The 57,671-nt window shown below is 38.0% G+C and carries 54 protein-coding genes and 1 tRNA gene (2 of these 55 cut by a window edge); 54 read left to right on the top strand and 1 reads right to left on the bottom strand.

The genetic code is table 11. The features are described 5' to 3' along the window. The 13 genes from BLR54_RS02620 to BLR54_RS02560 all read left to right on the top strand — a co-directional run. Nucleotides 1-385, top strand: the end of a protein-coding gene (locus tag BLR54_RS02620) for a M50 family metallopeptidase (RefSeq protein WP_242871186.1). 662 nt of this gene lie to the left of the window's left edge; 385 of the gene's 1,047 nt are visible here — the last part of the coding sequence; its start codon lies beyond the left edge, outside the window; the stop codon is at nucleotides 383-385. Nucleotides 386-442: 57 nt separating this feature from the next. After that, nucleotides 443-1,492 (top strand): flavodoxin-dependent (E)-4-hydroxy-3-methylbut-2-enyl-diphosphate synthase, encoded by a 1,050-nt coding sequence (ispG, locus tag BLR54_RS02615; protein ID WP_090416651.1) that lies wholly within the window; start codon nucleotides 443-445, stop codon nucleotides 1,490-1,492. A 169-nt stretch (nucleotides 1,493-1,661) separates the two neighbouring features. After that, a complete protein-coding gene (locus tag BLR54_RS02610) occupies nucleotides 1,662-6,104 on the top strand; it encodes a PolC-type DNA polymerase III (protein WP_090416650.1) in 4,443 nt (1,480 codons plus the stop codon). Nucleotides 6,105-6,126: 22 nt separating this feature from the next. Next, the gene (locus BLR54_RS02605; RefSeq protein ID WP_090416649.1) at nucleotides 6,127-7,146 is read left to right on the top strand and encodes a DUF5050 domain-containing protein; all 1,020 of its coding nucleotides are present in this window, start codon (nucleotides 6,127-6,129) and stop codon (nucleotides 7,144-7,146) included. Nucleotides 7,147-7,164: 18 nt separating this feature from the next. After that, the gene (gene pheA / locus BLR54_RS02600) at nucleotides 7,165-8,301 is read left to right on the top strand and encodes a prephenate dehydratase (protein WP_090416648.1); all 1,137 of its coding nucleotides are present in this window, start codon (nucleotides 7,165-7,167) and stop codon (nucleotides 8,299-8,301) included. 16 nt (nucleotides 8,302-8,317) lie between these two features. Continuing rightward, nucleotides 8,318-9,838: a Ppx/GppA phosphatase family protein gene (locus tag BLR54_RS02595; RefSeq protein ID WP_090416647.1), complete on the top strand. Its 1,521-nt coding sequence runs from the start codon at nucleotides 8,318-8,320 to the stop codon at nucleotides 9,836-9,838. A gap of 8 nt (nucleotides 9,839-9,846) precedes the next feature. Further along, nucleotides 9,847-12,018, top strand: a complete 2,172-nt coding sequence (locus BLR54_RS02590; protein ID WP_090416646.1) for an RNA degradosome polyphosphate kinase — start codon at nucleotides 9,847-9,849, stop codon at nucleotides 12,016-12,018. Next, nucleotides 12,008-12,823: a Cof-type HAD-IIB family hydrolase gene (locus BLR54_RS02585; RefSeq protein ID WP_090416645.1), complete on the top strand. Its 816-nt coding sequence runs from the start codon at nucleotides 12,008-12,010 to the stop codon at nucleotides 12,821-12,823. Before BLR54_RS02590 ends, BLR54_RS02585 begins: the two co-directional genes overlap by 11 nt. Nucleotides 12,824-13,032: 209 nt before the next feature. Further along, nucleotides 13,033-13,530 carry a translation initiation factor IF-3 gene (gene infC, locus BLR54_RS02580; protein WP_090416644.1) on the top strand — a complete coding sequence of 166 codons (498 nt, stop codon included), beginning with the start codon at nucleotides 13,033-13,035 and terminating at the stop codon, nucleotides 13,528-13,530. An 18-nt stretch (nucleotides 13,531-13,548) separates the two neighbouring features. Next, nucleotides 13,549-13,746 carry a 50S ribosomal protein L35 gene (gene rpmI / locus BLR54_RS02575; protein WP_090416643.1) on the top strand — a complete coding sequence of 66 codons (198 nt, stop codon included), beginning with the start codon at nucleotides 13,549-13,551 and terminating at the stop codon, nucleotides 13,744-13,746. A gap of 45 nt (nucleotides 13,747-13,791) precedes the next feature. Further along, a complete protein-coding gene (gene rplT / locus BLR54_RS02570; RefSeq protein WP_090416642.1) occupies nucleotides 13,792-14,151 on the top strand; it encodes a 50S ribosomal protein L20 in 360 nt (119 codons plus the stop codon). 185 nt (nucleotides 14,152-14,336) lie between these two features. Beyond that, complete coding sequence (gene galE, locus BLR54_RS02565; protein WP_090416641.1) at nucleotides 14,337-15,353, top strand: UDP-glucose 4-epimerase GalE; 1,017 nt, start codon at nucleotides 14,337-14,339, stop codon at nucleotides 15,351-15,353. Nucleotides 15,354-15,553: 200 nt separating this feature from the next. Continuing rightward, nucleotides 15,554-15,625, top strand: a tRNA-Glu gene (locus BLR54_RS02560). 39 nt (nucleotides 15,626-15,664) lie between these two features. Here the strand turns inward: BLR54_RS02560 and BLR54_RS02555 are convergent. Further along, complete coding sequence (locus BLR54_RS02555) at nucleotides 15,665-16,834, bottom strand: tRNA(Met) cytidine acetate ligase (RefSeq protein ID WP_090416640.1); 1,170 nt, start codon at nucleotides 16,832-16,834, stop codon at nucleotides 15,665-15,667. A 146-nt stretch (nucleotides 16,835-16,980) separates the two neighbouring features. On the opposite strand from BLR54_RS02555, the gene BLR54_RS02550 reads away from it, so the two are divergent. From BLR54_RS02550 to BLR54_RS02350, 41 genes are all read left to right on the top strand, one after another. After that, on the top strand, nucleotides 16,981-18,177 hold the full coding sequence (locus BLR54_RS02550) for an acetate/propionate family kinase (protein WP_090417289.1): 1,197 nt from the start codon (nucleotides 16,981-16,983) through the stop codon (nucleotides 18,175-18,177). A 79-nt stretch (nucleotides 18,178-18,256) separates the two neighbouring features. Further along, nucleotides 18,257-18,787, top strand: a complete 531-nt coding sequence (locus tag BLR54_RS02545; RefSeq protein ID WP_090416639.1) for a YceD family protein — start codon at nucleotides 18,257-18,259, stop codon at nucleotides 18,785-18,787. A gap of 1 nt (nucleotide 18,788) precedes the next feature. Next, nucleotides 18,789-18,968 (top strand): 50S ribosomal protein L32, encoded by a 180-nt coding sequence (gene rpmF / locus BLR54_RS02540; RefSeq protein ID WP_028246978.1) that lies wholly within the window; start codon nucleotides 18,789-18,791, stop codon nucleotides 18,966-18,968. A gap of 181 nt (nucleotides 18,969-19,149) precedes the next feature. Continuing rightward, nucleotides 19,150-20,172 carry a phosphate acyltransferase PlsX gene (plsX, locus tag BLR54_RS02535; protein WP_090416638.1) on the top strand — a complete coding sequence of 341 codons (1,023 nt, stop codon included), beginning with the start codon at nucleotides 19,150-19,152 and terminating at the stop codon, nucleotides 20,170-20,172. Between the two features lie 3 nt (nucleotides 20,173-20,175). Beyond that, complete coding sequence (gene acpP / locus BLR54_RS02530) at nucleotides 20,176-20,412, top strand: acyl carrier protein (protein WP_090416637.1); 237 nt, start codon at nucleotides 20,176-20,178, stop codon at nucleotides 20,410-20,412. A gap of 94 nt (nucleotides 20,413-20,506) precedes the next feature. Further along, entirely contained in the window at nucleotides 20,507-21,211 is a 705-nt protein-coding gene (gene rnc / locus BLR54_RS02525; protein ID WP_442960226.1) for a ribonuclease III, read from the top strand. A gap of 154 nt (nucleotides 21,212-21,365) precedes the next feature. Next, the gene (gene smc / locus BLR54_RS02520; protein WP_090416635.1) at nucleotides 21,366-24,926 is read left to right on the top strand and encodes a chromosome segregation protein SMC; all 3,561 of its coding nucleotides are present in this window, start codon (nucleotides 21,366-21,368) and stop codon (nucleotides 24,924-24,926) included. Between the two features lie 2 nt (nucleotides 24,927-24,928). Next, nucleotides 24,929-25,858, top strand: coding sequence for a signal recognition particle-docking protein FtsY (ftsY, locus tag BLR54_RS02515; protein WP_090416634.1), 930 nt, complete (start codon nucleotides 24,929-24,931; stop codon nucleotides 25,856-25,858). Nucleotides 25,859-25,880: 22 nt separating this feature from the next. Beyond that, nucleotides 25,881-27,092 (top strand): threonine ammonia-lyase, encoded by a 1,212-nt coding sequence (gene ilvA / locus BLR54_RS02510; RefSeq protein WP_090416633.1) that lies wholly within the window; start codon nucleotides 25,881-25,883, stop codon nucleotides 27,090-27,092. Between the two features lie 125 nt (nucleotides 27,093-27,217). After that, on the top strand, nucleotides 27,218-27,553 hold the full coding sequence (gene ylxM, locus BLR54_RS02505; RefSeq protein WP_090416632.1) for a YlxM family DNA-binding protein: 336 nt from the start codon (nucleotides 27,218-27,220) through the stop codon (nucleotides 27,551-27,553). A 3-nt stretch (nucleotides 27,554-27,556) separates the two neighbouring features. Then, nucleotides 27,557-28,897, top strand: coding sequence for a signal recognition particle protein (gene ffh, locus BLR54_RS02500; protein ID WP_090416631.1), 1,341 nt, complete (start codon nucleotides 27,557-27,559; stop codon nucleotides 28,895-28,897). A 57-nt stretch (nucleotides 28,898-28,954) separates the two neighbouring features. Continuing rightward, nucleotides 28,955-29,197, top strand: a complete 243-nt coding sequence (gene rpsP, locus BLR54_RS02495) for a 30S ribosomal protein S16 (RefSeq protein ID WP_015549838.1) — start codon at nucleotides 28,955-28,957, stop codon at nucleotides 29,195-29,197. Between the two features lie 31 nt (nucleotides 29,198-29,228). Next, complete coding sequence (locus BLR54_RS02490; protein WP_028246987.1) at nucleotides 29,229-29,465, top strand: KH domain-containing protein; 237 nt, start codon at nucleotides 29,229-29,231, stop codon at nucleotides 29,463-29,465. A 109-nt stretch (nucleotides 29,466-29,574) separates the two neighbouring features. Further along, nucleotides 29,575-30,093 carry a ribosome maturation factor RimM gene (gene rimM, locus BLR54_RS02485; RefSeq protein ID WP_090416630.1) on the top strand — a complete coding sequence of 173 codons (519 nt, stop codon included), beginning with the start codon at nucleotides 29,575-29,577 and terminating at the stop codon, nucleotides 30,091-30,093. A gap of 1 nt (nucleotide 30,094) precedes the next feature. Further along, nucleotides 30,095-30,793 (top strand): tRNA (guanosine(37)-N1)-methyltransferase TrmD, encoded by a 699-nt coding sequence (gene trmD, locus BLR54_RS02480; protein ID WP_090416629.1) that lies wholly within the window; start codon nucleotides 30,095-30,097, stop codon nucleotides 30,791-30,793. 141 nt (nucleotides 30,794-30,934) lie between these two features. Further along, complete coding sequence (gene rplS / locus BLR54_RS02475; RefSeq protein ID WP_072914156.1) at nucleotides 30,935-31,285, top strand: 50S ribosomal protein L19; 351 nt, start codon at nucleotides 30,935-30,937, stop codon at nucleotides 31,283-31,285. Nucleotides 31,286-31,421: 136 nt separating this feature from the next. Then, nucleotides 31,422-32,018: a signal peptidase I gene (lepB, locus tag BLR54_RS02470; RefSeq protein ID WP_090416628.1), complete on the top strand. Its 597-nt coding sequence runs from the start codon at nucleotides 31,422-31,424 to the stop codon at nucleotides 32,016-32,018. Between the two features lie 9 nt (nucleotides 32,019-32,027). Next, nucleotides 32,028-32,867 (top strand): ribosome biogenesis GTPase YlqF, encoded by an 840-nt coding sequence (gene ylqF / locus BLR54_RS02465; protein ID WP_090416627.1) that lies wholly within the window; start codon nucleotides 32,028-32,030, stop codon nucleotides 32,865-32,867. A 167-nt stretch (nucleotides 32,868-33,034) separates the two neighbouring features. Continuing rightward, complete coding sequence (gene lepB, locus BLR54_RS02460) at nucleotides 33,035-33,568, top strand: signal peptidase I (protein WP_242871196.1); 534 nt, start codon at nucleotides 33,035-33,037, stop codon at nucleotides 33,566-33,568. 4 nt (nucleotides 33,569-33,572) lie between these two features. After that, nucleotides 33,573-34,337 carry a ribonuclease HII gene (locus tag BLR54_RS02455; protein ID WP_090417285.1) on the top strand — a complete coding sequence of 255 codons (765 nt, stop codon included), beginning with the start codon at nucleotides 33,573-33,575 and terminating at the stop codon, nucleotides 34,335-34,337. Between the two features lie 59 nt (nucleotides 34,338-34,396). Continuing rightward, entirely contained in the window at nucleotides 34,397-36,268 is a 1,872-nt protein-coding gene (gene fliK / locus BLR54_RS02450; RefSeq protein WP_090416626.1) for a flagellar hook-length control protein FliK, read from the top strand. Nucleotides 36,269-36,281: 13 nt separating this feature from the next. After that, entirely contained in the window at nucleotides 36,282-36,572 is a 291-nt protein-coding gene (locus tag BLR54_RS02445) for an EscU/YscU/HrcU family type III secretion system export apparatus switch protein (RefSeq protein WP_090416625.1), read from the top strand. Nucleotides 36,573-36,584: 12 nt separating this feature from the next. Next, on the top strand, nucleotides 36,585-36,944 hold the full coding sequence (locus tag BLR54_RS02440) for a YraN family protein (protein ID WP_090416624.1): 360 nt from the start codon (nucleotides 36,585-36,587) through the stop codon (nucleotides 36,942-36,944). Continuing rightward, nucleotides 36,938-38,263, top strand: a complete 1,326-nt coding sequence (locus tag BLR54_RS02435) for a DUF512 domain-containing protein (RefSeq protein ID WP_090416623.1) — start codon at nucleotides 36,938-36,940, stop codon at nucleotides 38,261-38,263. Before BLR54_RS02440 ends, BLR54_RS02435 begins: the two co-directional genes overlap by 7 nt. 3 nt (nucleotides 38,264-38,266) lie before the next feature. Further along, nucleotides 38,267-39,592 carry a ribosome biogenesis GTPase Der gene (der, locus tag BLR54_RS02430; protein WP_090416622.1) on the top strand — a complete coding sequence of 442 codons (1,326 nt, stop codon included), beginning with the start codon at nucleotides 38,267-38,269 and terminating at the stop codon, nucleotides 39,590-39,592. Next, nucleotides 39,592-40,254, top strand: a complete 663-nt coding sequence (locus BLR54_RS02425; protein WP_090416621.1) for a glycerol-3-phosphate acyltransferase — start codon at nucleotides 39,592-39,594, stop codon at nucleotides 40,252-40,254. Before der ends, BLR54_RS02425 begins: the two co-directional genes overlap by 1 nt. Before the next feature lie 261 nt (nucleotides 40,255-40,515). Further along, on the top strand, nucleotides 40,516-41,523 hold the full coding sequence (locus tag BLR54_RS02420) for an NAD(P)H-dependent glycerol-3-phosphate dehydrogenase (RefSeq protein ID WP_090416620.1): 1,008 nt from the start codon (nucleotides 40,516-40,518) through the stop codon (nucleotides 41,521-41,523). 304 nt (nucleotides 41,524-41,827) lie between these two features. After that, complete coding sequence (locus tag BLR54_RS02415; protein WP_090416619.1) at nucleotides 41,828-42,613, top strand: hypothetical protein; 786 nt, start codon at nucleotides 41,828-41,830, stop codon at nucleotides 42,611-42,613. Between the two features lie 18 nt (nucleotides 42,614-42,631). Further along, complete coding sequence (locus BLR54_RS02410) at nucleotides 42,632-43,981, top strand: zinc ribbon domain-containing protein (RefSeq protein ID WP_090416618.1); 1,350 nt, start codon at nucleotides 42,632-42,634, stop codon at nucleotides 43,979-43,981. A 211-nt stretch (nucleotides 43,982-44,192) separates the two neighbouring features. Next, nucleotides 44,193-46,316, top strand: coding sequence for an anaerobic ribonucleoside-triphosphate reductase (nrdD, locus tag BLR54_RS02405; protein WP_090416617.1), 2,124 nt, complete (start codon nucleotides 44,193-44,195; stop codon nucleotides 46,314-46,316). Nucleotides 46,317-46,451: 135 nt separating this feature from the next. After that, nucleotides 46,452-46,943, top strand: a complete 492-nt coding sequence (nrdG, locus tag BLR54_RS02400) for an anaerobic ribonucleoside-triphosphate reductase activating protein (RefSeq protein ID WP_090416616.1) — start codon at nucleotides 46,452-46,454, stop codon at nucleotides 46,941-46,943. 17 nt (nucleotides 46,944-46,960) lie between these two features. Then, entirely contained in the window at nucleotides 46,961-47,398 is a 438-nt protein-coding gene (gene dut, locus BLR54_RS02395; protein ID WP_090416615.1) for a dUTP diphosphatase, read from the top strand. 80 nt (nucleotides 47,399-47,478) lie between these two features. Continuing rightward, entirely contained in the window at nucleotides 47,479-49,404 is a 1,926-nt protein-coding gene (locus BLR54_RS02390) for a DNA gyrase/topoisomerase IV subunit B (RefSeq protein WP_090416614.1), read from the top strand. Further along, nucleotides 49,397-51,637, top strand: a complete 2,241-nt coding sequence (locus tag BLR54_RS02385) for a DNA gyrase/topoisomerase IV subunit A (RefSeq protein ID WP_090416613.1) — start codon at nucleotides 49,397-49,399, stop codon at nucleotides 51,635-51,637. Before BLR54_RS02390 ends, BLR54_RS02385 begins: the two co-directional genes overlap by 8 nt. After that, the gene (locus BLR54_RS02380) at nucleotides 51,638-52,291 is read left to right on the top strand and encodes an HAD hydrolase-like protein (RefSeq protein WP_090416612.1); all 654 of its coding nucleotides are present in this window, start codon (nucleotides 51,638-51,640) and stop codon (nucleotides 52,289-52,291) included. Beyond that, nucleotides 52,278-52,922 carry a CPBP family intramembrane glutamic endopeptidase gene (locus BLR54_RS02375; RefSeq protein ID WP_090416611.1) on the top strand — a complete coding sequence of 215 codons (645 nt, stop codon included), beginning with the start codon at nucleotides 52,278-52,280 and terminating at the stop codon, nucleotides 52,920-52,922. Before BLR54_RS02380 ends, BLR54_RS02375 begins: the two co-directional genes overlap by 14 nt. Before the next feature lie 16 nt (nucleotides 52,923-52,938). Then, nucleotides 52,939-53,667 (top strand): DUF308 domain-containing protein, encoded by a 729-nt coding sequence (locus tag BLR54_RS02370; RefSeq protein WP_090416610.1) that lies wholly within the window; start codon nucleotides 52,939-52,941, stop codon nucleotides 53,665-53,667. Nucleotides 53,668-53,675: 8 nt separating this feature from the next. After that, nucleotides 53,676-54,812 (top strand): Mbeg1-like protein, encoded by a 1,137-nt coding sequence (locus BLR54_RS02365; RefSeq protein ID WP_090416609.1) that lies wholly within the window; start codon nucleotides 53,676-53,678, stop codon nucleotides 54,810-54,812. 157 nt (nucleotides 54,813-54,969) lie between these two features. Beyond that, on the top strand, nucleotides 54,970-55,254 hold the full coding sequence (gene groES / locus BLR54_RS02360) for a co-chaperone GroES (RefSeq protein WP_028243785.1): 285 nt from the start codon (nucleotides 54,970-54,972) through the stop codon (nucleotides 55,252-55,254). Between the two features lie 26 nt (nucleotides 55,255-55,280). After that, nucleotides 55,281-56,915, top strand: a complete 1,635-nt coding sequence (groL, locus tag BLR54_RS02355; protein WP_090416608.1) for a chaperonin GroEL — start codon at nucleotides 55,281-55,283, stop codon at nucleotides 56,913-56,915. A 431-nt stretch (nucleotides 56,916-57,346) separates the two neighbouring features. Then, a protein-coding gene (locus tag BLR54_RS02350; RefSeq protein ID WP_090416607.1) for a DegV family protein crosses the window boundary here: on the top strand, nucleotides 57,347-57,671 show its start. It continues 548 nt past the right edge of the window; 325 of the gene's 873 nt are visible here — the first part of the coding sequence; it begins with the start codon at nucleotides 57,347-57,349; its stop codon lies off the right edge, out of view.

Genomic DNA, 57,671 nt, shown 5'->3' with positions numbered 1-57,671 from the left:
CGAGATTAAATCCCAGATTTATATGACTATATCAAGTATCAAATTACTTTTTGTAGGTCAGATTTCTGTTAATGATGTTTCAGGACCAGTTGGAGTGGTATCAGCTATATCCACAGTGTATGACGAATCCGTTACCAGTGGCATTTTCTACGTATTTATTAATCTTACTTCAATTGCTATTTTGCTTTCAGCAAACCTTGGAGTTATGAATTTGATTCCATTCCCAGCTTTGGATGGAGGCCGTATTTTCCTTATCATCATTGAGGCAATTCGAGGTAAGAAGATGAAGCCTGAGATTGAAAATGGAATTAATCTTGTTGGCTTTGCATTACTTATGCTTTTAATGATTGTAGTAATGTACAACGATATTTTGAAATTAATATAAAGTATTGGCTTCTCCTTGAGGAGAAGCTGTCAGCTTTAGCTGACTGATGAGGTGTGTATGAATACAAAAGAAGTTAAAATTGGAAATAAAGTAATAGGTGGAGGTAATCCAATTCTTATCCAGTCAATGTGTAATACAAAGACACAGGATGTTGCAGCAACAGTAGCTCAGATTAAAGAACTCGAAAAGGCTGGCTGTGATATTATCCGTGTTGCATGCCCTGACATGGAAGCTGCAAAAGCTATTGCAGAGATTAAGAAGCAGATTAATATTCCTCTTGTTGCAGATATTCATTTTGATTATAGACTAGCAATTGCTGCAATCGAAAATGGAGCAGACAAGATTCGTATCAATCCTGGTAACATCGGAAGCACCGATAGAATCAAGGCTGTTGTTGATGCAGCAAAGGCTAAAAATATTCCTATTCGTGTAGGCGTTAACTCTGGTTCTCTTGAAAAGGAATTGGTGGAGAAATATGGTGGAGTTACAGCAGAAGGCTTGGTTGAGTCTGCTCTTGATAAGGTGAAAATAATCGAAGATTTAGGCTATGATAACCTTGTTATCAGTATAAAGTCTTCTAATGTTATGATGTGTGTTAAGGCACATGAGCTTATTGCTGATAAGACTAATCATCCTCTTCATGTGGGTATTACAGAGGCTGGTACTCTCAGAGCAGGAAATATTAAAAGCGCATGTGGTCTTGCTATGATTCTTTCTCAGGGAATAGGTGATACAATTCGCGTATCACTTACAGGAGCACCTGTCGAAGAGATTAAGACTGCAAAGCTTATTCTTAAGACCTTAGGCCTTAGAACAGGCGGTATCGAGGTAGTATCTTGTCCTACCTGTGGACGTACTCAGATTGATTTGATTGGTCTTGCTAACAAGGTAGAGACTATGGTAGAAGAGTTCTCTGACCTTAATATAAAGGTTGCTGTTATGGGTTGTGTTGTTAACGGTCCTGGGGAAGCAAAAGAAGCTGACCTTGGTGTAGCTGGCGGAATTGGTGAAGGTCTTCTTATCAAGCATGGCGAAATCGTACGCAAAATGCCAGAGACAGAACTTCTCGATGCACTTCGCGAGGAACTCATTAACTGGCCTCGATAACATGGTACCAATCTGAGTAATAATATAATTATTCATATTTTTAGATATTAGATGAGCTAGTAGTAAACAATCTCTTAGATTTCTTTAGCGAAGCTTTCTTCAGCTGAGCGTAGAAATATTAAGGATTGTTTATGTAACTAGCGGATTTTTTGTTCGGAGAATTATAGTTATGGATCAAATGGGATTTTTTGAAGTTTTTCCCAATATGAATGCAGAAAATGACTTGGAAACTGCCCTTAGTGATGCTACAGTCACTAAGGTCAGCACAGGTCGTTCAAAAGATGATATTCGTATATACGTTACTTTCAATACATTGATTCCAAAACGTCGCATCTGGCATTTGGAAAAGTCTATTAAAAAACAATTCTTTCCAGGTAATGGAGTTTCTATTCGCATTTTGGAGGACTTTGATTTATCAAGTCAGTACACTCCTGAAAATTTAATTAATTCTTACAACGACAGTATTTTAGAAGAGCTTGAAGATAGAAGTGCTCTTCTTTTTAACATATATAAAAAAGCTGATGTAGAGATTACAGATGATGGTAAGCTAAAGGTTACTATTGAAGACACTGTAATTGGAAGAGAGAAGGAAAATGAGCTTTATGATCTTTTGCACAGTATCATTTGCAGAAGATGTCATTTAAATGTTTCTATTGTTTTTGATTATAAAGAACCAGTAAAGAGTAAATATTTAGAGAATGCTAAGCTTGAGATTGAAAACAGAATAAAGGCTATTAATTCAAGAAATGTTTCTTCTGAGGAAGCTACAACAGATAATTCAGATGCTACAAGCGAAAAGAAGTCTGACAAGACTACAGCTAAGGAAGAGGAGCCTGAAAAGAAGTTTATCAAACCTCTTACCAAATCTGACGACCCGGATATTATCATGGGTAACGAGATACTTGAAAATGCTACACCTATGGAGGATATAAACGGCGAGTTACTTGGGCCAATTGTTATTAGAGGTCAGCTTTCAGCTCTTGAGTTTAGAGAGACAAAGAAGGGCGGCTATTTTGGTACAGGTTCAATGACAGATTTTACAGATTCTATTTCTGTTAAATTCTTCTTCTCTGATGCAGATCAGGGGCGTGAATTTGAAAGTGCTCTTAAGAATGGCGGCTTTTACAAGATATCAGGTAAGTTGGATGAAGATATTTACTCTAAAGAACTAACCGTTGGAAGAATAAATAGTGTTCAGAAGATTAAGGACTTCAGAGTTGTTAGAACTGACACCGCTGTTGAAAAGCGTGTAGAGCTTCATTGCCATACAAAGATGTCCGACTTTGATGGTGTATCAGAAATCACCACAATAATTAGCCGTGCCAAGGAATGGGGCCACAAGGCTCTTGCTATTACAGACCATGGTGTAGTTCAGGCTTTCTGTGATGCTGATCATATGAAAGGTCTTGGCGATTTCAAGGTAATATATGGTTGTGAGATTTATCTTGTTGATGATACAAAGCGTCCTGTAACTAATGGCAAAGGGCAGTCATTGCACGATGAATATGTAGTATTTGATATTGAAACAACTGGTTTTAACCCTAAAAGTTGTAAGATTATCGAAATCGGTGCCGTTAAATTTAAGGATGGTCAGATTATTGACAGATTTTCTGAGTTTGTTAATCCTGAAATTCCTATTCCATACAAGATTACAGAGCTTACCTCTATAACTGACGAAATGGTTATTGATGCGCCTACAATTGATGTTATCTTGCCTAAGTTTATGGATTTTTGTCAGGGGACAGTGCTTGTTGCCCATAATGCTGGTTTCGATACAAGCTTTATCAGATACAATTGTAAAAAGCTTGGCTTAGATTATGATTACACTCATGTTGATACTGTTGAGGTGGCTCGTTATCTTCATCCAAATAATGCTCGATTTAATCTAGATGCCGTTTGTAAATTGGAAAATGTGGTTAATGAACATCATCATAGAGCAGTTGCAGATGCAGAGGTAACAGCTAAGATTTTTGAAAAGTTTATCACTAAACTAGAAGCTGAAAATATACATGATTTAACAGAGCTTAATATAAAGGCTAAGCCAACACCTGAACAAATAAAAAAGATGAAATCTCATCATTGTATTGTTCTTGCTAAAAATGATTTGGGACGAATCAATTTATATAGACTTGTTTCTGAATCCCACCTTTATTATTTTTCTCGTAATCCTAAGGTACCAAAGTCTCTTCTTATGGAGTGCCGTGAAGGTCTGATTATTGGTTCGGCTTGTGAAGCAGGTGAGTTGTATGATGCAATCGTGGATGATAGAGATGATTCTGAAATTGCTCGTATTGCTAATTTCTATGATTACCTTGAAATTCAGCCTGTTGGTAACAACGAATTCATGATTCGTTCTGATAAGCCTAGATATGACAGATTTAATTCTATTAAAGATTTACAGGAAGTAAACAAGCAAATTGTTGCCCTTGGAGAGGAATTCCATAAGCCTGTTGTTGCAACCTGCGATGTTCATTTTCTTGATCCTGAGGATGAGGTTTATCGTCGTATCATCATGGCAAACAAAGGCTTTGACGATGCTGACCAACAGGCACCACTGTATCTACATTCTACTGATGAAATGTTAGATGAGTTTGCTTATCTTGGATTAGCAAAGGCTCACGAAGTAGTTATTGAAAATACAAATAAAATAGCAGATATGTGTGAGTACATTCATCCGGTACGTCCAGATAAATGTCCTCCTGTTATTGAAAATTCAGAGGAAGATTTACGACGAATTTGTGAGACAAAGGCTCATGAGGTATATGGACCAGAGCTTCCTGAGATAGTTGCGGCACGCTTGGAGCGAGAGCTTAATTCTATCATTGGTAATGGTTACTCCGTAATGTACATTATCGCTCAGAAGCTGGTTTGGAAATCTAACGAGGATGGTTACCTGGTTGGTTCACGTGGTTCTGTAGGTTCTTCCTTTGCAGCCACAATGGCTGGTATCACAGAGGTTAATCCACTGCCTCCACACTATAGATGTCCGAATTGTTTCTATGTGGATTTTGACGGCCCTGAGGTTCAGGAAATTGTTAATATGGGTCTTTCCGGAGTAGATATGCCGGATAAGGTTTGTCCTAAATGTGGTCAACCTCTTGTAAAAGATGGCTTTGATATTCCCTTTGAGACCTTCCTTGGATTTAAGGGAGATAAGGAGCCTGATATCGATCTTAACTTCTCCAATGAGTATCAGTCAAAGGCTCATAAATACACAGAGGTTATTTTCGGTGAAGGTCAAACCTTCAAGGCGGGAACCGTTTCCACCTTGGCGGATAAGAACGCTGTAGGTTATGTTCTTAAATATTTTGAAAAGCGAGATGTTAGAAAGCGTCGTGCGGAAAATGAGCGTATTGCAAAGGGCGTTGAAGGTGTTAAATCTACAACAGGACAGCATCCTGGTGGTGTAGTCGTTCTTCCTAATGGAGAGGATATTTATTCCTTTACGCCGGTTCAGCATCCTGCTAATAAAGATACAGATATTGTTACCACACATTTCGATTACCATAAAATTGATGCTAACTTGCTTAAGCTTGATATCCTTGGTCACTTGGATCCTACAATGATTCGTCGTTTGGAGGATTTAACTGGAATTGATGCAACTCAGATTCCACTTGATGATAAGGATGTTATGTCCTTGTTCCAAAGCACAAAGGCGCTTGGAATTACACCAGATGATATTATGGGTACACCACTTGGTACCCTTGGTATTCCTGAGTTCGGTACCGATTTTGCTATGCAGATGCTTGTTGAGGCTAAGCCTCAGTACTTTACAGATTTGGTTCGTATTGCTGGACTTGCTCATGGTACCGACGTATGGCTTGGAAATGCTCAAGATCTTATCTTAAATGGCGTTGCAACAATCACAGAGGCTATTTGTACCCGTGATGATATTATGGTTTACCTTATTCATATGGGACTTGATCCTGCTGAATCCTTTACAATTATGGAGCGTGTTCGTAAGGGTATAGTTGCTAAGGGCAAGTGTGATGAATGGCCAACCTACAAACAACATATGCAGGAGCATGGTGTCCCTGATTGGTACATTGGTTCTTGTGAGAAAATTAAATATATGTTCCCTAAGGCCCATGCTGCAGCTTATGTAATGATGGCTTGGCGAGTTGCCTATTGTAAGATTAATTATCCTCTTGCCTATTATGCGGCTTTCTTCTCTATTAGAGCAGGTGGCTTTGATTATGAAAAGTGTTGTCAGGGTAAAGCTAGAGCTGAACAGGAGATTAAAAACCTTAAGGCTTTGCCAAATCCATCGGCTACAGACAAGGATGCATTAATCGCTCTTAGACTTGTTCAGGAAATGTATGCACGTGGTTTTGAATTTTTACCTATGGACCTATACCAATCTGACTCAAGATACTTTAAAATAGTAGATGGGAAGCTTTTACCTCCATTTAATGTTATATCAGGAATGGGAGATAAGGCGGCAGAACAATTACAGATTGCTGCTGCACAGGGTAAATTCCTTTCACTTGACGATATAAAAGATAGAGGTAAGGTTTCACAGACAATAATAGACAAAATGGTAGAGCTAGACATAATTAAAGATTTACCACAGTCTAACCAGCTTTCGTTATCCGATTTTTTCAGTTTCTAATACCTAATAGGAGGGCAGAAGAATGAAGATAGTTAGAAGAGTTTTAATTGTTGTAGCTTTTGTAGCTTTTGTTGGTGGTGCGGGATATTATAAATACATTAATACTGTCACTCACTTCAACGAAACCAATGTAAACGGTAATACAATTGGAAATCTTTATGGCAATGGTCTGTTTTGCGAGATTGATGGTGTGGTTTATTTTGCTAATCCCAATGATTATCATCGAATTTACAGCATGAATCCTGATGAAACAAACGTGCAAATTGTTGCCAATGACAGTGTTTATTTTATAAATGCTGATCCTTACTATCTTTATTACTGTAGACAAGCCAATAGAGATAACTCACAGTTTGGTTTCTTAAATGTAAACCTTAACAGTCTTTGTCGTATGACCAGAAAAAATAAAAAGGTAATGATATTAGATGATGCTGATAGTACTACCTGTGCATTAGCTGGTAATACCATACTTTATCAACGACATGATGAGACTGCTGGTATATCTCTTTATTCCGTGAAGATAGATGGTACAGAGGGCCAGGAGGTAAATAAAAGCGCTATTGACCCTCGTTGCCTCGTTGGAGATAAGCTGTATTTTGCTGGTGTTGTTGGAGATCATAATCTTCACACTCTAAATATAGTTAGTAAGGATATTGGCTTTGCCTCTAACGAAAATCTTTGGATGCCTACTATAGTTGGTTCAGATGTTTATTTTATGGATTTAGACCATAAAGAGAGAGTATATAAAATGCCTCTAGGCGGTGGTGAAAAGGTAGGAATTACTACCTATGGCACCTCAGGCTATAATATAGATGGCAATTACCTTTATTATCAGAGTATAAAGGGCAATCCTGATGGTTTATATCGCGTTGATTTAACCACTGGAAGTGAAGTTCTTTTAGCTGAAGGTGAATTTAACAGTATTAATGTAACCAGTAGATACGTATATTTTGCAGATTATTTTTCAGGCTCTACCTTCCATGTACTAAAAGGAAGTGACCAGGTAGGAATTTTCAATCCTCCAATACAATCATTAGACGAATAATTACTAGATAGGAGTAGCATGAGAGACTTAAAAGACATTCGAGTTGAAATTGACAAGGTAGATAAGGAGATTCTTGGATTATTTACAAAAAGAATGGAGCTTGCTTGTCAGGTGGCAGAATACAAAATAGCAACTGGCAAGTGTGTGTATGATAAGGCTAGAGAGGATGAAAAGTTAGAAAAGCTTGCCTCATATGTTGATGATGGTTTTTCCAGTCAAGCTGTAAAAGAACTTTACACACAGATAATGTCTATAAGTCGAAAAAAACAGTTTTCTATTCTAAGAGAAAATGGTATTTCTTTTAATTCAGACTTTAGAGAAGTTGATCAATTTGACTTTAGTGAAGCAACAGTATGTTTCCAGGGTGTTCAGGGAGCGTATTCACAGCTTGCTATGGATGCCTTCTTTGGGGACGAAATGAAGGATAGCTTTTATGTGGAGCTTTGGCGTGATGCTATGGAGGCTATAAATTCTGGAAAAGCGGATTATGCAGTACTTCCAATTGAAAATAGCTTGGCTGGTTCCATTGAAGAAAACTTTGATTTACTGTCTGAATATAATGTTGCCATAATTGGAGAACAAATTTTAAAGATTGATCATGCTCTTTTAGGAGTTAAGGGAGCTAAGATCTCAGATATAAAAACAGTTTATTCTCATCCTAAGGCAATCGCTCAGTGTGAAGAATATATCCGCACAAAGCATATTGATTGGGACGTGAAAAATCTAAGAAACACTGCCATGAGTGCCCAGAAGATAAGAGATGATGCTGATATCACTCAGGCTGCTATTGGAAGCAAGTACAATGCAACTCTTTATGATTTAGATATTCTTGAGGAATCAATTCAGGATGATAAAAACAACGAAACTCGTTTTGTGATTGTTTCTAAGGAGAAAAAATATAGAAAAGATGCAGATAAGATTAGCCTATGTCTTGAAATAGCTCATCAGCCAGGTAGTCTTTATAGGATACTATCTAATCTGATGTTTAATGGAATCAATATGAATAGAATTGAATCAAGACCAATTAAGGGGGTTAATTGGCAATATAGATTCTTTATTGATATTGATGGAAATTTAAAGGATGAAGCAGTTCAAAACGCGTTGACTGGTTTAAAGGAAGAATGTGTTAGCCTTAGAGTTTTAGGCAATTACTAGTTAAAAAGGGGTTAGTATGAAAATTATTGCCAGTATATATGTGGGTTCTTACGAAACTACCATGAAGGTCTTTGAGGTAGGCAAACAAAAGAAAATTAAAAATATCGAAACAATAAAAGCTCCTTCAGATATTATAAAGGATATATTAAATACAGGCAGTATTATGCCTGAAACCACGGATAAGCTTTGTAGAGTTTTAAATGATATGAAGAGAACAATGGAAGGCTATAAGGTTGATAGTTTTTCCATTGCCGCTGGTCCTAATATTCGCCAGGCAGACAATGCACTTATTGTCTTAGAGCAGATTAAACAGCGTACAGATTTTTCTATTGAAGTACTTTCAAATTCTGAACAACGCTTTTTAGGCTATGAAGCTGTGGCTTCTATAGATGATTTTGAAGAGCTTATAGGTGAGTCAGCAGTTCTTGTTGATATTGGTGGCGTTTCGCTACAACTTACCCTATTTTCTAAAGGAAAAATTATAACAACTCAACATCTGTCTTTGGGAACTGTTTCTGTCAGTGAAAGTATTCGTAAGCTTGGAACTGGCGCAACATCTATGGAACAGATTTATGAGATGATGTACAAGGAACTTGAGGTTTTCAAAACTATGTTCCTTAGAGATATTGAGCCTAAGTACATGATTTTGCTAGGGGTTCATGTTAGTTCTATTGCTGAGAAAATTGCATCCTTTTCAAGTAGAAGGGTTAAGGTAGAGGACTATCTTGAATTTTTGAATAAGATTGATAGACAGTTTATAAAGAATTTTCAAAAGGAAAATGACCTTTATTTGGATAATGATTATCTATTAGAGCCTGTGGTTATGCTATATAAAACTATGGCTGAAACCCTTAGTCCTAAAACTGTTGTAGCTCCAGGTGTTTCTATATGTGAAGGTATGGCATTTAATCATTGCTACAATAAAAAATGGCTACAGGCAAGGCACGATTTTGATAATGATATTATTACAGCTGCTTGGTCTATTGCCAAACGTTATGATAGCTATCAACCACATTTAAAGGCACTGTTTAGACTGTCTTCTGAGGTTTTTGACGCCATGAAGAAATATCATGGTATGACTAAACGTCACAGGGTTCTAATGCAATGTATAGCAATACTTCACGACTGCGGAAAATATATTTCATTAGCAGACGCGTCACGTTGTTCTTATACAATTATTATGACTTCAGAAATACTTGGTCTTAGTCATAAGGAAAGAGAAATAATTGCTACAACAGTTGAATTTAATAGGAATCCTGTTGAGCCTTATGAAAATCTTTCAGATAGATTTAGCGTTGAAGAGTATCTTTTGATATTAAAGCTCTTGGCAATTCTTAAGGTTGCCAATGCTCTGGATCGTTCTCACAAACAAAAGATAAAGAATGTTTCTATGAGAGTAAAGGATAGAGAGCTTTTGATAACCATTGAAGCCAATAGTTCATTGGCTCTAGAAAAGGGTTTGTTTAAGAAAAATGCGGATTTCTTCGAACAGATTTTTTCTATTAAGCCTGTTCTTAAAGAAAATTCCAAGTTTTAGGAGGCACTATGGCACAGATTAATATTTCAGATTCAAAATATTATGATAATCGTGAGCTTAGTTGGCTTAAATTCGAACGACGAGTACTAAATGAAGCTCTTGTTAAGGATTTGCCAATTTTGGAACGTATTAAGTTTGTGGCCATTACCTCATCAAACTTAGATGAGTTTTTTATGGTTAGAGTGGCATCGTTGAAGGATATGGAGCACGCAGGCTACACCAAACCTGATATTGCTGGTATGACTCCTACGGAACAGCTCATCGCTATCAATGAAAAGACAAGAGAATTGGTGGATTTTCAATATAATACCTTTAATAAATCCCTGACCCCTATTTTACGAGAGTCTGGAATTATTGTTTATGAAAAATATGAGGATTTGAATGAAGAACAGCTTAAGTTTATAGATTCTTTCTTTATGAGCCAGGTTTATCCAGTTTTAACACCTATGGCTTTTGATGCATCTAGACCGTTTCCGCTTATAAGAAATAAGTCTTTAAATATTGCTGCTCTTATTGAAAAAAAGACAGACACAGTTGGTGTTGGTACGAAGAATGAAAGTGAAGATGTGGAATTTGCCACTGTTCAGGTTCCTTCAGTGTTACCTAGATTTGTGTCGTTGCCTTCTGATTCAAAAGATCATGATTGCTTTATTCTTCTTGAGCAGATTATAGAGCGCAATATGAATAAGCTGTTTTTAAATTATAATGTTGTTGCAGCATCTCCTTATCGTATTATGAGAAATGCAGATTTTTCTATTGATGAAGAAGGTGCAGAGGATTTGCTTCTAGAAATAGAAAAACAAATTAAATCTCGACAGTGGGGCGAGGTTATTCGCCTTGAAGTAGAGTCGACCATTAATAAAAAACTACTTGCTATTCTGAAAAAGAATCTTGGGGTTAATGAGATTGATATATATAAAATAAAAGGACCAATTGATTTAACGTATTTGATGAAGCTTTATGGTATAGAGGGACACGAACAGCTTCGTAGTCCTAAGTTTATCCCACAGGACAATCCAAGACTTCGCCCAGGCGAAAAGATTTTTGATGAGATAAAGAAAGGTGACATTCTTTTACATCATCCATATCAGACTTTTGATCCCGTTGTTGATTTTATAGCCCAGGCTGCTTTTGATCCACAGGTTCTTGCTATAAAACAAACGCTTTATCGAGTAAGCGGCAATTCTCCAATTATTGCAAGTCTTGCCCATGCTGCAGAAAATGGTAAGCAGGTAACCGTTCTTGTAGAGCTGAAAGCCAGATTTGATGAGGAAAATAACATTATTTGGGCGAAAAAGCTTGAAAAGGCAGGCTGTCACGTTATATATGGCCTTGTAGGTTTAAAAACTCACTGTAAGATTTCTCTTGTTGTTAGAAGAGAAGATGATGGTATTAGACGATATGTTCATCTTGGAACTGGTAACTACAATGACTCCACAGCAAAGCTATATACTGATTGTGGAATGCTTACATGTCGTGAATCTTACGGCGAAGATGCAACAGCTGTTTTTAACATGCTTTCAGGTTACTCAGAGCCTCCAAGCTGGAACAAGCTGGTGTGCGCACCTCTTTGGTTGAGAGATACTTTTACCAGCCTTATTGATAGGGAAATAAGGCATGCGTCAGAGGGGAAGGATGCAGTTATCATTGCAAAGATGAATTCCTTATGTGACAAAGGTATTATTGAAAAGCTTTATGAAGCCAGCAATGCCGGAGTAAAGATATACCTAATAATCAGAGGAATATGTTGCCTTCGTGTTGGAATTCCAGGAGTAAGCGAAAATATACATGTTTCCTCCATTGTTGGTACCTATCTTGAACATGCCCGTATTTTCTACTTTTACAATAATGGTAGAGAAGATATTTATATGGGCAGCGCTGATTGGATGCCTCGAAATCTTGACAGAAGAGTCGAAATTATTTTCCCTGTTGAGGATGAGCTTATAAAGTCCCAGGTTAAACATATTTTAGATGTTCAATTGGGAGATACTTTAAAGTCTTATGAGATGACAGATGATGGAAGCTATGTTAGAATAAAGGCTTCGAGAGGGAAAAAGCCTGTGGGAGCACAGGATACCTTCTGTAAGGAAGCTAAGAAAAATAATGAGCCGGAAATAGATTTTTTAAAGAAAAGAACCTTTATCCCTATTCTGGCTAACGAGGTAATTGATGAGCAGTAAGATTTTAGCCGTTGATATGGACGGTACACTTTTTGATGATGACAAGAATATTTCAAAGGAGAATTTAGAAGCTATTACAAAACTGCTTGATGCAGGCCATGTATTTGCATTTGATACGGGAAGACCTAATAACGCTCTTAAAAAGATTTTATCAATATATGATGAGTTTAAACGTGATAATGTATATATGTTAGGTTATCAAGGTGTAGTTGGTACAAGTATGCTTAGTGATGACGTCTTGTTTGGAGATTACATCGATATTGATAATGCCCTTGAGCTTGTTCAGGCTATTTTAAATAAAGGATTTACTTGTATTGTTTTTGATAATGGTTGTATTTATACCTTTAATGACAATCATTTTGTTGAAAGCTATAAACAGGTTTCTAGAGAAAAGCTTATATATATAACAGATATTGATGAGCTTAAAGATAAACATATTACAAAGATTATGGCTGTAGATTATGATCATCCAGAAAATCTTCAGGCATTTAAGGACGATACAGCTGATATCTTTGATGACAGATTCGAAAGTTTCTTTTCACATTATGCGTTCCTGGAGTTTGTTAAAAGAGGAACAGGGAAGGGTGATGGAATCAAGAAACTTGCTGAGTATCTTAACATTCCTCTTACTAATGTAGTTGCCTGTGGTGATGAGAGAAACGATATTAGTATGGTTGATATTGCAGGTGTTGGTGTTGCGATGTCAAATGGAAGAGAAGAGCTTAAAGAAGTTGCAGATTATGTCACTGAAAAGGACAACAATAATTCTGGTATAGCAGAGGTAATTTACAAATTTTTTCTTTAATATTAAATAAAGTGTTGACTATATACGGTTTGTATGTTAAATTACCTATGTTGTGAAAACAAAGTAGAGTATCCACTCTCACCTTAGCACTTTATTAATAGTGACTCGGGTCTTATATTTCACACAAACCTTGTTTGTGATGATTTATGGTGGATATTCTGTATCCACTATTTTTTTTATTTATTGGAGGTAGTACCATTAGCGATTTAATGATTAATGAGCAGATTCGTGACAAAGAAGTTCGTGTAATTGGCTCAGATGGGGAACAGCTTGGCATTATGTCAGCGAGAGAAGCACAGAAACTTGCAGACGACGAGGGCTTAGATCTCGTTAAGATTTCACCAAAGGCTAATCCACCAGTGTGCAAAATAGTAGACTACGGTAAATTCCGCTATGAGCAGGCACGCAGGGAAAAAGAGGCCAAGAAAAAGCAGCACGTTGTTGAGGTTAAAGAGATTCGTATGTCTCCAAACATCGATGCTAATGATATGAATACTAAGATAAATGCAGCTAAGAAGTTTATCTCAAAGGGTGATAAGGTAAAGGTTACACTTCGCTTTAGAGGCCGTGAGATGGCACATATGCAGTCCTCAAAGCATATTCTTGATGATTTTGCTGAGGCGCTTGCTGAGGTTGCAGTAGTGGAAAAGGCACCAAAGATTGAAGGCCGTAGTATGAGTCTGGTGCTTACAGAAAAGAAATCGTAATACAGGAGGAAATTTATCATGCCAAAGATGAAGACAAGAAGAGCAGCTGCAAAGCGCTTTAAGGTAACAGGAACAGGAAAGCTTAAGAGAAATAAGGCATACAAGAGCCACATCTTAACCAAGAAGACTACAAAGAGAAAGAGAAATCTTCGTCAGTCTGCAATCGTTGATGCAACAAACGTAAAGAACATGAAGAAAGTACTTCCATATCTCTAAGATTTGGTTGTTATTAGTTATTTATTTGGTTAGGAGGAATTTAAAATGGCAAGAGTTAAAGGCGGATTAAACGCTAAGAAAAGACATAATAGAACATTAAAGTTAGCAAAGGGTTACAGAGGCGCTAGAAGCAAGCAGTATCGTGTTGCAAAGCAGTCAGTTATGCGTGCCCTTACATCTTCATATGCTGGTAGAAAGCAGAAGAAGAGACAGTTCAGACAGCTTTGGATCGCTCGTATCAATGCTGCAGCTCGTATCAATGGACTTTCATATTCTAAGTTCATGTACGGTCTTAAGCTTGCAGGTGTTGAGATGAACAGAAAGATGCTTGCTGAGATGGCAGTTAACGATGCAGAAGGATTTGCAAAGCTCGTTGACGTTGCTAAGGAAAAGGTAGCAGCCTAGTTCGGAAAATATAAAGGTCTAGTGTTATTGCACTAGATCTTTTTTTGTTTATCTTCTACAAGTTTATACACAATTACTCACTATTATGTACAAAATAACTCTTTATTATATTTGTGATTTCTGTTATCCTTTAATCTAGTTTCCATAATAAAATAATTGTTAGATATTCATAAGGAGGATTTGTTATGGCAATTTTGGTTACAGGTGGTGCTGGTTTTATTGGTAGCCACACATGTGTAGAATTACTTGATGCAGGATATGACGTAGTAGTTTACGATAACCTTTCTAATGCTTCTGAAAAGTCTCTTGAGAGAGTAGAAGCTCTTACAGGAAAGAAGGTTAAGTTTTATAAGGGAGATATCTTAGACAGAGCAAGACTCAATGAAGTATTTGCAAATGAAAAGCTTGATTCTTGTATTCACTTTGCTGGTCTTAAGGCAGTTGGTGAGTCAGTTCAGAAGCCATGGGAATACTATGAGAACAATATTGCAGGTACCCTTACACTTGTTGATGTTATGAGACAGAACGGATGTAAGAACATTATCTTCTCATCATCAGCAACAGTTTACGGCGACCCAGCTGAGATTCCTATTACAGAAAACTGTCCTAAGGGAACATGTACAAACCCATATGGTTGGACAAAGTCTATGCTTGAGCAGATTCTTTCAGATATGCAGAAGGCTGATCCAGAGTGGAATGTAGTGCTTCTTCGTTATTTCAATCCTATTGGAGCTCATCCATCAGGAACAATGGGAGAGAATCCTAACGGTATTCCAAACAACCTTATGCCTTACATTACACAGGTTGCTGTAGGTAAGCTTCCAGAGCTTGGTGTATTTGGTAATGATTATGATACTCCAGATGGTACTGGTGTACGTGATTACATCCATGTTGTCGATCTTGCAAAGGGTCATGTAAAGGCTCTTAAGAAGATTGAGGAGAATGCTGGTCTTAAGATTTATAACCTTGGTACAGGCGTTGGTTACTCAGTTCTTGATATTGTGAAGAACTTTGAGGAAGCTAACGATATTAAGATTCCTTATTCTATTAAGCCTCGTCGTGCAGGTGATATTGCTACATGTTACTCAGATGCTACAAAGGCTAAGGAAGAACTTGGCTGGACAGCAGAGTATGGCATCAAAGAGATGTGTGCTGATTCTTGGAGATGGCAGAAGAACAATCCTAATGGATACGAAGACTAATTTTAATATATGATGCCTCTAGTTACGCTCTCAAACCTTAGTATTACTCCGCTCAATGTAGAATATTTCGCTTGAGTAATACTAAGAGTTTGATAGCTACTAGAGGCTATTATAATTTTAATAAATAATTTTATAAATTTACTTGACTTATAAAGTTATACATAGTATTATAAACATCGTCGCAAGTGCGATACGAATATGGTTCCTTGGTCAAGCGGTTAAGACGTCGCCCTCTCACGGCGAAAACAGCGGTTCGATTCCGCTAGGAACTGCTAAAAAGCCTTCTGATTTATTCAGAAGGCTTTTATTTTTTATATGTTATTCAGTTCAAATTTTCTCGTGTATTCATTAGGAAGAGATTTTTTAATTTTTGAAGTTGTTATAGCTCTTAAAATATCAGAGGACCTAATATCGTATTTGTCAATTATCTCAGTAGGTTCTGTAATAATAGGAGCCTTGCCTCTTTTTTTCATGTCCCCTAATATTGATTTACCATTCTTACTAAAACCTAGCATACGGATATAGTTTATGTAACCTTTTTCTTTTGATGCTTTAAATTCTTGGTTTTTGATACCAAGTAGGATGTGACATAGTACGCGACTTATCCTAGAGTATTCGAAGTTTTTTGCCTTTAGCACTTGGCAAAATTGTGTAAAGCTTTCATATTCATTTAGCTTGTTTTTAATTCGCTCGGAAAGATCTTCAGTACAATCTAAGTATTGCTGGAAGCTATCAACTGTCAGTAATTTGTAGTGGAGAATTTCGGAAACGTCGTTACAGTCTAAGAAGATTCCTGAATTGTATATATTAATAGTTTCTTCTGGAACTGCTTCTATAGTGCCTGATAGTTTATAATGCTCTCGGATAGCTGAGGCAGAACTAAGTTCACCTGACAAGCTTAGGTCATTGTACTCATTACCTTGGCGCTTCATTACAGCTATTTCCATATTAATATTATTTGCATATATATATCTGCAATATTCTACGCCTAGAATATTGTTTGGCGATGAAATGATTTCTTCAGATAAGAAAGTTTTTAAAGCTTTAGCCCTTGCAGTAGCATAGCTAATTCCGTTGGTGACTAGAGTGTTTATCTCATTATTTATTTTTCCGGAATTTTCCAATTCTAGAAGCTTTTTACTTTCCTCTATGAAGAGGTTTTTATCATTGCACTCGGCTGAAAATAGGAGAGTATCCACAATACCAGTGTTAGCTAAAAGCTGAACGCCTGCCGATGCGAATTCTCTAGCTGATGATGTGGCGAAAATCGTAGGAATTTCAAGAATGATATCGGCACCACAACTGAGGGCTGCATGGGCTCTGGTATATTTGTCAAAACAAGCAAGCTCTCCGCGCTGGGTAAAGCTGCCGGACATTGCCACTACAATTTGTGAAGCTCCCAAAACATTTTTTGCGTAATCTAATTGTAGCTTGTGGCCGTTATGAAATGGATTATATTCTGCAACTATTCCTACAACCATTTATGTTCCTCCGAAAATACTTTTATTCACTTATTATACATTAAAATGTGGTTGAGATGACAAATTTAAGTGTTATAATTAAATGGTTGTTTGAAACAATTATTAAAGAAAGATTTTATATAATATCAAGAAAGGAATATTTTAGTATGAAGATTCTAGTTATTAATTGTGGTAGTTCATCTCTTAAGTATCAGGTTATTGATTCAGAGAGCGAGCAGGTTCTTTGCAAGGGCCTTTGCGAGAGAATTGGTATCGATGGACGTATCGTATATCAGAAGGAAGGCCTTGATAAGGAAATTACTGACATTGCAATGCCTACACACAAGGAGGCTGTTGCTGCTGTAATCAATGCTATTACAAATGATAAGACAGGCGCTATTGCATCACTTGATGAAATCGATGCTGTAGGTCACAGAGTCGTTCATGGTGGCGAGAAGTTTGCTGCTTCAGCACTCATTACAGATGAGATGATTAAGGTTGTAGAGGAGTGTAACGATCTTGCTCCACTTCATAACCCAGCAAACATTATTGGTATTAATGCATGTCGAGAACTTATGCCAGGTAAGCCACAGGTAGGTGTGTTCGATACAGCTTTCCATCAGACAATGCCTAAGGAAGCTTATATGTACGCAGTTCCTTATAAATATTATGAGCAGTATGGTGTTCGTCGTTATGGTTTCCATGGCACATCACACAGCTATGTATCAAAGCGTGTATGCGAGTTCGCAGGAGCTGATATTAACAACTCAAAGATTATTGTTTGCCATATTGGTAACGGTGCATCTTGTTGTGCAGTTATGAATGGTAAGTCTGTAGATACTTCAATGGGTCTTTCTCCACTTGAGGGTCTTGTTATGGGTACACGTTCAGGTGATATTGATCCTTCAGCTGTTGAGTACATGGCAAAGAAAGATGGCCTTGATTTCGCAGGTGTTATGAATGTTCTTAATAAGGAGTCAGGTGTACTTGGTGTTTCAGGTGTTTCTTCTGATTTCCGCGACCTTCTTGCTGCTTCAGCAGAGGGCAATGACAGAGCTCAGCTTGCTATGGATATGCTTGCATACCGCGTAGCTAAATATATTGGTGCTTATGCAGCTGCTATGAACGGTGTTGATATGATTTGCTTCACAGCTGGTCTTGGAGAGAACAACGCAGGCCTTCGTCAGGCTGTATGTGATCATCTTGGATTTATGGGCGTTGAAATCGATGCTTCTAGAAATGATGGACCAAGCGAAGACAAGCTTATTTCATCTGATGCCTCTAAGGTTAAGGTATTCGTTATTCCTACAAACGAAGAGGTTATGATTGCTAGAGATACAGCAGAAATTGTTTCTGGTAAATAATCTATTAAAATTTTAAGAAAATGTTTGACAACTATATTTTTGCTATGTATAATTGACAAAGTGTGGATAGGAGATATTTATGAAGATTTCTATTAAAGATATTACTTCATTAGCTGATCAAAGTAAGAAGTTTACTGGAGTATGTGATATACAAGAGTTTTCTTATCTTGGCAGTGAGTTTTCTATCAATCACGTAGAGCCATTTGATGTAGTTTTATCTATGATTGGTTCAGGCAAGCTACATATCACATTTTCTACTGAGGCTGAGGTTTCAGGTGCATGTGATAGATGTTTAGCTCCTGTATCCTTCGTTGTTCCTGTTTCTGTTGACGAAACTGTTGAGGTTTCTGAGGGGCAGGTGGTTTCAGACGAAGAGGAAGGTCCTTACTCCTTTGTTGATGGTGAGGATATCGACGTAGATGAACTTATTTTAAACGAGATCTTAGTGAATTTCCCGGCAAAGATATTGTGCCAGGATGACTGTAAGGGTATTTGCCCAGTCTGTGGCAAGAATCGAAACACTGAGTCTTGTGATTGTGACGATACAGTCTTAGATCCTAGAATGGCACAATTTTTAGATGTCTTTAATAGCTTTAAGGAGGTGAAATAGCATGTCTATTTGTCCAAAGAACAAATCTTCTAAGGGAAGAAGAGATAAAAGAAGAGCAAATTGGAAGATGAGCAATCCAACACTCGTTAAGTGCAGCAAGTGCGGCGAGCTTATGGTTCCTCACAGAGTTTGCAAGAACTGCGGATCTTACAACAAGAAAGAGATCATTACAGTTGAGTAATTAATAAGCCTCTCGGGTTTTCCGAGAGGTTTTTTTCTTGAAAAGAATAAATGATTTTTTATAATAATTACCATCCTTATAGAAGATTGTATTTATTGAAATATTACCCCATATAAAGTATACTTTTAAAAGTATGAAAGAATGAGACTATCATAATCTTATTCTGCAGAAAGGGAATAATATGAGTGAATTAACAGTAGTAGCTCTTGATGCTATGGGAGGGGATAATGCTCCTTCAGAAATGATTCAAGGCGCAGTTGATGCAGTTAATCTTAACAAGCAAGTTAAAGTTATTCTTGTAGGAAAAGAGGAGGTTGTTAAAAATGAACTTAAAGCCTACTCTTATCCTGAAGACAGAATTGAAATAAAAAATGCTTCTGAAGTTATTGAAACAGCTGAGCATCCTGTTATGGCTATAAAAAAGAAAAAGGATTCTTCTATGGTCGTAGGTCTTCATTTAGTTAAAGAAGGCCAGGCTGATGCATTTGTTTCAGCAGGAAATTCTGGAGCACTTCTTGTGGGTGGTTTAGGAATTGTTGGTCGTATTAGAGGTATAGAGAGAGCACCATTTGGCGCTATAATCCCTACAAAGACTGGCGTTTGTCTTTTGGCTGACTCAGGTGCTAATGTTGATTGCAGAAGCAGTCATCTTGTTCAGTTTGCCAAGATGGGAAGCATTTATATGGAACAGGCTCTTGGAATTAAAAATCCTAGGGTTGCAATTGTTAATAATGGTGCTGAAGAAGAGAAAGGTAATGCCCTTGTAAAAGAGACTATGCCTTTACTTAAAGAGTGTAAGGATATTAACTTTATTGGTGGTATTGAAGCAAGAGAGATTCCTGCTGGTGCTGCTGATGTTATTGTTTGTGATGGCTTTGTTGGAAATGCATTGCTTAAATTATATGAAGGTGTTGCTACTACCTTAATCAGTGTTATTAAGGGTGGTCTTATGAGCACACTTCGCTCGAAGATTGGTGCAGCACTTGCACTTCCTGCATTAAAAACTACACTTAAATCTTTTGATGCAACACAATATGGTGGAGCACCATTACTTGGTTTAAATGGTCTTGTTGTAAAGACTCATGGTAGTGCCAAGGCTGGAGAGGTTAAGAACACTATTTTCCAGTGTATAACCTTTAAACAGCAAAGAATTAACGAGCTTATAAGAGACAATATTGTTATAGAAAAAAATAAGGAGGATTAAAACATGGAATTCGAGTTATTAAAGGAGATTATTGCTGATGTACTTAATGTAGATACAGCTGAAATCAAGGAAACTACAACATTTGTAGATGATCTTGGAGCTGATTCTCTTGATGTATTTCAGATTATCATGGGTGTTGAGGAGAAGCTTAACATCGAAGTTGATACAGATGCTGCTGAGAAGCTTTCAACAGTTGGCGACGCTGTAGAGCTCATCAAGAAAACAGTTGCTGAAAAATAATCATGATACTGCTGGTGTCCAGCTATGCTGGACACCATTTTAAACTCATTAAGGCTATAATTAGTTCTTAATCACCGAAATGAAATGGAGATAAATTTTGAAGGATTTAAAAGAATTTCAAAAGACCATCGGATACGAGTTTAGAGACGAAAGCTTATTACGTCAGGCGCTTACACACAGTTCATATGCAAATGAACATCACATGAAAAAGCTCTCAGATAATGAGAGATTAGAGTTTCTTGGTGATGCTGTGCTTGAAATAGTTTCGAGTGAGTTTTTGTATCTAAATTATACCGACTTAAACGAAGGTAAATTATCAAGACTTAGAGCAAGTATTGTTTGTGAACCAACACTTGCCTATATCTGTAAGGAGATTAATCTCGGAGATTATGTTCTTCTTTCTAAAGGAGAAGATATGACAGGTGGACGTACTAGAAAGTCTATTTTGTCTGATGCATTTGAAGCTACTATAGGTGCCATATTCTTAGATGGCGGTATGGAGCCTGCTTCTGCCTATATTCACCGCTTTGTTTTAAATGATATTGAGCATAAACAGCTCTTTTATGATAGTAAGACTAGACTACAGGAAGTTGTTCAGGGAAATTTCAAAGAAGCACTTTCTTATGAGTTGATGGGTGAGTCCGGTCCTGATCATGCAAAGCAATTTGAGGTTCGTGCTATGGTTGGAAATCGAGTGCTTGGTACAGGTGTTGGAAGCACAAAGAAGGCGGCAGAACAAGAAGCAGCCTACGAAGCCCTCATGCGTCTCCACAAGGAGGACTCTATTAAAATTATTTAAATCGTCGTATTTAAAATCAGCCTGTAGTTGACAATCTATTATATTTCTAAAGCGAAGCATTCTACGCTGAGCGTAGAAATCATAATGATTGTCAGCGTAACAGGCGTGGATTATAGATGGACTGGGGAGTAGAGAAAAGTTTAGGGAGAAATATATGTATTTAAAAAGTATAGAGGTCTACGGATTCAAGTCTTTTGCAAAGAAGATGAAATTCGAATTTCATAATGGAATCACAGGCATTGTTGGTCCAAACGGTTCTGGTAAGAGTAACGTTGCTGATGCCGTTAGATGGGTACTTGGTGAGCAGTCAGCTAAGCAGCTTCGAGGCGCTTCCATGCAGGATATTATTTTCGCTGGAACAGAGACCAGAAGCCCTCTTTCTTATGCTTATGTTGCCCTTACAATGGATAACAGCGACCATGTGTTACCAATTGATTATGAAGAGGTTACAATTGCTCGTCGCGTATATCGTTCAGGTGAGAGCGAGTATCTTTTGAATGGTGCACCATGTCGATTAAAGGATGTTTCTGAGCTCTTTTATGATACTGGTGTCGGTAAAGAAGGCTATTCAATCATTGGACAGGGTCAGATTGAAAAAATTCTTTCAGGAAAGCCGGAAGATAGAAGAGAGCTTTTCGATGAAGCTGTAGGTATTGTTAAATACAAAAAGCGTAAAGCAGCTTCTGTTAAGAAGCTTGAAAGCGAGCGAGAGAATTTAGTTCGTGTTAATGATATTCTTTCTGAACAAGAACGTCGTATTGGGCCACTTGAAAAGCAATCGGAAGATGCTAAGAGATATTTAAAGCTCAAAGAAGATTTGAAGAAAATCGATGTTAACGCCTTCTTACTTGAGGTGGATAGACTTTCTGGCAACTTAGAGGAAGTAGAAAAGAATTCTAAAATCGCTGCTGAGCAGTTAGAAGCAAGTAAGAATGCTCAGGAAGAAATTAGAGTTAAGTACGATTCTCTTGAGCAGGAAATCACAGAGTTAGATGAAAAAATTGAAAGCTTAAAGCAGGAACAGTCAGACTCTACTTTGCTTAAAGGTAAGCTTGAAAATGAAATCGCTCTTCTTGAAGAGCAGATTCGTTCAGCAAACGCGTCAGAAGAGGTTCAGGCAAGTCGTGTTGCTGAAATCGAGGCAGATAAGGCTGAAAAAGAAAAGCAGCTTGCAGATTTTTCAGCAGAAAAGGCTACCTTGGACAAGACTTTAGAGGATGCTATTGCAAGACTTAATTCTGTAAAGACAAATTATAATGAGTTACAGTCTGCAATCAATTCAAACAACGAAAAGATTGATGCAAATAATAAGGCTATTATGGAGCTTCTTAGTAATAGAGCTTCTATTAAGTCAAAAGAGCAGCGTCTTGAAACGATGTTAGAGCAAACCAATATCCGTAAGGCAAAGCTTACACAACGCCTCCTAGAAAGAAAAACTAGAGAGGAAGATTTGGATGTAGCAGTTTCTCTTGCTGAGGATGAATTTAAGCAGGCTCAGGAAAATCTTTTACAGCTTCAGGATAAAGATAAAGAATTTGCTGAGAAAGCTCTTGATTGGAAGAAGAAAAGCAAAGAAACATCTGATGCTTTACAAAGTAAAAAGGATGAATTCGCTCGTGTTCAGACAAGACTTGAGTCTATAAAGAATATTGCAGAACGTTACGAGGGATATGGTAATTCAACTCGTAAAGTAATGGAGCAAAAGGGAAAGATTGCCGGAATCGAAGGTGTAGTATCAGACCTCATTCATGTTGAGAAAAAATATGAAATGGCAATTGAGACAGCCCTTGGCGGTAACATTCAAAATATTGTTACTGCAGATGAAGCCTGCGCTAAAAAACTTATTGGTTTCTTAAAGGAAAACAAGCTTGGTAGAGCAACCTTCCTTCCACTTACATCTGTTGATGGTAGAGGAAACTTTAAAAAGCAGGAGGTTCTTAAAGAAAAGGGCGTTTTAGGACTTGCTTCTGAACTTGTTTCTTGTGATAGCAAATTTGACGGTGTTGTAGCTTATTTGCTTGGTCGAGTTGTTGTTACCGATACAATCGATTCGGCTATTTCCTTAGCAAAGAAGAACAATTACAGTATCCATATTGTTACAGTTGATGGAGAATACTTGGCTCCAGGTGGTTCTATGACTGGTGGTCATTTCAAGAACAAGTCTAATCTTCTTGGTCGAAATCGTGAGATTGAAGAACTTGAAGCTAAGCTTGATGTTCTTTCTGAAGAAATGGACAAGCTTAAAGCTCACTTTGATGAGATTGATACTGCTGCTGCATTGTTAGAATCAGATAGAGAAGAAAACACAGCTAAGCTCAATGAAGCAGCTATTGCTTTAAATACAGCAAAGCTTGGTCTTGATAGAGCAAACGAGCAGAAGAAAGAAAGCTTAACTGCCTATGAAGGTCTTTCGAAGGAAAGTGAAGAGCTTGAAGCACAGTTAACAGAAATTGCTGCTGGAAAGAAAGAAATTGATTTCGAAAAGCAGGAATCTGAGACCAAAGAGGCAGAGCTCAAAGCTGAAATCCAGAAGCTTTCTGATGAGGTGGATGAGAAGACTTATATGGAGACATCAGTTAATAGAACTATGTCAGAAGTCTTAAACGAGGAAGCTTATGCTAGAAGTAATGTTGATTTCGTTCGTCAGAACATCGAACGTGTTACTTCAGAAATTGATAAATGCAATAATGATATTGCAACAATTAAAGAGAATGCATTATCTACAAAAGAAGAAACTGAAGCAAAGAAGAATCGTATCGAGGAAATAAAAAATACAATTTCTGCATCTGATACTTCCTTTGGAAAGCTTGAGGCAGATATAAAAGAGACTATTGCTAAACGTGACGAGTTAAATAGTTCTCACAAGAATTTCTTCGAACAGCGTCAGGAAATTTCAGATAGAATTACTGAGTTGGATAAGGAATGCTATCGTTTAGATTCGCAAAAAGAAAAGATAAACGATGCAATCGCATATCAGAATAATTACATGTGGAATGAGTACGAACTCACATACCATAATGCTGAAGACCTTAAAGATCCAGAATTTAATGATTTGGATCAGATGAAAAAGGATGCAAACAAAATCAAAAATGCTATTAAGTCAATGGGAAATGTTAATGTTAATGCTATTGAAGAGTTCAAGGAACTATCTGAGCGTTACAATTTCCTTAAGGGACAGCATGATGATTTGGTGGAAGCAGAAGCATCGCTTGTTCGTATTATTGAGGAACTTGATGAGGGAATGCGTAAGCAATTTGAGGCAGGTTTCAAGGATATTCAGCGTGAGTTTGATAAAGCCTTCAAAGAATTGTTTGGCGGTGGTCATGGTTCCCTTGCCCTTGTAGATGAAGAGGATTTATTAGAGACAGGTATTATTATTAATGCCCAGCCACCTGGAAAGAAGCTCATCAATATGATGCAGATGTCCGGTGGTGAGAAATCACTTACAGCTATAGCACTTTTATTTGCAATTCAAAATCTTAAGCCTTCTCCATTCTGTCTTTTAGATGAGATTGAAGCGGCTCTTGATGATGCAAACGTTGATAGATTTGCTAATTACTTGCATAAGCTTACCAAGAATACTCAGTTTATTGTCATTACCCACCGTCGTGGTACTATGAATGCTGCAGATAGACTTTTTGGTATTACCATGCAGGAAAAGGGTGTTTCAGCCCTTGTATCAGTTAACCTTATTGAATCGCAATTGGATGATTAGAAATGGCAGAAAAGATAAGCTTTTGGAAACGTCTTGTAAATGGACTTACAAAGACTAGAGACAATTTTATTAAATCCATGGATTATGTTTTCAATGGATTTACAAATATAGATGAGGACTTCTATGAAGAACTTGAAGAAGTCCTTATCATGGGTGATATTGGTGTTCGAACAACCGAGACAATCCTTGATGATTTAAGGGATGCAGTTAAAAAAGAACACATTAAAGAACCTACAGAATGTAAAGAGTTTTTGATTAACGAAATTAAACAACAGATGGCACTGGATGAAACCAGCTTTGATTTTGAGAAAAAGACCTCTGTTGTACTTGTTATTGGTGTAAATGGTGTTGGCAAGACCACCACCATTGGCAAATTGGCTGGAAAGCTTAAAGCTAATGGTAAGAAGGTAATGGTTGCCGGTGCTGATACCTTCAGAGCTGCTGCCTCTGAACAGCTTAAGGAATGGGCTGAAAGAGCATCAGTGGATTTCGTTGGAGGGCCAGAAGGGTCTGATCCAGCAGCCGTGGTTTTTGATGCGGTACATGCAGCAAAAGCACGTGGCATAGATGTTCTCCTGGTTGATACAGCAGGGCGTCTTCACAATAAGAAAAATCTTATGAATGAGCTTTCTAAGATTAACAACACTATCTCAAAGGAATTCCCAGAGGCCTACAGGGAGACACTTATTGTTCTTGATGGAACAACAGGACAAAATGCTCTTGTTCAGGCTAAGGAATTTTCTGAGGTTACAGATATTTCTGGTATTGTTCTCACAAAACTTGATGGAACAGCAAAAGGAGGTATTGCAATTGCAATACAATCTGAGTTAAAATTGCCAGTAAAATACATTGGTGTTGGAGAAACAATAGACGACTTAGAAAAGTTCAACGCAGACGATTTTGTGAATGCTTTGTTCTACGCTGAAAATTAATAGTCGTAGAGGGAGAAAAGACATGTTAACTTTGGACAAATTTGAAGAAGCCTCTAGAATTGTTACAGAGGTCACACACGAGACGAAACTAGTTTACAGCGATTATTTCAGCGAGAAATCAGGTAATGATGTTTATCTTAAGCCTGAAAACATGCAGCTTACTGGTGCTTATAAGCTCAGAGGTGCCTATTATAAAATTAGCACACTCACTGATGACGAAAGAGCAAAAGGATTGATTACAGCTTCAGCTGGAAATCACGCCCAGGGTGTTGCTTATGCAGCTGCAAAATATGGAGTAAAGGCTACAATCGTTATGCCAACAACAACTCCGCTTATTAAAGTTAATCGTACAAAGAGTTATGGAGCTGATGTCGTTCTTTATGGCGATGTATACGATGAGGCATGTGAACATGCGTATAAACTTGCTGATGAGCACGGCTATACTTTTATTCATCCTTTTGATGATTTAGCTGTTGCAACAGGTCAAGGTACAATTGCTATGGAAATCTTCAAGGAGCTTCCTCTTGTAGAATACATTCTTGTTCCAATAGGTGGTGGCGGACTTGCTACCGGTGTATCTACACTTGCAAAGCTTTTAAATCCAAAGATTAAAGTTATAGGTGTTGAACCAAGTGGTGCAGCTTCACTTAAAGCATCCTTTGAAAAAGGTGAGGTTACAACCTTAGGTTCTGTTAATACAATTGCAGATGGTACCGCAGTTAAGACACCAGGTACCAATATTTTCCCATATCTTCAGGATAATATTGATGAGATTATCACGGTTGATGATGATGAGCTTATTGTAGCCTTCCTAGATATGGTTGAAAATCACAAGATGATTGTAGAAAATTCAGGACTTCTTACTGTGGCAGCATTGAACCATCTCGATTGCAGAGGCAAGAGAGTAGTATCAGTACTTTCAGGTGGTAACATGGATGTCATTACAATGTCTTCTGTTGTTCAGCAAGGCTTGATTTTTAGAGACAGAATCTTTACAGTTTCCGTACTTCTTCCTGATAAGCCTGGTATGCTTGCTAAGGTTTCACAGGTAATAGCAGATAATCAGGGAAATGTAATCAAGCTAGAGCATAATCAGTTTGTTACTACAAATCGTTCGGCTGCTGTTGAGCTTCGAATTACACTAGAAGCTTTTGGTACAGATCATAAGGGCCAGATTATTAAGGCTCTTGACGAAGGTGGCTACAAGCCAAAGATTGTTAGAACTTCACTTTAGGCTTTCTTTTAAGGGGAAGCTGTCACCGAAGGTGGCTGATGATGTGTAATTATAGGTGTCAAGTATTTGTACTTGACACCTGTTTGTTTATATAGTATATTAGTCTGCGGTGATAAAGGAGAGTCATGGAAGATAAGATTAAATCTGGTTATTTATATGATTTCTATGGAGAGCTTTTAACAGAGCACCAGAGAAATGTTTATGAAATGAGTGTATTAGAAGATTTGTCTTTATCTGAAATTGCAGACACCTTATCCATTTCCAGACAAGGGGTTCACGATTTACTTAAGCGTTGTGACCACCAGTTAGAGGATTATGAAGAAAGACTTCATTTGGTTGAGAAATTCATGAACATTCGAGCAGATGTTGTGAGAATAAATGAACTTACCTCAGGAAATCCCGATAAAGAAACCTTGTCAGAAATATCACGTTTATCTAGCTCGATTTTAGAGGAATTATAATATATGGCTTTTGATTCACTATCAGAGAAGCTTCAAGGTGTTTTTAAAAATCTTAGAAGCAAGGGACGACTTACCGAAGCTGATGTAAAAGCAGCTTTAAAGGAAGTTAAGATGGCCCTTCTTGAAGCGGACGTAAATTTTAAAGTAGTAAAGCAGTTTGTTAACACTGTCACAGAACGTGCCATTGGTTCAGATGTAATGAATGGCTTAAATCCTGGGCAGATGGTTATAAAGATAGTTAACGAAGAACTTGTTAATCTGATGGGTTCTGATGTTACTGATATTACTTACGGCACAGGGGGCGCAATAACCACTATCATGATGGTTGGTCTTCAGGGTGCTGGTAAAACAACTACCACAGCAAAGCTTGCTGGTAAGGTTAAGCAGCGTGGTAAGAAACCACTTCTTGTAGCTTGCGATATTTATCGTCCAGCTGCTATTGATCAGTTACAGGTCAATGGAAAGAAACAAGGAGTTGAGGTTTTCTCTCTTGGAGACAAGGAGAAGCCAGTTAAAATAGCTAAAGAGGCTATTGAGTATGCTAAGAAGAACGGCTTTGATGTAGTTATTTTCGATACAGCTGGTCGTCTTCATATAGATGAGGATATGATGAACGAGCTTGAGTCTATCAAGTCAAACATCGAAATCCTTAATACCATCTTGGTAGTTGATGCCATGACAGGTCAGGATGCAGTTAATGTTTCACAGACCTTTGATGAAAAGATTGGTATTGACGGAGTTATTATCACAAAGCTTGATGGTGATACACGAGGTGGTGCAGCCCTTTCAATCAAGGCAGTTACGGGAAAGCCTATTCTTTACGCAGGTATGGGTGAAAAGCTTTCAGATTTGGAGCAGTTCCATCCTGACAGAATGGCAAGCCGAATCCTTGGAATGGGTGATGTGCTTTCTTTAATTGAGAAGGCAGAACAAGAAATCGATAAAGATGCAGCTTTAGCTCTTTCTAAAAAGGTTAAGAAAGCATCCTTTGATTTTAACGATTATCTCACTTCAATGGAGCAGATGAAGAAGCTTGGCGGATTAACATCCATTCTTGGAATGATGCCAGGAATCAATTCATCACAGATGGCTCAGCTTGAAAATGCAGTAGATGATAAGAAACTTGCTCATATTGAGGCAATCATTCTTTCGATGACACCTGCAGAAAGAGAAAATCCAAAATTACTAAATCCTAGCAGAAAGCACAGAATTGCTGCTGGAGCTGGTTTAGATATTGCAGAGGTTAATCGCTTCATTAAACAATTTGAGCAATCAAAGAAGATGATGAAGCAGATGCCAAATATGATGGGTAAGGGACGACGCGGAATGCGCTTTCCATTTTAACCCATAGCACATAAGTGCAAATATTTTATTGTTTTATTCATTTAGGAGGAATTAAAAATGGCAGTAAAGATTAGATTAAAGAGAATGGGTCAGAAGAAGAGACCAATCTACAGAATCGTAGTAGCAGACGCTAGAGCACCACGTGATGGTAGAAACATCGATGAGATCGGTACATACGATCCAAATCAGGAGCCAGCTGAGGTTACAGTTGACGCTGAGGCAGCTAAGAAGTGGATTGCAAACGGTGCAAAGCCAACTGAGACTGTTGCTAGACTTTTCAAGCAGGCAGGAGTACAGTAATCATTCAATCGAAAGGTAGAGGAATATAGTGATGAAAGAATTAGTTGAAGTAATTGCTAAGTCACTTGTAGACAATCCAGAAGAGGTTGTTGTTTCCGAGAAAGAGGACGCTAAGTCAATTGTTGTTGAGCTTCGCGTTGCACCTTCTGATATGGGAAAGGTTATTGGAAAACAGGGTAGAATCGCAAAGGCTATACGTGCGGTTGTTAAGGCTGCAGCCTCAAAGATTGACAAAAAAGTTATAGTTGATATTGTAGATGTTAACTAGCTATTATTTGATGGGCCTAAATTCATTTTGGGCCCATTAATTTTTTATTATCAAATTATTTGTTTTAATATTTTTACAAAAAGCTATTTATTATTTTTAGGAGGCTATTTTGGAAGATTTATTTCAGGTAGGTTCAATTACACAAACACACGGAATAAAAGGCGAGGTAAAGGTTTTCCCTCTTACAGATGATATTTCACGCTTTAAGGGCATGAAGCATCTTTTATTAGATGGAGGAAAGGAAGGGTATATTGAGCTTGAAGTTGAAAATGCTCGTCCTCAGAAGAATCTTGTTATCCTCAAGTTTAAAGGAATAGATAATATTAATGATATAGAAAAATATAAAGGAAAAGGCCTTTATGTTACTAAGGAAAATCGTGTAGAGCTTAAAGCTGACGAATATTTCATTGCCGATTTAATAGGCTGTGAGGTATATACTGATGAAGCTCCTGACACTAAATTTGGTGTTATTTCCGATATTATGGAAACTGGTGCTAACGATGTATATGATATTGAGCTTGTTAATGGTGGTAATGTGCTTTTGCCTGCTATCAAAGACTGCATTTTAAAGGTTGATGTAGAAAGCAGAAGAGTTGATATTCATTTATTAAAGGGGTTGATGGATTAGTATGAAATATTATATTTTAACCCTATTTCCGGAAATGATAGAGGACGCTCTTAATACAAGTATTCTTGGACGTGCTAAGAATGCCGGGGCAATTTCTTTTGAGGCTATCAATATAAGGGATTATACTCTCGATAAACATAAAAAGGTTGATGATTACCCTTATGGAGGCGGTGCAGGTATGGTTATGCAGGCTCAGCCTATATATGATGCCTATAAAGCTGTCTGTGAAAAAGCTGGGCATAAGGTGCACTGCATTTATCTTACTCCACAGGGCCAGTTATTCACTCAGCCTGCAGCAAAGGAGTTGGCACTTAAGGAAGATATATGTTTGCTTTGCGGCCACTATGAAGGCATTGATGAGAGAGTGCTAGAAGAAATAGTTGATGAATACTATTCGATTGGCGATTACGTACTTACAGGTGGCGAGCTTCCTGCACTTGTAATGATAGACGCAATTTCAAGAATGGTGCCAGGTGTACTTACAAACTCTGAGTCAGGAGAGGATGAATCCTTAGAAAACAATTTATTGGAATACCCTCAGTATTCACGTCCTGAAACTTGGAATGATAAAAAGGTTCCACCAATTCTCCTTTCTGGCGACCACGCCAAGGTAGATGCTTGGAGAAAAGAACAGTCAATTCTTAGAACTAAAGAGCGTCGTCCAGATTTATATGCAAAGTATTTGGAAGAGAATAAATAATGAATTTTACGAATTATTTATAAAATTTATTGAAATATGTACGCTCACGTGTTAATATAAGTGAGTTGCTAAAAGAAGAGATGGTCCGCTGAATTGTAATAGGGCATTTCAAGAACGTCGCGAAGTTTAGGAGGAATTAAAATGAACGCAAACGAGATTATTAGAAACATCGAAGCTGCTGAGCTTAAGTCAGAGCTTCCTGAGTTCCAGGTTGGAGACACAGTTAAGGTTTATGGTCGTATCGTCGAGGGTAACCGTACACGTACTCAGGTATTTGAGGGTACAGTTATTAAGAGACAGGGCGGCAGCAACCGTGAGACATTTACAGTACGTAAGTCATCAAACGGTGTTGGTGTTGAGAAGACATGGCCACTCCACAGCCCTAACGTTGAGAAGATCGAAGTAGTTCGTAAGGGTAAAGTTCGTAGAGCTAAGCTTTACTACCTCAGAGATCTCACAGGTAAGAAGGCTAAGGTTAAGGAGAGAATCTAATCTCGGTATTCCAAGAACAGTCACTTATTGTGGCTGTTCTTTTACTTTATTATCAAATTGTTAACATTGTGACTTTTAATGGAAATTATACTGAAAATGAGGTATATTTATACTAAGGATTAAAAGGGAAAGTTGTATGTTTTTTTCAATAAAAGAGATATTTAACAAAAAATTTGGTAAGAGAAAAGATGGTTTAAATTTCCGTCGTAGACGTAGAAAATTTGATTTTGATAAAGCTAAATATGTTGGTATATTTGCACTTCAGTTGGCAGCAGTTATCCTGTTAGCTTATGGTATTGTTTTAGCTTTTGGAAAGCAGGTGGAGTGTTCCAATGCTTCTATGGAGCCAACCTATCAGACTTCTGACAAACTGCTTATTAATACAGTGGCTTATAAGCTTTCTAAACCAAGCACAGGGGATGTTATAGCCTTCAAACCAAAATCTAATGTTAATGCCAGCTATAGTGTTAAAAGAATTATTGGTTTGCCAGGTGACACTATTTATATTAATAACGGTCGCATTTATATTAATGATGAACTGTACAAAGAGAATCTTGAGGTAGAACGTATAGAAAATCCTGGTATCGCTGCTTCTCCAGTTGAATTAATGGAGGATCAGTACTTTGTACTTGGAGATAACCGAAATTCTTCTGAGGATTCAAGATATGAAAGTGTTGGTTTTGTTGCCAGTGAAGATATTTTAGGAAAAGTATGGATGAGATATCCATTTTAGAGGTGATATATGGAGTTTCAATGGTATCCTGGGCATATGACGAAAGCAAAGCGTCAAATGCAGGAAGATATAAAGCTTATCGATTTAGTTATAGAGGTAATAGATGCCAGATGTCCTGTTTCAAGCAGGAATCCTGATATAAACGGACTTGCTAATGGAAAGCTTAGATTAATCTTATTAAATAAATCTGATTTGGCTGATAAGGGTGTAAATCAGAAATGGAAGGAATACTTTAAATCGCAAGGATTTTATTGTGTAGAGCTTGATTCTAGAGATAGAAAGAACATGAAAGGTGTTCAGGCCACTTTAGATGAAGTTTGTGCTGCAAAGTTCGAACGTGATAGAAAGCGTGGAATTAAGAACCGTCCGGTTCGAGCAATGGTTGTTGGTATACCTAATGTAGGAAAATCAACTTTTATTAATTCTTTTGCTGGACGTGCAGTTGCCAAAACTGGTAATAAGCCAGGCGTTACTAAAGGAAAGCAATGGATTAAGCTAAATAAGTCTGTTGAATTATTAGATACTCCTGGTATTCTCTGGCCTAAGTTTGAGGACAATACAGTTGGTCTTCACCTTGCATTTATTGGTTCAATCAATGATGCGATTATTGAGACTAGAGAGCTTGCTTTGGAGCTTTGTGATTTCTTGACAAAAGAATATAGTGGTGTTTTAAAACAGAGATATGAAGTAGACGAAAGTGCAGTTAATCATGAGATAATTACTGAGATTGCACAAAAGAGAAATTTTGTAAAAAAAGGTTCTGAGCTGGATTTTGATAAAGCAGCAGCGGTACTGATTGATGAATTTCGAAATGGTAGCTTAGGAAATATTTCACTTGAAAGGCCATAATGATGAACGTAATCGACTTTAATGATGAAGAACAGATTAAAAAGGATATTGAAAAAGCTAGACAGAGAGTAAATGATAGTCCTTCTAAATCAAAAGATAATGAAAAGACTCGTGCCAAGGAAAATGGTGAGGTTTTTGAAGAAGATGAGCCTCTTACTACTAAGGGGATATTAAGAGAGATTCTCAGCGTTGTTATTAATGTTGCTGTGTGCTTTTTAATAGTATTTGTTATCACACAGTTTATTGGTCAGCGTACTGTGGTTAGTGGAAGCTCCATGGAGGATACTCTTTCAGATGGTGATAATCTAATTGTAGATAAAATTAGCTATCGTATACATGACCCTGAACGTTTTGATGTTGTTGTATTTCCATATAAATACGAGGAAAACACCTATTATATAAAAAGAGTGATAGGTCTTCCTGGAGAAACTGTTAGAATTGATGCTTCTGGAAATATTTATGTAAATGATGAACTTTTACCAGAGGAATATGGTACTGAGGTTATTCGTAATGCAGGTATAGCTAGCACAGAGATTTATCTTGGCGAAGATGAATTCTTTGTTCTTGGTGATAACAGAAACAACAGTACAGATTCAAGATTTGAAGCTGTTGGAAATATAAAGGGAGATGACATTGTTGGTAAGGCTTGGGTAAGAGTATATCCTTTCTCTAAATTTGGCCTTGTAGACAATATTGACTAGTGTTATGGGCGAAAAGAAAATTACCGATATTCAAAAGGAATTCAAGGAATCATCAATCGAACTTCTTCCATCTTTTATAGAGGAATATATCAATGACGGAAGACCAGGGGTGTCTAAAATCATTGGTCAGGCTCAAAAGAAAATGGAGAAGCTGAGAATTGAAAAAGAGCGTATCGAACGGCTCAAAGAATATGAATACCAGTATTGGGAAAAATATGAGTATGTAGGTGGTATTGATGAGGTTGGCCGTGGCCCTTTGGCTGGCCCGGTTGTAACAGCTTGTGTTATCCTCCCAAAGGACTGTGATATTTTATACATCAATGATTCTAAGAAGCTTTCAGCAGCTAAACGTGAGGAGCTTTACGAGGAAATAATGGCTAAGGCTATTTCGGTAGGCATTGGAGTGGTTTCTGAGGAGCGTATTGATGAGATTAATATACTTCAGGCCACTTACGAAGCTATGCGTCAGGCCATCTCCTTGGGTAGTGTAGAGCCACAGCTTCTTTTGAACGATGCTGTTACAATTCCTGGAGTAACAATTCCTCAGGTTCCAATTATTAAAGGTGACGCAAAGTCTATATCTATAGGTGCTGCAAGTATTATTGCAAAGGTTACAAGAGATAAAATGATGGTTGAATATGACGATATTTATCCTGAGTATCATTTTGCAAGTAATAAGGGCTATGGTTCTTCTGAACATATTGAGGCTCTTAAAAAATATGGACCTTGTCCTATTCATAGAAAATCTTTTATCGGTAACTTTGTTTAACGGTCAAGTTATTGCTTATAAAAGAACCATTTGATTGCAAACTGGTTCATGGAGAGCGTATGAATATTAACACAGGTTTCAATCCATACAATGGAGGAATGATTAATGATGCTGCAGCACGTACAAAAATGGCAGCATCACAGTCCCTCACTGGAACCGCCGCTGACACCTTAAAGGAAGGTGAAGTCTTTGAGGGTTCTGTTAATTCCATTGAAAATGGTAAGGTGACAATCGGTCTGGCTAATGGTCAGACTATGACTGCTCGCCTTGATTCTGGTGTTAATCTTGTGCCTGGACAGTCTGTTTTTTTTGAAGTAAAAAGCAATGATGGTAATTTAATTCAAATTCGTCCAGTTAATCTTGGTGGACTTGAAGCCAATCCTACACTTCTAAAGGCTTTGGATTTAGCCAATATTTCTGTTTCTGAAAAGAATATCAGTATGGTGAATTCCATGATGCAAAATTCAATGCCTATTAATCCAGAGAATCTTGCAGCTATGCATAGAATTGTCCTTAATAATCCTGAGGTGGATCCTCAGACACTTGTTACAATGGCGAAGCATGGTTTGGACATTACACCTGACAACATTAGTATGTTTACTAATTATGCTAATGACAAAGCGGTGCTTTCTGATAATTTTCAGGTTATAGCCGATATGCTTCCAGAATTGATGACTTCTGAGGAATTGACGGCTTCCGATGTTATAAATATCAATAGTCAGTTAAAGGCTATCTTTGTAGAGGGAAGTGTTGTAAATCTTGAATCGCAAGTCACTGAACAGACGTCAGAGGGTAACGTTACTTTAACAGAGGAAAATGTAGAGGCTGAAGCAACTACTAATCAGCAGCCTAAGGTGGAAGTTGTTCCTACAGAAAATTTTTCAACCAAAGCTGATGGTATAGAGTTAAATAACAAAGGTTTTGAGGGGATATCTAATAATATTAATCCTCAAAATAAAATTGGGGCTAATGCTGAGGCACTGCAAGTTAATCCAGAGGCTTCCAAGGCAGCAGAAGGACAGGCAGCCCAAACAACAGCCCAGCAAATTGTCACCACTGAGGAATCTGGAATACAGATGCTAAACAACTTTGCTGGTGAAAAGCAGATTAATTCCTTTAATGCGATTTTGAATAATCTTCCAGATTTCCCAAAAGATAATCTTGAGATTTTTGGGGAAGATGGAACTCTAAAAACTGATGCAAATATTAAAGAGGTATTCAGAGAGATATCTGATTACTTAGAAAATCATCCAGATATTCCAAAATCCACATTAAATGATATAATAAAGGCTCCGCTTTATAGAGGTTTGCTTAAAAATCTTATTACAGATAGCTTTACTATGGAGCCGAAGGATGTTACGAAGCCAGGTGAGATTTCAAAGCTTTATGAGCGTGTTCTTAAGCAGACTGAGGCTTTAGAGCGATTGATATCTAGCTTTAACAATAAAGCCAGTGATGCGATTAAAAATCAAACTAATGAGATCAAGCAGAATATCAACTTTATGAATTCTGCAAATGAGATGTACAATTTCGTTCAGATTCCGCTGAAGATGTACAACCAGAACACCGACAGTATGCTTTATGTTCGTCAAAACAAAAAGAGTAGCTATGAGGCTGGTGAGGAAATTACCGCATTCCTGCATTTTGATATGGAATATTTAGGTCCAACTGACGTGTTTATTTCTCTCAAGGAAACAAAGGTTGGATGCAAATGGAATTTGGCAAATGAATCTTCCTTAAAGCTTATTGAGGACAACTTGGATTTACTTACTGAACGCCTAGAAGCCAAGGGCTTTACAGTGTCTTCTGAGTTGACCTGTGGAGAGGATAAGGCAGATTTTGTTGAGGATTTTTTAGGTTCGCCTCCAATAGAAGGTAAAGGTCTTAATGAGGGCTTAGTGCATAGATATAGCTTTGATATGAGAGCATAATGAGGGCTAGGTAATGGCTGAAGAGAAAAGCTTTGATAAGAATAAAACAGCGGTTGCTCTTTCTTATGAGGCTGGGGATGCTGCGCCTAAAATTCTTGCTTCTGGAAAAGGATATGTTGCAGAACAAATTATAGAAGAAGCAAAGAAAGCTGATGTCCCTTTTTATCAGGACAATGAGCTGGCGGAGACTTTGAGCAAGCTAAATATTGGAGATGCCATACCACCTGAGCTTTATGAGGTTGTAGCGGAGATTTTAGTTTTCGTTAATGATATGGAAAAGCTGAAGGCGAAGCTTGGAAGATAAGATTTACATTTTATGAATTATAGAAAACAAGGAAATGATTTTGAACAGCTTGCAGCTGATTATCTCAAAAACAATGGAATGAAAATCCTTAAGCAGAACTTTTACTGCAAAATGGGAGAGGTTGATATTGTTGGAAAAGATGGTGATTACTTAGTCTTTGTTGAGGTAAAATATCGCAAAAACAAAAGGACTGGTTCTGCTGTAGAGGCTGTTAATTATAATAAAAAGAGAAAGATTTCTCGCTGTGCTGATGTTTATATGATGATGAATCACGTAAGCTCAGACACCAGTGTCAGGTTTGATGTTGTAGCAATAGAGGAAGGACATTTATCGCATTTTAAAAATGCATTTGAGTATATACCAATATGTTAAATTCAAGTCATAAAATTAAGGAAATAATGGAGGGAAGCCCAGCTGATTTGGCGGGCCTTGTTCCTGGAGATATAATTACAAAGATAAATAATGTTGAGCTTGTAGATATTTTTGATTATCACTATTACAGTGATGACGCTGATATTACTGTAGAGCTTCTTCATGAGGATGGCAGCACCTCCACCACTTTTGTAAAAAAGGAGGATGGCGAGGATTTAGGCGTAATTTTCTGTAATGGTCTTATGGATGATTACAAATCCTGTTCAAACAAATGTGCCTTTTGCTTTATAGATCAGATGCCACCTGGCATGAGAGAAACTCTTTATTTTAAGGATGATGATACCCGTCTTTCGTTTTTACAGGGCAATTATGTTACCCTCACAAATATGAAGATGGCGGATTTAGATAGAATTATTGCATATAAGCTTGGACCTATTAATATTTCGGTACATGCAACTAATCCAGAGCTTCGTATGAAGCTATTACATAATCGTTTTGCTGGAGATATTTTAGAAAAGATTCGAAAGCTTTACGAGGCTGAGATTCCTATGAATGCCCAGGTGGTTTCCTGTCCGGGCTTAAACGATGGGCCTGAGCTTGATAGAACCATAGGGGATTTAATGCAGTTCGCTCCGGTTATGAGTTCGATGTCTGTGGTTCCCGTGGGAATCACAAAGTATAGAGATGGATTATTTCCTCTTAGGACCTACACAGCAGAAGAAGCTGGCGCTGTAATTGATCAAATTGAAAAATGGCAGCAGATTGCTATGGAAAAGTTTGGAAACCACTTCGTTCAGGCTTCTGATGAATGGTATATTCTTGCAGGACGTCCACTTCCAGAGGCAGATAGATATGATGGATTTATCCAGTTGGAAAATGGTGTTGGAATGCTTCGACTTCTGAAGGAAGAGGTTTTAGATGCTTTGGAAGATATAAAGAAGCCTTTCTTTATGAAACGCAGAAAAGTTACCATTGCAACAGGAAAGCTTGCGGCTCCATTTATGAAGGAGCTTGGTGATTTAATAACTGAAAAGTTTAACAAGGTAACTGTTGAAGTTGTTCCTATAACTAATGATTTCTTTGGTGAGGAAATCACAGTTTCAGGACTTATTACAGGGCAGGATTTAATAGCCCAACTGAAAGATAGGGATTTAGGAGATAATCTTCTTTTATCCTGCACAATGCTTCGTGCACAAGAGGAAGTATTCCTTGATGATATAACCTTGTCTGAGCTTGAGTCGGCTTTACAAGTAAAGACTCGTATTGTACAATCAGACGGTCGAGATTTAGTACTCGCGATAATAGGAAAAGAGAGGTAACGTATGGCAAGACCAGTAGTGGCTATTGTTGGCCGCCCAAATGTTGGAAAATCTACGCTTTTTAATGCACTTGCAGGAGAGCGTATTTCAATTGTTAAAGATACACCAGGTGTAACTAGAGATAGAATTTATGCTGATGTAAGTTGGCTTAATTATGATTTCACCATGATTGATACAGGCGGTATCGAGCCAGATTCTAAGGATATTATTTTGTCTCAGATGAGAGAGCAAGCACAGATAGCTATTGATACAGCTGATGTAATTGTGTTCCTTGTAGATGTAAAGCAAGGCTTACAGGATAGCGATTCAAAGGTAGCTGATATGCTTCGTCGCAGTCACAAGCCTGTTATTCTTGTGGTAAATAAGGTAGACAGCTTCGAGCGTGATATGGCTGATGTTTACGAGTTCTATAATCTTGGAATTGGTGATCCTATTCCAATTTCTGCAAGTTCTCGTCTTGGTTTCGGTGATATGCTTGACGTGGTTGTTAGCTACTTCCCAGAGCCATCAGGAGATGAGGAAGAGGATGACACTCCTCGTATCGCTGTAATTGGAAAGCCAAACGTAGGTAAATCTTCATTGATTAATAAGCTTTGTGGTGAAGACCGTGTTATTGTTTCAGATATTGCTGGTACCACCAGAGATGCTGTAGATACTAGAGTTCGTTATAATCACAAGGATTATATTTTTATTGATACAGCTGGACTTCGTCGTAAGAGCAAAATTAAAGAAGACCTTGAGCGCTATTCAATTGTTCGTGCTGTTGCATCCGTTGAAAAGGCTGATGTTGTAATCATTATGATTGATGCCACTGAGGGTGTAACAGAGCAGGATGCAAAGATTGCTGGTATTGCTCATGAGCGTGGAAAGGGTATAATTATATGTGTAAACAAGTGGGATGCCATTGAGAAAAATGACAAGACCATGAAGGAGCATGAGACAAAGATTCGTCAGATTCTTTCCTTCATGCCTTACGCATCAATCCTTTTCATTTCTGTAAAGAGTGGACAGCGTTTAGGAAAGATTTACGAGACAATTGATGCTGTTATTGAAAACAACTCAATGCGTATTGCAACTGGTGTTCTTAATGAAATTGTTACTGAGGCAGTTGCTCTTCAGCAGCCACCTACAGACAAGGGGAAGAGACTTAAGATTTTCTATACCACACAGGTTGCTGTTAAACCACCTACTTTCGTTATATTTGTAAATGAGAAGTATTTGATGCATTTCTCATACGTTAGATATCTTGAGAACCGAATCAGAGATGCATTTGGTTTCGAAGGTACATCTCTGAAATTTATAATTAGAGAGAGGAAGGAAAACGAATAATGATAATTGGGAGAATTATTGCAGTATTAATTGGTTATTGCTTTGGTATGATTTTGATGGGCTATTTGATTGGCAAGTCAAAGCATATCGATTTAACTAAAGTTGGCAGCGGAAATGTTGGTTCTACAAATACCATGCGTAATCTTGGTGTTCCAGCGGGACTTATCACCTTAGCATGGGATTGTACAAAGTGTATTGTTGCAGGGCTTTTTGTATGGCTTACCTTTAGCCGTTTCGTAGAGAATGGTGATGCATGGCCAAATATTTATATGATTTATGCAGGGCTTGGTTGTGTTCTCGGACACGATTTCCCTTGCTATATGAAGTTTAAGGGTGGAAAAGGAATTGCATCTACACTTGGCTTTATCATTGCTTTCTTTCCAAAGGCAGTGTTTATTCCAGCATGTATTTTCATTGCAATTGTAGCAATTACCAGATACGTATCTCTTGGTTCTATCATTGGTGTTCTTTCTTTTGCAATCGAAATCGTATTGGCTGCACATTTTGGGATTCTCCCATTTGAAGGCACCGAACTTACCGAAGTTGTGGTTATCTGCATCTTCGTAGCAGCGCTTGGAATTACGTTACATCACGCAAACATCAAGCGTCTTCTCAACGGAAACGAGAACAAATTCTCGTTCCACCCAGAAACACGCGCGTAGCGTTTATGGTGGACAGCGACTATTGTAAGTAATATAGCCGATTAGGTTGATAATTTTAGGTATAACTACGTAGCTAAAGAATGCTTCGCGAAAGTTATACCTAGAGGTTTTCAACTATCGGCTTATTTTTTGAAAGAAAAGCTGGTAGGATACAATTTGTAGTGCCCTTTTTCGAGAGTATAGTGAAAACGATGAGAAAAAGGGCGCTATAATATTGTATGCGTGACCAGCGTAACTATTCGAAAGACTAGAGGTATATGAATGGCAAGAATTAGTGTACTAGGAGCAGGTAGCTGGGGTATAGCCCTTGCTGTCATGCTTAACAAGAATGGACATGAGGTAACCGTTTGGTCCCACCGTCAGTCGCAGGTGGATCAGATGAACGACACTCATACCAGCGACAAAATAAAAGGCGTAAAGCTTCCTGAATCAATGATATTTACAGCAGATATTGAAGCTGCTACAAAAACAGCAGATGTTATTCTTATGGCAGTTCCTTCAAAGGCCACAAGAGAGACTGCAGAAAAGATTAAAGATTTTGTTAATGAAAATCAGATTTTCATTACAGTTACAAAGGGTATAGAAGAGGGAACTCTTTTCACTCAGACAGAAATACTTGAAGATGTTTTAGGCGAGGATAAACGTATCTGCGTATTATCTGGTCCAAGTCACGCAGAAGAGGTTGTTGTATTTAAGCCAACTCTTGTGGTGGCTGGCTCTACTGATCGTCAGACCTCACTATTTGTTCAGAATCTTTTTATGAACAAATACTTCAGAGTATATTCCTCTCCAGATGTAAAAGGAATAGAAGTAGGTGCAGCACTAAAAAATGTTATTGCACTTGCTGCCGGTATGTCTGATGGACTTGGCTTTGGTGATAATGCAAAGGCCGCACTTATTACTCGCGGAATTAAAGAGATTTCAGCCCTTGCAGTTGCAATGGGAGGATTACCAGAGACACTTTCAGGTCTTACAGGTGTTGGCGACCTTATTGTTACCTGTTCATCAATGCATTCTAGAAACCGAATGGCTGGTTTTTATATGGGCCAGGGCATGTCTAAGGATGAGGCCATGGAAAAGGTAGCCATGGTAGTAGAGGGGGTATACTCTGCAAAGGCTGCCAAAAAGCTTGCTGAAAAGTACGGCATTGAAATGCCAATCGTTGATGTGGTAAATGCAGTTCTATTTGATGGAATGGATACAAAGGATGCTGTGTACGAGCTTATGACCAGATCTAAGAAGGATGAAACTTCTGATTTGGAATGGTAATTAAATAAATAGAGCAGTTTTAAGTCCCTGACTTGTGAGTGACGTTTTTTACTGGAAAACCAGAAGAAATACGTAACTTGCAAGCCAGGGATTTTTGTTAATATTTTGTGAAATATTTGTGGCTAATTTGTGAATCATATGTTATCCTAGAAATGTCTATGTGGCAAATTCTTTTATTTGAGGTTTATATAAGATGCGGCAAATGGTTGTTACTTTTGTTACTAGTGATAACTATGTGTATCATTTTAAACTAGCAAATATGGTTTGCCTGCTAATATTAAATATAGATATGGAGAATAATGTAATGAAAAAAACAAAGCTATTTATGCTGACCATGGCGCTTATTAGCACAGTGGTTTCTTTTACTGGCTGCGGAGTTGAAGGAGTGTCACCTACACGTGCTGGTATGCCAGTTCCTAAAAGTGAAGAATCATCAGAGTTTGGTGAACAGGTTGCTGATGAGTATCCTCTTTCAAGGGAGACTATAAAAAAGTTAAAGGATTTGGACTCAGACTATAACAAGGTTAATTGGATGGTAACTTATTCGCCATCTAAGGAGTATCCTGATATTGTTGTATCTGAAACAAAGTATGAGTACAAAGGTTTTAACCATCTTGTAGTTGCTTTTACAAATCTTTCGGATGAAGCTGTAAAAATCACCTATAAGGGCGGTGCTAAAAATTCAACAGATGAAATCGAAAAGGATCTTGGTGAATCTGATGTTGAATTGGGACCTAAGGCAACTATCTGTAGTGATTTGTATTTTAAGTTAAAGGAGCCATCTGGTGATATAGAATGGAACACCTTTGAGGTTTCTGAATCTGATAAGCTGTATATACCATATGAGCAAACAGTTACTTTAGATCTTGATAGCTCAGGAGATTACTACATTGAGGCTTCTCAGAAAGCTGATGCCAGACTTGATTGTGACTATCATGATGGTTTTGCTGCAGTATTAGACAAGGATGGAAATATTCTACAGGGAGAAAATGCCAACTGGGGCAATAGCGTATCTCTTTACAATGATTCATTTGGTGGAGAAGATGCAGATGTAGTTTATTTCAAGAATTTTTATAGAGCTGTAAATTAAGCATTTGGAGGTATATAAATGTTTTGTACTAATTGTGGAGCAGAGATTGCTCCAGGGAATAAGTTTTGTGAGAATTGTGGACAGCCTGTTGAACAGGAAGCTCCAAAGCCAGTAGAGGCTAATAATAGTGCTCCAGTTGCACCAACACCAGCACCAACACCAGCACCAGCTCCAATGCCAGCGCCACAGCAGGCTCCAGTTGCTGGAAACACTGCTGCATCAAATAAGGGTTCAAATAAAACTCTTGTGATTATTATTGTTGCAGCTATCATTGCGCTTGTTTTAATTTTAGCTGTTGGTGGTTTTGCTTTTAAGAAGATTAAGGATTCTAAGCTTGGCAAGGCTAACGAAACAACTGAGACTACTGAAGAAGTAGCAGATTCAAAGGATTCTGAAGAAGAAACTGAGGAAGATGATTCTCTTAAGGAAGGCTTCCTTACAAGCTATAGTCAAGTTACAGAAGATGAATATAAGGCGTTTGAAGAAATTTGTTTCGATAGTTTTGCTTCACAGCTTGCTGATGATGAGGAATATGCAGATGGAGAGCTTATTTCTAAGGCTGAATTTGCAGGATATATCTTTCACGCTAATGATACAGAACAAGGAGTGAAAGGTAATGATCTTTTGCTTGTGTACTCAGAAACTGTTTCAATTTATGGATCAGAAAGAGAGCGTTTAAAGGTTGGAGCATTTTCTAATCTTGAAAGAGTAAATGGTGAGTTGCAATGGGGTGACATGGGTTATGGTTCTGATTTTTCTGGAGCCAGAGACGGTGACTCGGCTATAAATATGTTCCTTACATGTGTAAGACGTGATGAAAATAGAGATGGATCAAATGATAGCCAGTATGAGTGTGGTGGTATATTTGAAAAATATATAGGCTGTCAGCGCCTTAGAGATTATTCTGAAATCACAGATGAGAACAGAGATGTGTTTAAGGAAGTTGCTGAATGGGGTATTCAGTATTATTTACCTGGTAATGATACTAGTCTTATTATAGAAGATATTAATTATGAAGGTGATATTTTTAATGTATATCATGATGATAATTTTACTTTACCAGATGAATATTATTTAGTTTATACAGCTTCTGTTTCTACTACTGGTGGCGGTCTTGATCATCAGAAGGTATACATTCCGGTAATGTTTGGAAATCTATATAAGCTTACAGATGGATCTTGTGACTGTAGTGATTTTAATTATTTTGGAAACTTTGCTGGAGATTACTATTTTGGTTACGGCGTTTGCTTCGGTTATGGAGATGACGAAGAAATGTATAGAGGTGTTGTTTCTGAAAATAGAAATTCCTATGATAGCTATTTATCAGATACCATGCAAGAAATCGAGGACAAATACAAGGTATACTAATATATAAAGACTCAAAATAGTTATTTATGACCATTTGTGTCTGAATTGTTAAACTTTATATAGTGGTATCTAATTCTATTGACTACTAGATAATGTGGTGGTAGTATAAATCTATCAACACAATATCTAGTAGTTTTTTATTAAAATCAACTAGATATTGACAGAATATTCAAATAATAATTGTTTTGTTTTTATATATTCGGAGGGTATCATGAACAGATTTGTTGTTAAAAAAGATGGCGCACTTGAGCCATTTGATGTACAGAAGGTAGTTGAGGCAGTTGGCAAATCAGCCACCCGTGTACTAGTTAAATTTACTCCAGAGCAGGAACGCTTCATTTGTCAATTTGTTGAGGAAAGAGTGGAGGAACTTGGCCTTGAGAAGATTGAGATTGCACAAATGCATAACATTGTTGAGGGTGCTTTGGAGCGTGTTAATCCTATGGTTGCGAAGTCTTATAGAGATTACCGTAACTATAAGCAGGACTTTGTACAGATGCTTGATGATGTTTATAAAAAGTCTCAGAACATCATGTACATTGGTGACAAGGAAAATTCAAACACTGACTCTGCCCTTGTTTCTACCAAGCGCTCACTGATTTTTAACGAGCTTAACCGCGAGCTTTACAAGAAATTCTTCCTTACAACAGAGGAAGTTCAGGCTATCAGAGATGGCTACATATATATTCATGATATGAACGCTAGACGTGACACCATGAACTGCTGCTTATTTGATGTTAAGACAGTTCTTGAAGGTGGCTTTGAAATGGGTAACATCTTCTATAACGAGCCAAAGAGTCTTGATGTTGCCTTTGATGTTATTGGAGATATTGTTCTTTCTGCAGCCAGCCAGCAGTACGGTGGTTTTACTATCCCACAGGCTGACCAGATTTTAGAGAAGTATGCTCAGATTTCTTATGACAAATATTTAAACAAGTATCTTGAGCTTGGAATAGATAAGGCTAAGGCTGAAGAGGTTGCAATGAGCGAGGTTCATCGTGATATGGAGCAGGGCTTCCAAGGATGGGAGTACAAGTTCAATACCGTTGCATCTTCCCGTGGCGATTATCCATTTATCACAGTTACAATCGGTCTTGGTACATCTGTTTTTGCAAAGATGGCATGTAAGGCATGTCTTAAGGTTCGTTCAATCGGTCAGGGTAAGCCGGGCTTTAAAAAGCCAGTTCTTTTCCCTAAGATTGTATTCTTGTATGATGAAAACCTTCATGGACCAGGTGGCGAGCTTGAGGATGTTTTTGAAGCAGGTATTGATTGCTCTAGAAAGACAATGTATCCTGATTGGCTTTCACTTACTGGTGAGGGATATATTGCCAGCATGTACAAGAAATATGGCAAGGTAATCTCACCTATGGGATGTCGTGCATTCCTTTCACCTTGGTATGAGCGTGGCGGAAGAACACCTGCTGATGAAAACGATCAGCCAGTATTTATTGGCCGTTTTAATATCGGCGCTGTTTCCCTTCACCTTCCTATGATTCTTGCTAAGTCTCGTCAGGAATCAAAGGATTTCTACGAGGTGCTTGATTACTACCTTGAGATGATTAGAAAGCTTCATATCCGTACCTATGCTTACCTTGGAGAGATGCGTGCTTCTACAAATCCTCTTGCTTATTGTGAGGGTGGTTTTTATGGTGGACACCTTGGCTTCCACGACAAGATTAAGCCACTTCTTAAGGCTGCAACAGCAAGCTTTGGTATTACAGCTTTCAATGAGCTTCAGGAGCTTTACAATGGCAAATCCCTTGTTGAGGATGGAGAGTTTGCACTTGAAGTGCTTAAGCACATAAATGAAAAGGTTAATCAGTTTAAGGAAGAGGATGGCAATCTTTACGCTATCTATGGCACTCCAGCTGAAAACCTTTGCGGCCTTCAGGTAAAACAGTTTAGAAATAAGTATGGTATTGTTGAGAATGTTTCAGACAGAGAATATGTTTCTAATTCTTTCCACTGCCATGTTACAGAAGATATTACACCAATTGAAAAGCAGGATAAGGAAGGTCGTTTCTGGGAGCTTTCAAACGGTGGAAAGATTCAATATGTTCGTTACCCAATCAACTACAACCGCGAGGCTGTTAAGACTCTTGTTCGCAGAGCAATGGCAAAGGGCTTCTATGAAGGTGTAAACCTTTCCCTTTCATACTGCGATGACTGCGGACATGAAGAACTTGAGATGGATGTTTGTCCAGTTTGCGGCAGCAAGAATCTCACAAAAATCGATCGAATGAATGGCTATCTTTCATACTCCCGTGTAAAGGGTGATACACGTCTTAACGAAGCAAAGATGGCGGAAATTGCCGATCGTAAGTCTATGTAAATTCATAGCACAGATATAAGAACATTTTCTAAATAACAATCTATTAGATCTCTGAAAGTGACATCTAGTCACTGGAAGAGTATCTGATGATTGTTAGTGTGAGAAAATGTGAAGTAAATTTGGAGAATAATGTAAATGAATTACCATAATATAACAAAAGACGACATGCTTAATGGTGATGGACTTAGAGCTGTGCTTTGGGTATCAGGTTGTGACCATCGTTGTGAGCAATGTCAAAATCCTATCACTTGGGATCCAGAGGGCGGTCTGAAATTTGACCAGGCTGCTAAGGATGAATTATTTGAAGTATTGTCTAGAGATTATATTTCAGGAATAACATTTAGTGGAGGTGACCCATTGTTTCCTGGAAATCGTAAGGAAGTGACGGAGCTTGCCCGGGAAATTAGGGAGAGGTTTCCCGGCAAGACCGTCTGGCTTTACACTGGGTTCACCTATGAGGAAATCAAGTCTCTAGAAATTATGGAATATATCGATGTTCTGGTTGACGGAGAATTTGAAATTGATAAGATAGATTTACAGGCTAAATGGAGAGGGAGCATTAATCAGCGCGTTATTGATGTACCTCAGACAAGAAAGCTTGATCAAATCGTTCTATTTTGCGACTAAAAAGGGAGATTTTATACATGAATATTAATATTACTAAGCTTACTCCTTCTGCTAAGCTTCCAGAAAGAGGCTCTGAGTACGCTGCAGGTTACGATTTATTTGCAGACATCTCTGAGGAGGTTAGAATCGCTCCACATGAGACTCTTATGATTGGAACAGGCCTTGCAATGGAAATCCCTGAAGGATATTTTGGTGGGGTTTTCGCCAGATCCGGATTATCAGCAAAGGAAGGTCTTAGACCTGCTAACTGTGTTGGCGTTGTAGATTCAGATTACAGAGGAGAGGTTAAGGTAGCTCTCCATAATGATAGCCAGATTGAGAGAGTTGTAACTCCAGCAGAAAAGATTGCACAACTTGTGGTTGTACCATTCCTTTCTGTAGAGTTTTCAGAAGTTTCCGAGCTTACAGATACTGTTAGGGGCGCAGGTGGTTTTGGCTCCACAGGAAAACATTAAATCATAACAAATTGGCGCCTGGAGTAAACCAGACGCCTTTTCGTGGTTTTATAAAGTATATTTGAAAGAGAGTAATTATTATGGCAAAAAAGGTTACCTATGATGAAAGCAGTATTGCTGTTTTAGAGGGACTTGAGGCGGTTAGAAAGCGCCCTGGTATGTATATAGGTTCTACCTCTAGAAAAGGTCTTAACCATCTTATATACGAAATTGTAGATAACTCTGTAGACGAACATCTTGCAGGAGAGTGTGACACTATTTATGTCACACTTGAGAAGGATGGCAGCTGTACTGTAGAAGATAATGGTCGAGGAATTCCAGTTGGTATGCACGCGAAGGGACTTCCTGCTGCACGTCTTGTTTTTTCTACCCTTCATGCTGGTGGTAAGTTTGACGATAGCGTTTACAAGACTTCCGGTGGTTTACATGGTGTAGGTTCTTCAGTTGTTAATGCCTTGTCTGAATACATGGTGGTAGACATTTCTAGAGAGGGATTCGTTCATCATGATAGATATGAGAGAGGTGTACCTACAGAAAAGCTTGTTGATGGTTTGCTTCCAAAGGTAGCAAAGACAAATAAACACGGTACAAAGATTAATTTCTTACCAGACCCAGAAATCTTTGAAAAGACTTATTTCAAGGAAGATGATCTTAAGTCTCGTCTTCATGAAACAGCATATCTTAATCCAGGTTTGACTATTAACTATGCAGATCTTCGTGGAGAAGAGCCAGATTATGTTACCTATCATGAGCCAGAGGGAATCAGAGGCTTTGTTAAGGAAATTAATAAGTCCGCAGAGACTCTTCACGACGTGGTTTATTTTACTGGTAAATCAGATGATGTAGAGCTTGAGGTTGCTTTCCAGTACTGCAACGAATTCAAAGAAAACATTCTTGGTTTCTGTAATAATATTTACAACTCTGAGGGTGGTACACATATTACAGGTTTTAAGACTGTACTTACTACAGTCATTAATAACTATGCCAGAGAGCTTGGAATCCTTAAGGAAAAGGATGCAAACTTTACAGGTGCAGATGTTAGAAATGGTATTACAGCAATTGTATCAATCAAGCATCCAGATCCACGATTTGAAGGTCAGACAAAGACAAAGCTTGATAATCCAGATGCCTCAAAGGCAACTCAAAAGGTGTGCCAGGACGAGTTTGTCCTTTTCTTCGATAGAAACCTTGAAACCTTAAAAGCAATTATTTCATGCGCTGAAAAGAGTGCTAAGATTCGTAAATCCGAAGAGAAAGCAAAGACAAACCTTCTTACAAAGCAGAAGTTTTCTTTTGACCAGAATGGTAAGCTTGCTAACTGTGAGTCTAGAGATGCCAGCAAATGTGAAATCTTCATCGTAGAGGGAGATTCAGCAGGTGGTTCTGCTAAGATGGCTAGAAATCGTATGTATCAGGCTATTATGCCAATCCGTGGTAAGATTCTTAACGTTGAAAAGGCTTCAATGGATAAGGTTTTAGCAAACGCTGAAATCAAAACACTTATCAATGCCTTTGGTTGTGGTTTCTCAGAGGGTTATGGTAACGATTTTGATATTTCAAAGCTTCGCTATGACAAGATTGTTATTATGGCCGATGCCGATGTGGACGGTGCTCATATCAGCACACTTCTTTTAACCTTCTTCTATAGATTCATGCCAGAGCTTATTAAGGAAGGTCATGTTTATATTGCTATGCCACCTCTTTACAAAGCAATTCCATCAAAGGGGGAGGAAGAATACCTTTATGATGATGTTGCCCTTGAAAAGTATCGTAAGAAGATGGAAGGAAAATCATTTACTCTTCAGCGATACAAAGGTTTAGGTGAGATGGATAAGGATCAGCTTTGGGAAACAACACTTGATCCTGAGCGTCGTAAGCTTAAGCTGGTGGAAATTGAAGATGCGCTTATGGCTTCTGAGGTTACTGAACTTTTAATGGGAAGCGACGTTGCACCTCGTAAGGAATTTATATACAAACACGCTAAGGAGGCTGAAATAGATGCCTAGTGAAATTATTCGTACAGAGTATTCTGAGATAATGCAAAAATCCTTCATTGACTACTCAATGTCTGTTATTCTTGCCCGTGCAGTTCCAGATGTTAGAGATGGTCTTAAGCCTGTACAGCGTCGTACTCTTTACGACATGTACGAGTTGAAGGTAGATTACAATAAACCATATAAGAAATCAGCTCGTATCGTAGGTGATACAATGGGTAAATATCATCCACACGGTGATAGCTCAATTTATGAAGCCCTCGTTGTAATGAGTCAGGATTTCAAGAAGAGCCTTCCGCTTGTGGATGGCCACGGTAACTTTGGTTCCATCGAAGGTGATGGGGCTGCTGCTATGCGTTACACTGAGGCTCGTCTTGCAAAGGTAGCCCAGGAGGTTTACCTTGGAGACTTGGACAAAAATGTTGTGGATTTTGTTCCTAACTATGATGAGACTGAAAAGGAGCCTGAGGTTCTTCCGGTACGTGTTCCAAACTTGCTTATCAATGGTTCAGACGGTATCGCAGTTGGTATGGTTACATCTATTCCTCAACACAATCTTGGTGAGGTTGTTGACGGTGTTATTGCCTACATGAAAAATCCTGATATCAACACAGCTGAGATGATGGAAATCATCCCAGGGCCAGATTTCCCTACTGGTGGTATTGTCACTAATAAGGATGATTTGCTTGAGATTTACTCAACTGGTGTTGGTAAAATCAAGATTCGTGGTAAGGCTGAAATCGAAAAGATTAAGGGTGGTAAGGAACAGATCGTAATTAGCGAAATTCCATATCCTATGATTGGTGCCAATATTGGAAAGTTCCTTAACGATATTTATCAGCTTGTTGAGACCAAAAAGACAAATGATATTACTGATATTTCCAACCAGTCTTCAAAGGATGGAATGAGAATCATCGTTGAGCTTCGTAAGGGCGCTGATGCTCAGAATGTACTTAATCTTTTATATAAAAAGACTCGTCTTGAGGATACGTTCGGTGTAAATATGCTTGCTGTAGCTGATGGAAAGCCAGAAACTCTTGGTATCGTGCCAATTATCAGACATCACGTAAACTTCCAGTATGAGCTTTGCACAAGAAAGTACACTCACTTGCTTGGCAAGGAGCAGGATAAAAAGGAAATTCAGGAAGGCTTAATCAAGGCTTGTGATGTTATTGACCTTATTATCGAAATCCTTAGAGGTTCAAAGGATGTTAAGCAGGCTAAGGCATGTCTTGTAGATGGTGTTACCGCTGGAATTAAGTTTAAATCACAGGCTTCAAAGGCAGCAGCTGAGGAGCTTAGGTTTACTGACCGTCAGGCTCAAGCTATCCTTGATATGAGACTTCATCGTTTGATTGGTCTCGAAATTGAGGCACTTAAGGCTGAGTATGATGAGACTTTAGAAAAGATTGCTCGCTATACAAAGATTCTTGGTTCTAAGGCTGAAATGGCAAAGGTTATTATCAAAGACCTTCAGGCTATTAAAAAGGAATATGCTAGAGATCGTCGTACAGTTATCGATAACGTGGAGGAGGCTGTTGTAGAAGAGAAGCCTATCGAGGTTATTGATGTTGCGGTTCTTATTGATAGATTTGCTTATGCAAGAGTTGTTGATATGCCAACCTATGAGCGTAATAAAGAGGCTGCTGATGCTGAGTGCAAAAAGATTGTATTCTGTAAAAATACTGACAAGATTTGTTTGTTTACCAATAAGGGTGACATGCACACCATTAAGGTATTGAGTTTACCATTTGGTAAGTTTAGAGATAAGGGTCAGCCTATAGATACTGCTGAAAAAGGCTCGAAGATTGACCTTACAAAGGAAAATCTCTTGCTTGCAGATTCAATGGAACACATTGTTTCTAAGAAGTTAGTATTTGGTACTAAGCAGGCTATGATTAAGGTTGTAGCTGGTAGTGAGTTTGATGTTTCTAGAAAGCTTATTGCAGCAACAAAACTTAACGATGGTGATGAAGTAATCTGTGTTAAGCTTCTTGAGGAAGGCTCTACAGTAGTAATGCAGTCGGCAAAGGATATGTTCCTTAGAATTGATGGAGCTACAATTCCAGAAAAGAAGAAGACTGCCGTTGGTGTTAGAGGAATTAAGCTTGCTAAGGGCGATGAACTTGTCGATATTCATGTAATTGGTGAAGGTGAAAACCTTGAAATTAAGGTTAAAGATAAGACAGTAGCTTTGAATCGACTTCATGTTGGTTCTAGAGATACAAAGGGAGTTAAGAAGTAAATGATTAAAAATGTATATTTTGATTTAGACGGAACTTTGATTGATTCTGCTCCTAGTATTATTGGATGTCTAAAAAAGACTCTTGATAAATTTGGGTACGAATGTCCTGATTATGAAACCTTCCGCAAATGTGTAGGGCCTCCTTTTACATATTCTTTTCCCAATTATCTTCATGTAAAGGATGAGGATTTTAAGGATGCGGTAGCCTATTACCGTCATTTGTATGATAAAGAAAATGGCTGCTTGGATGTAGAGGTTTTTGAGGGAGTAGAAGGACTTTTAGAAGCCTTGGTTAAGAGGGGCTATTGCTTATTCGTATGCACTTCAAAGCCAGAACCTACCGCCAGAAAGATTCTTGAGTCTGTTGGAATCGACAAATATTTTACTGATATTTGTGGAGCTACTTTAGATGCAAAAATCGATACAAAGGCAGAGGTTATTGAGCTTTGCTTTAAGCGTGCTCCATGGCATCAAAAGGATGAGACAGTTCTTATTGGTGATACAAAGTTTGATTGTATTGGTGCCAATAATGCTGGTATCGATTGCTTAGGTATTACCTGGGGCTCTGGTACTAGACAGGAAATGGAAGAGCATTCTGCAATTGCTGTAGTTGATTATCCAGATGAGGTGTTAGATTACATTGCGTCAAATTAAGTTTAATCGCGTAGTACAAATTATATATCCATTACTTGTTTATTTCGTATTATATCAATTGGGAGTTGGACTCTTAATTGATTCATACGGAGACAAGTTAGGAAAGCTTATGTGTCTGCTTATAGCAGGCACTATTTGCATAATTCCAATGTATATTATTTACAAAACGGTTCCAAAGCCTATACCAAAGCCAATAGAAACTCGCAAAGAATGGTTCTTCTGTGGTCTTTGGGTGGTGACAGTCGTTACAATAGGCTTGATGTTAAATTTTGTTATAACTCAAAGTGGTTTATTAGATTATTCAGATGGATTTGAGCGGGCAAGTGAGACTTTGTCGGATGGAAGTCTAGTAGTTAAAATACTTTGCAATGCTATTGTAATTCCTATTTTAGAAGAACTGTTAATTCGAGGGATCGTTGCAGGTCAGCTGTATTTATGGTACGGAATGTGGCCTGCTGTGGTATTATCTTCAATTTGTTTTGGTATTATGCATAATAATATAGTACAATTTATTTATGCATTAATTATTGGTATTTTGCTTGGGCTTATGTATGTGAAAAACAAGAGAATTGTTCTTTGCATACTGACCCATGGATTATTAAATCTATTAGTAATTATGCTTAGTTACTAAATAATTGGAGGGAATCATGACAAAAACTAATAACGAAGAAATTAAAGATTCAAAGGTGGCACTTGTAGCACATGTTGTTACCTCAATTGCAATGTTAGCATTAGGAATTTGTATGTTAGTTTTAGATACAAAATTTATTGCTAGCCTTGTTTATTCATACTCTGTACTTAGTGTTGGCATTCTTTTTATATGTTTTGGCGCTTGGTACATGATTAAATACTTCTTTCATCATGAATACATTAGAATTACTAACTATGGATTCACCATGGGCGTAATTTTAGTTATAATTGGCGCTTTATCTATCTTTAATGCGAATATGGTTTCAGGCTTTATTGATGGACTTGTATGTCTAATTGGTATTGTGCTTGGAGCTATTATGCTTCAGCAATCTTTTGCTTTATTCCACATTCAGAAAGTGTCTTGGCTTTTTTGCTTAGTATTTGGTGGCGCAACTATTGCCGCAAGCGTATACTTCTTCTTATTCCCAATTAAGTTCTTTGAGGGAAGCCTTGTTGGATGCATTTACCTTATCGGTGCAGGGGCTTTGGCTATTTTATCCTTACTTCTTATGGTTATAGGATTAGGTAGTCATAAGAAAGACGCTAACCGTAATTACAATCGCAATGTTGAGGATTCTCCAATGGGACAGACCGTTGCTGGTGAGTCTATTTTTGAAGATGAACCTGTTTATGAAAACTATTCAAGTAATGCTACATCTGATTCAGATTCGTATTTTGAGGATTAATTAGCTAAATGGCAAATTTACAAGATTACTTAGTCTGGCGTGGTGACGTGCCCTTTGATATAGATCCTTTCAATGAGGTTGACAGTGCAGTTCTTTGTGAACTTGTGTACTCTAATTTTGATGGCATTGTTCCCGGACCAGGGCTAAAGGAAAAGATATCAATTGAAGATGCTTGCAATTTGTTTTTTGAACGCTATTCTGATGAGGAGCTTATTTCTATGGCTACCCATACTAAGTATGCTCCTTTTTTGATGCGTGAGATGGCTGGCTCTAAGCGTTATGGCGGCATGAAGCTTGCCGGTTTTGTAAATGAAATCGAAGCTGAAACTCAAAGCCAGTTTGCAGTTTGTACCTTTTATCTTCCAGATGGAACAATTTATGTTGCCTTTAGAGGTACAGATGATACTCTTATCGGTTGGAAGGAAGATTTCAACATGTCTTTTTCAGAAGGTACTGGAGGCCAGCTGAAGGCAGTGGAATATCTCAATCGTAATTTTTCACGTACCATGAAGCCTCTAAGAGTAGGCGGGCATTCTAAAGGTGGTAATTTTGCTATATATGGTTGTGTTTTCTCTAAATCACACATAAAAGATATCATTATCGATATTTATAATCATGATGGGCCGGGATTTATTCCGGAGATTCTCAAAATGCCTGAGTACAAAACTATTGTTAAACGGATACATAGATTTATTCCAGATGAATCTATTGTAGGAATGATGATGTACAGTAAGGCAAAAACAAGTGTTGTTAAAACCAATACTAAGGGGATTGCTCAGCATGATTTGTTAAGCTGGAATGTATCTAGAAACCATTTTGATTATGCAGAGGATGTTGTTGCATCATCAAAGATGATAGATGAAATAATTAAAACCTGGATTACTCATTTTGATTATGAAACCAGGGCAGCCTTTGGAGATGTATTTTTTGCATCACTGGCTTCTTCAGGCGCTTATAAGATGTCACATATTACATCTAACAAGGTCTTTACCTTGGCAAGCTTAACAAAAGAGATTCAGGCCCTTGAGCCTGAAAACCAAGCTTTAATTATCGATGTATTTAAAAAGCTTGCAACGATTGGCGGCGATAGTCTTAAGAATTCTATACTTTCAAAGCTTCCAATAAATGCAATAGTGAGAAAATAATAAAATAAAGAGAGTCTTATAGCATTCTTTTGATATTTACTTGCGGTTTTGGCTTGAATCTTTTTCATTAGAATGCTATTATACTTTTTGTGGTTAGCACTCGAGATAAAAGAGTGCTAACAGATGAGATGATTAGTAATTTAGGAGGTAATATAAAATGAAGTTAGTTCCATTAACAGACAGAGTTGTTTTAAAACAATGTGAGGCAGAGGAGACTACAAAGTCAGGAATCATCCTTGCATCAGCTGCTCAGGAAAAGCCACAGGAGGCTATGGTTATCGCTGTTGGACCTGGCGGGGTTGTAGATGGTAAGGAAATCACAATGCAGGTTAAGGAAGGTCAGAAGGTTATCTATTCTAAGTACGCAGGTACAGAGGTAAAGCTTGAGGGCGAAGAGTACATCATCGTTCGTCAGAATGACATTCTTGCAGTTGTAGAATAATAAATTGGGAAAAGAGGTAGAAAAAAATGGCAAAAGAGATTAAGTACGGTGCTGAAGCTAGACAGGCTTTAGAAGCAGGTGTTGATAAATTAGCAAACACAGTTAGAGTTACAATCGGACCTAAGGGACGTAACGTTGTTCTTGCAAAGTCTTACGGTGCTCCACTTATCACAAATGATGGTGTTACTATCGCAAAGGATATTGAGCTTGATGATGCTTTTGAAAACATGGGCGCACAGCTTGTTAAGGAAGTTGCTACAAAGACAAATGACGTTGCAGGTGATGGTACAACTACAGCTACAGTTTTAGCACAGGCTATGGTTAAGGAAGGTATGAAGAACCTTGCTGCAGGTGCAAACCCAATCGTTCTTAGAAAGGGTATGAAGAAGGCTGTTGATTGTGCAACAGAGGCTATTTCAGCTATGTCAAAGGCTGTTGATGGCAAGGAGCAGATCGCAAGAGTTGCTGCTATTTCTGCTGGTGATGACGAAGTAGGGCAGATGGTAGCTGACGCTATGGAAAAGGTTTCTAACGATGGTGTTATCACAATCGAGGAATCTAAGACAATGCAGACTGAGCTTGACCTTGTAGAAGGTATGCAGTTCGATAGAGGATACATCTCAGCTTACATGTGCACAGATATGGACAAGATGGAAGCAAATCTTGATGATCCATACATTCTTATTACAGACAAGAAGATTTCTAACATTCAGGAGCTCCTTCCAGTTCTTGAGCAGATTGTACAGTCTGGTGCTAGACTTCTTATTATCGCAGAGGATATCGAGGGCGAGGCTCTTACAACACTTATCCTTAACAAGCTTCGTGGAACATTCAATGTTGTTGCTGTTAAGGCTCCAGGTTATGGTGATAGACGTAAAGAGATGCTTCAGGATATCGCAATCCTTACAGGTGGTCAGGTAATCTCTGAAGAGGTTGGTCTTGAGCTTAAGGATGCTACTCTTGATCAGCTTGGACGTGCTAAGTCAGTAAAGGTAAACAAAGAGAATACTGTTATTGTTGACGGTATGGGAGATAAGGCTGCTATCGAGTCAAGAGTTGCTCAGATTCGTGGACAGATCGACGAGACAACATCTGAGTTTGATAAGGAAAAGCTTCAGGAAAGACTTGCTAAGCTTGCAGGTGGTGTTGCAGTTATCCGCGTAGGTGCTGCTACAGAAACAGAAATGAAGGAAGCTAAGCTTCGTATGGAAGATGCTCTTAATGCTACACGTGCTGCTGTAGAGGAAGGTATCATCGCAGGTGGTGGATCTGCTTACATCCACGTTCAGAAGAAGGTTGCTGAGCTTGCCGATACACTTTCTGGTGATGAGAAGACAGGTGCAAACGTTATTGTTAAGGCTCTTGAGGCTCCTCTTTTCTACATCGCTGCAAACGCTGGTCTTGAAGGCTCAGTTATCATCAATAAGGTACGTGAATCTGAAGATGGCGTAGGCTTTGATGCATACAAGGAAGAGTATGTAAACATGGTTAAGGCTGGTATCCTTGATCCAGTTAAGGTTACAAGAACAGCTCTTCAGAATGCTGCATCTGTTGCATCTACACTTCTTACAACAGAGTCAGTTGTTGCTGACATCAAAGATCCTGCTGCTGATGCAGCTGCTGCCGCAGCTGCTGGTGCAGGCATGGGTGGGATGTATTAAAATAAAATAGACATTCGTATTTATAAAAAAATGAGGTCTCTGTCCAAATTTATTTGGAAAAGAGGCCTCATTTTTTTATAAATTAAGATTTGGCTGTCAAACAAGTATGAGCATTTACAGTTGCAAAGCAACTGATAGGGTCCCGAAGGGAGCCAAATGCGAATATATGTGTAGGCAGACAAGAATGTCTATTTTATTTAGTCAGTAGAAACCATGAAAAGCTCGGAAAATATGAATACATGTTTAACAGCAGGAATTTCTATTTCATTTTACCCCCCAATACTTAGATGGCCTAATCCTCTACCTCACGTAGTTTTCAATACCGCCAAAAATCTTGATTTTATTGGCTTTAAAGGTTTCAATTAAACCTCAACTATGTTAATATAAACCTCGGTGCTTTTGTTTTACCAAATAATAAATGAGGTGATAAAATGAGCAAAGTAGCAATACTTACAGATAGCAATAGTGGCATTACTCAAGCAGAGTCCAAGGAGCTTGGAATCTTTGTTGAGCCAATGCCTTTTTATATTGATGGACAATTATATTATGAGGATATTGATTTAACCCAGGATCAGTTCTATGAGAAGCTTACACAGGGTGGGGAAATCACTACATCAATGCCTATTACAGGCAATCTTATGGATACTTGGGATAGAATCCTCAAGGATTATGATGAATTAGTATACATTCCAATGTCTTCAGGACTTTCATCATCATGTGCAACTGCAAAGATGCTTTCTGAAGACTATGATGGAA

Source organism: Pseudobutyrivibrio sp. YE44 (assembly GCF_900104335.1).
Lineage (GTDB): Bacteria > Bacillota > Clostridia > Lachnospirales > Lachnospiraceae > Pseudobutyrivibrio.
This window is presented reverse-complemented; position numbering and strand designations above follow the sequence as displayed.

Bases quoted from the DNA above. Each gene is read 5' to 3' on its own strand.
- ispG (WP_090416651.1), top strand. From the start codon at position 443: ATGAATACAAAAGAAGTTAAAATTGGAAATAAAGTAATAGGTGGAGGT.
- BLR54_RS02610 (WP_090416650.1), top strand. From the start codon at position 1,662: ATGGATCAAATGGGATTTTTTGAAGTTTTTCCCAATATGAATGCAGAA.
- BLR54_RS02605 (WP_090416649.1), top strand. From the start codon at position 6,127: ATGAAGATAGTTAGAAGAGTTTTAATTGTTGTAGCTTTTGTAGCTTTT.
- pheA (WP_090416648.1), top strand. From the start codon at position 7,165: ATGAGAGACTTAAAAGACATTCGAGTTGAAATTGACAAGGTAGATAAG.
- BLR54_RS02595 (WP_090416647.1), top strand. From the start codon at position 8,318: ATGAAAATTATTGCCAGTATATATGTGGGTTCTTACGAAACTACCATG.
- BLR54_RS02590 (WP_090416646.1), top strand. From the start codon at position 9,847: ATGGCACAGATTAATATTTCAGATTCAAAATATTATGATAATCGTGAG.
- BLR54_RS02585 (WP_090416645.1), top strand. From the start codon at position 12,008: ATGAGCAGTAAGATTTTAGCCGTTGATATGGACGGTACACTTTTTGAT.
- infC (WP_090416644.1), top strand. From the start codon at position 13,033: ATGATTAATGAGCAGATTCGTGACAAAGAAGTTCGTGTAATTGGCTCA.
- rpmI (WP_090416643.1), top strand. From the start codon at position 13,549: ATGCCAAAGATGAAGACAAGAAGAGCAGCTGCAAAGCGCTTTAAGGTA.
- rplT (WP_090416642.1), top strand. From the start codon at position 13,792: ATGGCAAGAGTTAAAGGCGGATTAAACGCTAAGAAAAGACATAATAGA.
- galE (WP_090416641.1), top strand. From the start codon at position 14,337: ATGGCAATTTTGGTTACAGGTGGTGCTGGTTTTATTGGTAGCCACACA.
- BLR54_RS02555 (WP_090416640.1), bottom strand. From the start codon at position 16,834: ATGGTTGTAGGAATAGTTGCAGAATATAATCCATTTCATAACGGCCAC.
- BLR54_RS02550 (WP_090417289.1), top strand. From the start codon at position 16,981: ATGAAGATTCTAGTTATTAATTGTGGTAGTTCATCTCTTAAGTATCAG.
- BLR54_RS02545 (WP_090416639.1), top strand. From the start codon at position 18,257: ATGAAGATTTCTATTAAAGATATTACTTCATTAGCTGATCAAAGTAAG.
- rpmF (WP_028246978.1), top strand. From the start codon at position 18,789: ATGTCTATTTGTCCAAAGAACAAATCTTCTAAGGGAAGAAGAGATAAA.
- plsX (WP_090416638.1), top strand. From the start codon at position 19,150: ATGAGTGAATTAACAGTAGTAGCTCTTGATGCTATGGGAGGGGATAAT.
- acpP (WP_090416637.1), top strand. From the start codon at position 20,176: ATGGAATTCGAGTTATTAAAGGAGATTATTGCTGATGTACTTAATGTA.
- smc (WP_090416635.1), top strand. From the start codon at position 21,366: ATGTATTTAAAAAGTATAGAGGTCTACGGATTCAAGTCTTTTGCAAAG.
- ftsY (WP_090416634.1), top strand. From the start codon at position 24,929: ATGGCAGAAAAGATAAGCTTTTGGAAACGTCTTGTAAATGGACTTACA.
- ilvA (WP_090416633.1), top strand. From the start codon at position 25,881: ATGTTAACTTTGGACAAATTTGAAGAAGCCTCTAGAATTGTTACAGAG.
- ylxM (WP_090416632.1), top strand. From the start codon at position 27,218: ATGGAAGATAAGATTAAATCTGGTTATTTATATGATTTCTATGGAGAG.
- ffh (WP_090416631.1), top strand. From the start codon at position 27,557: ATGGCTTTTGATTCACTATCAGAGAAGCTTCAAGGTGTTTTTAAAAAT.
- rpsP (WP_015549838.1), top strand. From the start codon at position 28,955: ATGGCAGTAAAGATTAGATTAAAGAGAATGGGTCAGAAGAAGAGACCA.
- BLR54_RS02490 (WP_028246987.1), top strand. From the start codon at position 29,229: ATGAAAGAATTAGTTGAAGTAATTGCTAAGTCACTTGTAGACAATCCA.
- trmD (WP_090416629.1), top strand. From the start codon at position 30,095: ATGAAATATTATATTTTAACCCTATTTCCGGAAATGATAGAGGACGCT.
- rplS (WP_072914156.1), top strand. From the start codon at position 30,935: ATGAACGCAAACGAGATTATTAGAAACATCGAAGCTGCTGAGCTTAAG.
- lepB (WP_090416628.1), top strand. From the start codon at position 31,422: ATGTTTTTTTCAATAAAAGAGATATTTAACAAAAAATTTGGTAAGAGA.
- ylqF (WP_090416627.1), top strand. From the start codon at position 32,028: ATGGAGTTTCAATGGTATCCTGGGCATATGACGAAAGCAAAGCGTCAA.
- BLR54_RS02455 (WP_090417285.1), top strand. From the start codon at position 33,573: ATGGGCGAAAAGAAAATTACCGATATTCAAAAGGAATTCAAGGAATCA.
- fliK (WP_090416626.1), top strand. From the start codon at position 34,397: ATGAATATTAACACAGGTTTCAATCCATACAATGGAGGAATGATTAAT.
- BLR54_RS02445 (WP_090416625.1), top strand. From the start codon at position 36,282: ATGGCTGAAGAGAAAAGCTTTGATAAGAATAAAACAGCGGTTGCTCTT.
- BLR54_RS02440 (WP_090416624.1), top strand. From the start codon at position 36,585: ATGAATTATAGAAAACAAGGAAATGATTTTGAACAGCTTGCAGCTGAT.
- BLR54_RS02435 (WP_090416623.1), top strand. From the start codon at position 36,938: ATGTTAAATTCAAGTCATAAAATTAAGGAAATAATGGAGGGAAGCCCA.
- der (WP_090416622.1), top strand. From the start codon at position 38,267: ATGGCAAGACCAGTAGTGGCTATTGTTGGCCGCCCAAATGTTGGAAAA.
- BLR54_RS02425 (WP_090416621.1), top strand. From the start codon at position 39,592: ATGATAATTGGGAGAATTATTGCAGTATTAATTGGTTATTGCTTTGGT.
- BLR54_RS02420 (WP_090416620.1), top strand. From the start codon at position 40,516: ATGGCAAGAATTAGTGTACTAGGAGCAGGTAGCTGGGGTATAGCCCTT.
- BLR54_RS02415 (WP_090416619.1), top strand. From the start codon at position 41,828: ATGAAAAAAACAAAGCTATTTATGCTGACCATGGCGCTTATTAGCACA.
- BLR54_RS02410 (WP_090416618.1), top strand. From the start codon at position 42,632: ATGTTTTGTACTAATTGTGGAGCAGAGATTGCTCCAGGGAATAAGTTT.
- nrdD (WP_090416617.1), top strand. From the start codon at position 44,193: ATGAACAGATTTGTTGTTAAAAAAGATGGCGCACTTGAGCCATTTGAT.
- nrdG (WP_090416616.1), top strand. From the start codon at position 46,452: ATGAATTACCATAATATAACAAAAGACGACATGCTTAATGGTGATGGA.
- dut (WP_090416615.1), top strand. From the start codon at position 46,961: ATGAATATTAATATTACTAAGCTTACTCCTTCTGCTAAGCTTCCAGAA.
- BLR54_RS02390 (WP_090416614.1), top strand. From the start codon at position 47,479: ATGGCAAAAAAGGTTACCTATGATGAAAGCAGTATTGCTGTTTTAGAG.
- BLR54_RS02385 (WP_090416613.1), top strand. From the start codon at position 49,397: ATGCCTAGTGAAATTATTCGTACAGAGTATTCTGAGATAATGCAAAAA.
- BLR54_RS02380 (WP_090416612.1), top strand. From the start codon at position 51,638: ATGATTAAAAATGTATATTTTGATTTAGACGGAACTTTGATTGATTCT.
- BLR54_RS02370 (WP_090416610.1), top strand. From the start codon at position 52,939: ATGACAAAAACTAATAACGAAGAAATTAAAGATTCAAAGGTGGCACTT.
- BLR54_RS02365 (WP_090416609.1), top strand. From the start codon at position 53,676: ATGGCAAATTTACAAGATTACTTAGTCTGGCGTGGTGACGTGCCCTTT.
- groES (WP_028243785.1), top strand. From the start codon at position 54,970: ATGAAGTTAGTTCCATTAACAGACAGAGTTGTTTTAAAACAATGTGAG.
- groL (WP_090416608.1), top strand. From the start codon at position 55,281: ATGGCAAAAGAGATTAAGTACGGTGCTGAAGCTAGACAGGCTTTAGAA.